Genomic DNA, 55437 nt, shown 5'->3' on the forward strand with positions numbered 1-55437 from the left:
TCATTGCCGAGATCTCGGCTTCGGCGGCCTTTGTGCCCTCCACCATGGCCTCGCAGGCGAATTTGAGCAGGTTGCCGCGCATCTTGATTTTCTTGACGTGGATTTTCAACTGGTCGCCCGGGACGACCGGTTTGCGGAATTTCGCATTATCGATGGTCAGGAAATAGACCAGCGACGGCTTTTCCGTGTTGAGGTTACGGATGCAGATCGCGCCGGCGGTCTGCGCCATGGCCTCGACGATGAGCACGCCCGGCATCACCGGCTGATCCGGGAAATGGCCCTGGAAATGCGGCTCATTGATGGTCACGTTCTTGATGCCGATGGCAGAATCATTGCCGTCGATTTCGATGATGCGATCGATCATCAGGAAGGGATAGCGATGCGGTAAAAGCTTCATCAACCCCAATATATCGACCGCTTCGAGCGTCGCCGGCACCATCTCAGCTACTTCCCCCTTCGCCCTGCTTGCGCGTCCTGGCGAGCTTCCTCAGCATGGCGATCTCGCGCATGGCTTCCGCCATCGGCTGCGCCGGATAGCCTCCCCAGATCTCGCCCGCCGGCACGTTGCTCATGAACCCGCTTCTTGCAGCAAGCTTGGCCCCTGATCCGATGGTCAAATGATCGGCAAGGCCAACGCCGCCGCCCATGGTGACACCGTCGCCGACGGTGACGGAGCCGGAAATACCAGAGAGCCCGGCAATAATGCAATTGCGGCCGATGCGAACGTTATGGGCGATCTGCACCAGATTGTCGATCTTGGTGCCCTGACCGATGACCGTATCCGACATGGCGCCGCGATCGACGGTCGTGTTCGAGCCGATTTCGACATCGTCCTGAATGATGACGCGGCCGACCTGCGGCACACGCTCGGGGCCTTTGGCGCCGCCGACAAAGCCGAAGCCGTCCTGGCCGATCCTGGCGCCGCCATGAATGATGACGCGGTTGCCGATCAGCGCATATTGAACACTGACACCCGGCCCGATGTAGCCGTCACGGCCGATCTGGCAGGAGGGGCCGATAACGGCGTGGGGGGCAATGACCGTTCCGCTGCCGATGGAAGCACGCGGGCCGACGACGGCTCCGGCTTCGATGATCGCGCCTGCCTCGATATGCGCCGTGGCATCGACATGAGCTTGCGGCGAGACCCCGGTTTCGCTGGTCATCGGTCCCGGCGTAGCCGCTGTCGGGAACAGCAGCCGGCCGATCATGGCGAAGGCCTGCTGCGGGCGCGGATGCACCAGAACCGCAATGCCGGCCGGCGCCTTGCCGGCGAACTCGGCGGGACAAAACACGGCCGCCGCTTTCAGCGACTGCATCAGCGCGAAATTGCGCTTGCCGTCGACGAAGACGAGCGCACCCTCGCCGCCTTCATTGGCTGGCGCCAACGCATCGATCGATATGTGGGCGAGGTCGGAATCGACGAGCGACGCGCCGGTCAGATTCGCGACTTCGCCGGCCGTATACCGGCGTGATGGCGCGAAGAACACCGGATCGGTCATTCCAGAAGCAATATCCAGCTAGGTCGGATCAATTCTCTTCCGGACCCCAACGGCCCGGAAGCATCGTTACCCGCGCATCAGAAGCGGCTCGACATGCCGAAGTTGAATTCCTGCACGTCGTCGGTCTTTTCCTTCTTGACGGGCATCGCGTAGTCAATGCGGATCGGGCCGAAAGGCGATGACCACAACAAGCCGACACCAACCGAAGCGCGCAACTCTAGATCAGTTGAAGCTTGAGTAACCCCGGCGACGTTAATCTTGCTGCCATACAGTGTGGCGGCATCAGCAAACACGGCGCCGCGCACACCAAAGCTTTCCGGAATGACCGGTATCGGGAACTGAGCTTCCGCCGACGCATTGAAATAGGTGGTGCCGCCGAGGTGGTCACCCGTTGCAATATCCGCAGGACCGATGCCACCATACTCGAAGCCGCGGATCATGCGGTCGCTGCTCTGGAACTGATCGAAGATACGCAGGCCGTCACCGCCGAAGCCTTGGATATGGCCGGCGCCGCCTGAGATCAGGCCGACCAAGTCCAGCTGTTCGGACAACGTCTGGTAGACAGTCCCACGACCGGTAACCTTTACGAATTTGGCATCGCCACCAAGGCCGGCAACTTCCATGGTCGTGGTGGCGTAGATGCCTTCATGCGGGCTCTTCATGTCATCGATGGTGTTGTAGACCAACCCAAGGCTGACCGACGACTTGATCCAAGGGCTTTCATCAATTCCCTGGACGATTGCCGCAGATACGTTGCAGTCCGCGTCGGGAATCCCGTCGCCAGGGGCGTTGCCCGGGACGGCAGGATTGTTATCGCAACCGTCGTCGAGCTTGTACTTCTCCTGGGCGATATTGTACGCCAACTGCGTCGAGATGTTGTCGGTGATCGGCAGGCCGAAGCGCACCGTCGCACCCAGCGTCTCGCTGTCATAGTGGTCGTAGTTGCGTGTCTGCTGGAAGATGTCGAAGCCGGCAGCGATACGGCGCCCGAGGAAATAGGGCTCGGTGAAGGACAGGCTGTAGTCGCGCGAATTCTTGCCACCACCCGCCGAAACCTTGATGTACTGGCCGCGACCGAGGAAGTTGCGCTCCGCGACCGAACCTTCGACGGACGGACCCGCAGTGTCGCCACCGGTCGAATATCCTGCGCCAACCGAGAACTCGCCGGTCGATTTCTCGACTACGTCAACCACGAGCACGACCTGGTCTGGCTCAGAACCCGGGACAGTCGAAACGTCTACTTTCTCAAAGTAATCTAGCTTTTCCAGCCGCTTCTTCGCGCGCTGGATGAGTACCTGGTTGAAGGCGTCGCCTTCGCTGACATCGAACTCACGACGAATGACATAGTCGCGCGTGCGGTCGTTGCCGCGGATTTCGATGCGCTCGATATAGGCCTTGGTGCCCTGGTCGATCGTATAGACGACCGAAATGGTGTGGTTCTCGAAGTTGCGATCACCGCGCGGTGTCACCTGGGCGAAGGCATAGCCCGAACCCGCGACCTTTTCGGTCAGCGCGATGATGGTGTCCTCGACATTCTTGGCGTTGTAGACGTCGCCCTTGTGGGTCTGAACCACCGATTCCAGCGCCTTCGAGTCGACTTCGGGAATGGTGCTCTCGACGCTGACGTCGCCGAACGTATAGCGGTCGCCTTCCTGGACGGTGATGGTAACGGTGTACTGGTTGGTCGTGTCGTCGAGCTCGCCGACGGCTGAGACCACCTGGAAGTCGGCATAGCCGTGATTGTAATAGAAGCGGCGCAGCGATTCCTGGTCGGCGCGGAGCTTGTCCTCGTCATAGACGTCGTCACGCAGCACGAAGGACAAGAAGCTCGAGCGCTTGGTTGCGATGACGTCGGACAGGCGGCGGCTCGAATAGGCGCTGTTGCCGACGAAATTGACAGCGGCGATCTTGGTGCGGCCGCCTTCGTTGATGTTGAAGACCACGTTCACGCGGTTGTCGCCGAGATCCATGATCTGCGTCGTGACAGCGGCGTCATCCCGGCCAATTCGCCTGTAGGCAGCCTTTACCGCCTCGACATCGGAGTCTAGCGTTGCCTGCGAGAACGTCCCGCGCGGCTTCAACTGCACGGCGACTGCCAGCGCGTTGTCCTTGAGCTTCTTGTTGCCCTGGAACAGAACCTGGTTGACGACCTGGTATTCGGCAACCTTGACTACCAGCGTCGAACCGACCTGATTGATCTGCACGTCCGAGAACAGCCCGGTGCCGAACAGCGCCTTGACCGCATCGTCGATATCGGCGCTGGAAAACGCCTTGCCCGGCTTGATCGTGATGTAGTTGCGGATGGTGTCGGCGTCGACACGCTGGTTGCCGCTGACCTCGACTCTCGAGACAACGGCTGCCTGCGCCGCAGATGTGGCAACGAACTGCACGGCGAGCGCACCTGGTACAACCAGAGCGGCGGACATAGCCACCGCGGACGCGGCGCTCAAAAATTTGGATGCTGCCTTCATCGGGCTTTTGTACCTTTTCTCGAAGTCCCCACGGCGAGAAAACCGGACGTGCGGTAATTTCTCCTACCGTATTAACCGGATTTTCCCTACACGCAAGGCTTCTGGTTAATTTGTAATTACTTAACCCTGATGCGTGGCTTTCGCGTCACGCATACCCCCGTGCATGGTAAACGGCGTCTCAACATTGCCGGTGCTGAAGCCAAATTTCTTCATGATTTCAGCACCCAAACAGATCGTTCCAGAAGACGAAGCCCATAAATCCCAGCACCAGAAAGAGGCCGGCCCGGTATCCCATTTCCATCATCCGCTCCGATACCGGACGCCGGAAAACGGCTTCGAGTGCGTAGAACAGGAGATGGCCGCCGTCGAGGGGGGGAATCGGCAAAAGGTTCAGAATTCCGATCCCGACCGACAGGCCGGCGACGAGTTGCACCAGCCATAGGAAGCCCAGCTTTGCCGCCTGCCCCGACATCTTGGCGATCTTGATCGGGCCGCCCAGCTGGCATTTGTCTTCGCGGCCGACAACGAATCGCTGCAGGAACTGGCCGGTGCGCTGAATGACGTGCCCCGTCTCCTCGACCGCGGCGCCGACTGCTCCGACAGGGCTGTAGGTGATCAGCCTGGGCTGGCCGACATCCTTGTTGTTGACGACGCCGATGACGGCCACCTTGACCTTGTTGCCCAGTGCGTCCAGCTGCTCCATCGGCTCCGGCGTCGCGACGACGGTGACCTCCTTGCCGTCGCGCAACATGGTGAAGCTGATAGCGTCGCCGCCGCGGCCTGAGACCAGGCGTTGGACGTCGGCGAAGGTCTCAACCTTGCTGCCGTCGACGGCGACGAATCGGTCGCCTGGCAAAATGCCGGCCCTTTCGGCTGGACTGCCGGCGGTGACCGCCGCCACCATCGGCTCAAACACAGGGCGGCCATAGAGGGAAAACAGCACGGCAAAGACGGCAATGGTCAAAAGGAAGTTGAACAGCGGTCCGGCCACCACCGTGGCGGCGCGTTTCCAGATCGGCTGCGTGTGGAAGGCGACCTTGCGTTCAGCGTCAGTCAGCGTTTCCAGATCTTCCGAACTCGGCTGGCTCGACGTGGCGCTCATGTCGCCGACGAATTTGACATAACCGCCGAGCGGTATGGCGCAGAGCTTCCAGCGCGTGCCGTGGCTGTCGTTGAAGCCGAGAAGTTCGGGGCCGAAGCCGATCGAAAAGGCCTTCACGCCAATGCCGCACCAGCGGCCGACCAGGTAATGGCCCATTTCGTGAATGAAGACGACCACGGTCAGCACGAACAGAAACGGCACCAGCGTGCCGAGGACAAAGCCTTCCGTGCTGAAAAACGCGTGAAGAATTTCGTTCAAGTCATGCCCTCAAATTCACCCGCGGCAAAAGGTGTCGCCGCGACTGTGACATCAATCCAGGCGAATCCGTGGCGTGCGCCATTTCTTCGCCGTGAAATATCACTCAAGCCGGAAACAGCCCCTGCGCGGGATGATCGGCGCCCGCCGAAATCCAGCCGATCACGTATAGGGCAAAAGCCGCCGCGACAAGCCCGTCCACCCTGTCCATGACACCGCCATGCCCGGGTATCAACGCGCTTGAATCCTTGCGGCCGTGGCGGCGCTTGACCCAGGATTCGAAGAGATCGCCAGCCTGGGCAACAATCGACAGCACCAGCGCAACCAAGGCGAGGACGCCAAGATTGCCGGCCCCGGCGGCGGCAGCCAGAAGCACGCCGGCGGCCACGCCGCCGACAGCGCCGCCAAGCGCGCCGCTCTGCGTCTTGCCGGGGGATATAGATGGCGCGAGCTTGGGCCCACCGACGGAGCGGCCGACGAAATAGGCGAAGATGTCGGTCGCCCAGACCACGGCGAACAGAAACAGGATTGCGACCAGGCCGGGATGGTCGCCGCCGCGCAGCAGCGCCAGCGATAAGCCGGACAAAGCCGCGTAGGCAAGACCGGCTGCATCCCATTGCGCCGCTCCACGCATACGGGCGCCGACAGCAGCGACCACAACCATGGCCAGGACAAGAGACAGAAGCCACGATGCCGGCACGCCTGCAACCAGGGCGACGACGAAAACCAGAAGCAGCGCTTCGGGAATGAAGCCGAGGGTCGCACCGGCCAAGGGGCGCGACATGCGCGCCCATTCATAGAAGATGACCGCCGATATCCCGGCGCAAAGCAGGCGGAACCACAGCCCTCCCAACCAGGTCAGGCCAAGCGCTATTGCGGCCAGCACCAGCGCCGAGACGATGCGAAGCTGAAGATTGTTCATCCCGCCGCCGATCACGAGGCAGCGACATCTTGAGCGGCAAGCCCGCCAAAACGGCGCTCGCGGCCAGCAAAATCGCGCAATGCGTCGGCCAGGTGTTCGCGGCTGAAGTCAGGCCAGTAGCAAGGCAGAAAAACCAGTTCGCTGTAGGCTGCCTGCCACAGAAGGAAGTTCGACAGCCGAAGCTCGCCACTGGTGCGGATGACCAGCTCCGGATCGGGAATGCCTGCGGTGTCGAGGGCGCCGGCAAAAGTGTCTGCCGTGATCGCCTCTGCGTCGATCTCGCCGCGCGCCACTGCGGCTGCGAGCTTGCGTGCCGTGCGCACGATCTCGTCGCGCCCGCCATAGTTGAAGGCGATGACCAAGGTCAGCGATTCATTGCGCGCAGTCAGCGATTCGGCCTCTTCGAGCAGGCCCCTGATGTCCGGCTGCAGCCCCGCCCTGTCACCGATGATCCTGACGCGCACGCCGTTCTGGTGCAGTTCGGCCAGATCGCGGCGGATGAACAGCTTCAAAAGCCCCATCAGGTCGCTCACTTCGGCCTTGGGCCGCGACCAGTTTTCCGACGAAAAGGCGTAGACGGTCAGGAAGGAAATGCCGAGACCGGGCGCGGCGCGCACCGTCTTGCGCAGCGCTTCGACGCCGGCGCGATGGCCGGCAAGCCGCGGCATGCCGCGCGCTTTGGCCCAGCGTCCGTTTCCATCCATGATGATCGCGACATGCGCGGGCGTTGCCATTGTCTCGCTTTCGGGCCGGTGTGGGCCGACCCTAGACCTGCATGATTTCAGCTTCCTTATCGGAAAGCAGGTGATCGATGGTGCTGATCGTTTCGTCGGTCAGCTTCTGGACCTGATCGGAGCGCTTGCGCTGATCGTCCTCGCTGATGTCGCCGTCCTTTTCCGCCTTCTTCAAGAAGTCCATGCCGTCGCGACGGACATGGCGCACCGCAACGCGGGCGTTCTCGGCGTAGCCATGCGAAATCTTGACCAGTTCCTTGCGGCGCTGCTCGTTGAGCTCGGGCAGCGGAATTCTGAGATTGGTGCCGTCGACGATCGGATTGAAGCCGAGATTGGATTCTCTGATGGCACGGTCGACCGCGCCGACCATCGACTTGTCCCATACCGAAACCGAGATCATGCGCGGCTCCGGCACCGACACGTTCGCCACCTGGTTGATGGGCATGGTGGTGCCGTAGGCCTGGACCTGGATGGCGTCGAGCAGATTGCTGGAGGCACGGCCGGTGCGCAGCGAAGCCAGATCGTGCTTGAAGGCGGCGATCGCGCCATCCATGCGCCGCTTGAGGTCGTCGAACTCACCACTCATCTTAGTCTCCTCGACCCGTTTGATCCGGGTTCAGTGCTTAGGGCCTATATTCGGACCCGCTTTCAAAAACTGATCCCCTTTTTAGGAGAGTATACTCCGGGTCACTCGTCGGCGACGATCGTGCAACGGCCGCCGCCCCGCAGAATATCGCCGAAACCACCTTTTTCGTGGATCGAATAGACGATTATCGGGATGTTGTTTTCGCGCGCAAGTGCAATTGCGGCGGTATCCATGATCGAAAGGCCCTTGTTGATGACTTCGGCATGGCTGATGCGCTCGAAGCGGGTCGCATTCGGATCCTTCTTGGGATCGGCCGAATAGACGCCGTCGACCTGGGTGCCCTTGAACAACGCGTCGGCGCCGATCTCGGCGGCGCGCAAGGCCGCGGCCGAATCGGTGGTGAAGAACGGATTGCCGGTGCCGCCGGCGAAAATGACGACCTTGCCCTGGTTCATATAGGCGGTGGCCTGGCGCTGGGAAAAACTCTCGCAAAGTTCGGGCATGGCGATGGCCGACAGCACGACGGCATCGACGCCGATCTTGTTCAGCGAGGTGCGCAGCGCCAGCGAGTTGATGACGGTGGCCAGCATGCCCATGTGGTCGCCGGTGACGCGGTCGCCGCCCTTGGATGCCACCGCCACGCCGCGAAAGATATTGCCGCCGCCAATGACGACGCCGACCTCGATGCCAAGTGCGCGGGCTTCGGCGATGTCGGCGGCGATTCGGTCGACCACCGAGACATCGATGCCGAAATGCTGCTCGCCCATCAACGCTTCGCCCGACGCTTTCAGCAGGACACGTCGATAGAGGGGCTTTGCCGTCATCTGGACCTCGTCATTGTTGCGTGTGGCAGCCTGGGCAGGCCGCCCTCGCGCGGGCGCCGCCGCTGGCGCGATGCCGAGTTCCGATACACGAAGGGCGCCGCGATGTCACGCGGCGCCCCTCGCCCAATTCCGCCTTCCCGTCGCGGCCCGTCAGTTGCTGGTGATGCTGACGGCGTCGCCCTCGACCAGCAGCGGCGGCGCATAACCCAACGGCTTGTCGCCGGTCACGGCGCCGCCGGTAACCCGGGCTTGTATGTCGGAACCGAAATAGGCGTACGGGAATGGCGGCGGTGTCTTGCTGACCGTATCCAGCCGCGCGCGAAGCTCGGCGGGTAAAGTGAAATCCAACGCCGCCAGATTGTCCTGCAACTGCGCCAGCTTGGTGGCGCCAAGAATCACGGTGGCGATGCCCGGTTGCGTTGCCACCCAGTTGAGCGCGACCTGCGCCATGCTGCGTCCGAGTTCGGCGGCAACTTTTTCGAGCTCCGCCACGATCGCCCAGTTGCGCTCGGTGAACTTCTGGAACCCCGGATGAGTGGTGTTGCGAAAGCCGTCGAGCCGGCCGGCATGGCCTTCCTGCGTCGGCCGGTACTTGCCGCTGAGCAGCCCGCTGGCCAGCGGGCTCCACACCATGATTCCTGCGCCATGGCGGGTGCCGAAGGGCACGAACTCATTTTCGATCGAACGCTCCGCCAGCGAATATTCAAGCTGCAGGGCCGACACCGGCTCGTAGCCGCGCCACTCGGCGATCGTCTGCGCGCGGGCAGCATACCAAGCCGGCACATCGGACAGGCCGACATGGCGAATTTTGCCCGCACGCACGAGATCATCCATCGTGCGCATGACCTCCTCGGCCGGCGTCAGCCCGTCCCAGACATGGAGGAGGTAGAGGTCGATATAGTCAGTGCCCAACCGCTTCAGCGAGGCGTCCACGGCGCGCAAGATGTTCTTGCGGCCATTGCCACCGGCGTTCGGATTGCCGGGCTCCGCGTTGAAGGTGAATTTCGTGGCGATCACCGCTCTGTCGCGCAAGCCTCGCTCGGCGATGAATTCGCCGAGCCAGGTTTCGGCTGTGCCGCCGGTGTAGAGGTCGGCGGTGTCGAAGAAATTGCCGCCGGCCTCGACATAGGCGTCGGCCATGGCGCGCGCGGTTTCCCTGTCCGCGCCCCAGCCCCATTCGGTGCCAAAGGTCATGGTGCCCAGTGCCAACCGGCTGACGCGCAGGCCGCTGTTGCCCAGTGTGTAATAGCTCATGGTCATGGTGTTTTTCCTATCCTGATTTCTTGACGCCGGCTCACTGGCCAGGCGTCATCTTGACCCAGGGATTGCCGCGCTCATGCGTGGCGCGGAAAACGAAGCCGTCGACTTTCCAGCCGGTCCCGGAGCGAACCAGATGGTGCTCGTAGGTGCCCCAGACTTCCCACAGCGGGTCGCCATTGCCTTCCATCCGGTTCCAGGCATAGCCGTTCGAAGAGACGGTCGCCGCGTCCGCCTCAAAGATCACCTGGTGATTGGTGCGCAGATGCAGGCTGGTCTTGCTGCCCCTGAGGTTGCCGGCCCAGGTACCGATCAGATCGTCGGAGGGGATGGTGGCGGCAGGCTGTCCTGACAGGCTGCTGAAGTCGACGGTGACACGGTCGGCGAAATAGGAGCGGGCAAGCTTCCAGTCCTGCGCATCGACGGCACGGTCGATGGCATCGGCGATGCGGATGACGGCGCGTTCGTCGGCGAGCCCGCGCCAACCGGACGGCTCGGCGCCGCCGGCATCAGCCGGCGCCAGAGCAAGGGCTGCGGCGAAGGTAGCGTGTTTCAAGGCATTCATCTCTCTTCTCCTTGTGCATTGGTGACGGCAATATGGGTCAGCCTGTCGGCATCGAGAACATTGAAGTGTTCGCAAGGACTATGCGATATCATGCATGAATGGATCGGGATCTGCTCAGTCATTTGCCTGTCATCGTCGCCGTTGCCCGACGCGGCGGCTTTGCGCTAGCTGCGGCCGAACTGGGCATGTCCCCATCCGCCGTCAGCCATGCGGTGCGCCTCGTGGAGGAGCGGATCGGCCAGCCGCTGTTTGCGCGCACCACGCGCAGCGTCTCGCTGACGGAAGCCGGCAAGGCGCTGGTGGAGACGGCAGCCCCTGCCCTCCAGGATATCGCCGACCGGATGGACCGCATCCGAGCCATCAAGGGCCGGCCCTCCGGCTTGCTCAGGTTGAACGTTCCCAACATCGCCGTTCCACTTGCCGTCACTCCCGTGGCCGCCGCGATGGCTGAACGCTATCCTGATGTGACCATCGAATTGCTCACCGACCAGGGGCTGGTGGACATTGTCGGCGAGGGTTTTGATGCCGGCATCCGGCTGGGCGAGATGATCGCACAGGACATGGTCACGGTCCGGCTGACGCCGCCATTCAACGCCGTGATCGTCGCCTCCCCCGCCTATGTCGGCCGGCATGGCCGTCCGCGCGGTGTGGCGGATCTTTCGGACCACAATTGCATCGGCTACCGGCTTGTGCGCTCCGGCGCACTCTATCGCTGGGACCTGACTGAGGACGGCAAGGATGTCGTGGCCGAGACGAAGGGTACGGTCATCGTCACCGATTCGCTGGCCGCGATCGACCTTGCGCTTGCCGGCGTCGGGCTGACCTATGTGTTCGAGCCGCTGGTCCGCGCGGAATTGGCCGCCGGCCGCCTCGTTCAGATCCTGCCGCAAACGGCGATCGAGGAGCCCGGCCTCTTCCTTTACTTCCCGCGCAGGGCGTCGACGGCGCCAAAGCTCAGGGCCTTCATCGACACCGCACAAGAAATCGGCCGAGCATCCTTGCGGACACCCGGCCGAGTTGCCTGAGCTGAGAAGCCCTTTTCGGGGCTATTTTTAAAACTACTTCTTCACCGCCGCCGCGACTTCCGCCGCGAAATCGGTCTCTTCCTTTTCGATGCCTTCGCCCAGCGCAAAGCGCAGATAGGCGGAGATCTTGGCCGGAGCGCCGATGTCCTTCTCGGCATCCTTCAGCGCCTGCTCGACAGTGATGTCGGGATTGAGCACGAAGGCCTGCTTGAGGAGCACGACTTCCTCGTAGAACTTGCGCAGGCGGCCTTCGACCATCTTTTCGATGATCGCTTCCGGCTTGCCGGACTGGCGCGCCTGGTCGGCGAAGATCGCCTTCTCGCGCTCGACCGCTGCCGGATCGATCTGCTCGGCGGTCAACGCCAGCGGGTTGGTGGCGGCGACATGCATGGCGACCTGGCGGCCAAAGGCGTTGGCGGCATGCTCATTGCCCGTCGTCTCGATCGCGACCAGAACGCCGAGCTTGCCAAGACCATCGGCAACCGCATTGTGGACGTAGGTTGCGACAGCACCGTGCGGGACGGTGAGCTTGGCCGAACGGCGGAAGCTCATGTTCTCGCCAATGGTGCCAACGGCGTCCTTGATGGTGTCAGTGACCGACTTGTCCGAACCCGGATACTTTGCGGCAGAGACAGCCTCCGTCGTGCCATAAGCAAGCGCGACCTTGGCGACATTGCGAACGATCTCCTGGAACTGCTCGTTGCGGGCCACGAAATCGGTCTCGGAGTTAACCTCGATGATGGCGGCCTCGCGGACGCCGGAGTCGACGCCGATCAGGCCTTCGGCGGCAGTACGGCCAGCCTTCTTGTCGGCCTTGGAAATGCCCTTCTTGCGCAGCCAGTCGACGGCCTCTTCGATGTTGCCGTTGGTCTCGGTCAACGCCGCCTTGCAGTCCATCATGCCCGCGCCGGTCAAGTCGCGGAGTTCTTTGACCTGTGCAGCCGAAATGCTCATTGTCGCCTCTTTGTTTTAAATGCACCGACGCACCACCGGTACTCGGTGATGCGTCCGTCTAGCGTGCCAAATATGAGAATGATGAAGGCCGCAACCGGCCTTCGATTGTCAAGCTTCCGGAGCGTCAGCAGCCGGGGCCGGAGCCGGATCAAGCGCCGGTTCGACCGGAGCTTCGACCGAGGCGCCGATGTCGACGCCGAGCGCGCCCTGCTGGCGGGCGATGCCGTCGATGGCAGCCTTGGCGATCAGGTCGCAATAGAGCTGGATGGCGCGCGCCGCGTCGTCATTACCGGGGATCGGGAAATCGATCTTGTCCGGATCGCAGTTCGAATCGATGATGGCGACGACCGGGATGCCGAGGCGCTTGGCCTCGAGGATGGCGATCGCTTCCTTGTTGGTGTCGATGACGAACATCAGGTCCGGCGTCGAACCCATGTCCTTGATGCCGCCGAGCGCCTTGTCGAGCTTCTCGCGCTCGCGGTCGAGGTTCAGGCGTTCCTTCTTGGTCAGGCCCTGGGCCTCACCGGCCAGCATCTCGTCGAGTTTGCGCAGGCGCTGGATCGAATTCGAGATCGTCTTCCAGTTGGTCAGCATGCCGCCGAGCCAACGCGAGTTGACATAGTATTGGGCCGAACGCTGTGCGGCGTCGGCGACGATGTCGGACGCCTGGCGCTTGGTGCCGACGAACAGCACGCGGCCGCCCTTGGCAACGGTGTCGGAAACCTGCTTCAGAGCCTGGTGCAGCAAAGGCACCGTCTGCGACAGGTCGATGATGTGGATGTTGTTGCGGGCGCCGTAGATGTAAGGCGCCATCTTCGGGTTCCAGCGGTGGGTCTGGTGGCCGAAGTGAATGCCAGCTTCCAAAAGCTGGCGCATGCTGAAATCAGGCAGTGCCATTCTTAGTTCCTTTTCCGGTTAGCCTCCACGGACACAGGCATTTTTGGACTTTGTCCTCGAACGCCACCGGAGGTTTCAGCCGGATTTCTCCCGGGCAGACACCAAAGTCCGTGTGTGGAATGAGCGCGCATATAGAGGGGAAGTGCTGCAAACGCAAGCGGTGAGGTGCTTCATCGCTCAGCGTGCGGCAATCAGCGCTCCGGTGCCGATCATGGCGCTGCCGGCGAACCGGTTAATCAGCCGCATGCGTTCGGGCGTCCTGAACCAGCCGGATGCCCTGCCCGCCAGCGCGGCGTAGATGCCCATGGTGAGAATATTGGCGCCGACGACGACTGCCACCACCAGCAGGCCGTCGGCAAACGTCATGGTGTCGAGGTTGAGGATCAGCGGCATGATCGAGGCGTGGAACAGGATCGCCTTCGGGTTGCCGAGCGCCACGGAGGCGCCAAGCAGGAACGAACGCGACAATCCGGTTTGGGGGATTCCTTGCGCGGCCGATTGCGCGGCCGCGGCCCGCCACATCTTGATGCCGAGGAAAATCAGGTAGGCCGCACCGGCGTATTTCAACAGGAGAAACACCCATTCGAAGGTCTGGGCCAGCGCCACCAGCCCGAGCAGTGCCAGGGTGACCAGCACGGCATCGCCGGCGGCAATGCCCATTCCGGCGACGAACGCACGCAGGAAGCCGCGTGCCACGCCGTTGGTGATCACCGTGAACATCGCCGGACCCGGCGTGGCGGCGGCAAGTGTGATGGCAAGGCAATAAGCCAAGAATGCCGTTAGCGTCACGATCGGCCCTTTCCGTTGGGTACCCGTACGCGCCTGAAGATCGCAACGATCTCCTCGCGGCTGCATTCGATGGCGCCGAGCCGCACCGCCCGGTCGCGCTCGAAGCCGGTTATGTCATAGTGCGGCGCCGATGTCCTGGGCGGCCCCTGGTAGGACGAACGCTTGACGCCAAGCTCGGCGGCGAAACGATGCAGTTCGTCCGTATCGTCGGCCATCAGGTGGCACCAGCGATGGCCGGCCCATTTCCAGATCGCCGCATCGACATAGACCGCCATCGGGAACTGCCATCAAGCCTGCCGTGGCCAGCGCCGCATTGTTGCTATTTCGAGACCGGGCAAGGCTTGGTCTGATCGAACAGCGACAGGTTGACCAGCTTTCCGGTCATCGAGAACTCGCCATAGTCCATTGTGAGGTCGCGGGTGATGCCGTTCTCGTGCAGCTTGAAGCTGATGCGGTATTCCGGCACCTCTTCGCCCGATTTGTCGGTCTCGTCGAAATAGGCGATGTCGACCGGCCAGTATTTGTCGCCTGCAAGCTTGGCCAGCGCCGGCGCTTCGGGGTCGGCCTTGTCGCCCTCGGCCTTCTTGCCGACGATGACGGTGGTGGTCATCACCTTGTTGGCATCCTCCGAACCGTCGAACAGGCTGGTTTCGTAGAAATTCTCGCCCTTCTCGGCCTTGCCGATCAGTTCGACCAGATGCTGGGTCGGGAACTGAGTGGCGGCGAGTTCCAGGCTGTTCTTCTCGGGCTTGTCGATGTCGACCTTGAGGCCCTTGGTCTCTTTCGTGGCGGTGCCCTTGACCTCCTTGTCGAGGTTCTGGTCGACGAAGGATTTGGTCACGAACGAGAAGGTCTTGCCTTCGGCGTCCTCGAACGTGGTCGTCTGCTGGTCGGTCAGCCTGGTGTTGTCGCCGGTGGCGATCTGGGTGACGAAACGGAATTTTACCGTATAGCCCTCGCAGGGCGAGCCGTTGAACTCATAGACCATGCGGCCGGAAATGCCGGTGATGCCCGAGCGGTCCGACGCCTTGTCGAGGGTAAGATCGTAGACGGCGCGATGCGCCTGCAGCGCCGGCACGGCAAAGGCTGGAGCCATCGAGAACAGCACCGGAACGAGAACGGCGTGGAAGGCAAGGCGCGTTGCGCGCATAAAGGGCTCCGATCGTCGCAGCTGATGGCAGGCCGCAGGTAAGGATGGTCCAGCTTAAAAAAAGTCGTGGCGGAAGCGAGGCAAAAATAGCAATTTCGGCCCGGCCAGCGCGGCGTCTCCAAGCAATAGGGAAATACGATGAGTGAAACAATCGAAAAGCGGCTAAGCGATCTCGGCGTGACGATACCTGCCGCCGCAGCGCCCGCCGCGAACTATGTGCCCTATTGCAGGTCCGGCAATCTTTTGTTCACCGCCGGGCAGTTGCCGCTCAAGGACGGCAAGCTGCAGGCAAGCGGCCTGCTCGGCCGCGACGTCGACACGGCAACCGGCAAGGAAGGCGCAAAGTACTGTGCAATCAACATCTTGGCGCAGGCAAAAGCAGCACTTGGCGATCTCGAAAAAATCCAGCGGCTGGTCAAGATCACCGTCTTTGTTGCATCAGTGCCGGATTTCGTCGAGCAGCATCTGGTCGCCAATGGCGCCTCCGATTTCCTGGTCGCGGCCCTTGGCGAGCGCGGCAAGCATGCCCGCTCCGCCGTCGGCACCGCCTGTCTGCCGCTTAATGCCGCAGTGGAAATCGAAGCCGTCTTCGAGGTCGCATGAGCAGGACCAAGACAATGACCGACCTTTCCTGGCTGACCGCCCGCCCGGTGGCGCATCGCGGCTTTCACGACATGAACAAGACGCGCTGGGAAAACACGCTGTCGGCCTTCGCTGCTGCCGCCGAGCGCGGCTATGCGATCGAATGCGACGTGCATTTGTCGTCCGACCGCGTCCCCGTCATCATTCATGACGGCGATCTCAGTCGGTTGACCGGCCAGGACGGCTTCGTCTGGCAGCGCACGGCAGCGGAACTGGCGGCGCTCAGGATCGGCGGCACCAAGGACCATGTGCCGACACTTCAGGAGGTGCTCGACCTGGTCGACGGCCGCGTGCCTTTGGTGGTCGAATTGAAGGGTGTGCCCGGCTACGACGAGGGCCTGGTGGCGAGCGTCGGCAAGATGCTGGAGCGCTACACGGGCAAGGCGGCGATCATGTCGTTCGACCACTGGCTGGTCCGCGATTTCCCCAGGGATGCGCCAGGAATTCCGGGCGGGCTCACGGCCTATGGCCAGGACAACCAGTTGATCGAGGCGCATTTCGCCATGCTGGCGCATGACCTCGCCTTCACCTCCTATGCCGCGGGCGATCTGCCGAACCCGTTCGTCAGCTTCGTGCGCGAAAGGCTTAAAATGCCTGTCATCACCTGGACGGTGCATGACCAGCCGGCGGTGGATCTCACCTTCAAATACGCCGACCAGATGACGTTCGAAGGGTTCGAACCCGATCTGGTCAATGTCGCCTGATGGAAGTGCCTGAAACGTGACTTGTAGCGGCCCCGACAGAGCTTAAATAAGCCCCATGGATCAGGGTGATGAAGGTGACGGGCAAACGGCGAATGCGGAGTTTTCCATCCGCGTTGCCGCCGGCATCAATGCCTTCACCTGCGACGAGTGGAACGGCTTTACCGGCACAACCCGCAGCGACACAGAAAATGGCTATAACCCTCTCGTTTCATATGCTTTTCTGAGCGCGCTTGAAGATTCCGGCTGCGCTGTGCGGCGTACCGGCTGGCAAGGTCATCATCTCAGACTGGAAAATGCCCAAGGCAGATTGCTGGGCGCCGTGCCCTGCTATCTCAAATCGCACAGCCAGGGCGAATATGTCTTCGACCACGGCTGGTCCGATGCGTTCGAACGCGCCGGCGGCAACTACTATCCGAAACTGCAATGCGCCGTGCCGTTCTCTCCGGTCACCGGCCCTCGCCTGCTGGTCAGCAAAGGCGAGGACAGCGCCATTGTGAAGGCCGGTCTCGCAGCGGGCCTGAAGGCGGTGACGGAAAAGCTCGGCGTGTCGTCCGCGCATGTCACCTTCGCCAGTGAAAGCGACGTTGCAACGCTGGAAGCAGCCGGCTTCCTGCACCGCACCGACCAGCAGTTCCACTTCTTCAACGAAGGCTTTTCGACCTATGACGATTTCCTCGCTACGCTGGCATCGCGCAAGCGCAAGGCGATGAAGAAGGAGCGGCGCGAGGCGCTCGCCAACGATATCTCGATCGACCGGCTGACCGGCAAGGACCTGACCGAAGGGGCCTGGGACGATTTCTTCGCCTTCTATATGGACACCGGCAGCCGCAAATGGGGCCGGCCTTATCTCAACCGCAAGTTCTTCTCGCTGATCGGCGAGCGCATGTCCCAGGATATCCTGTTGGTAATGGCCAAGCGCAATGGCCGCTATGTCGCCGGCGCCATCAACTTCATCGGCTCCGATGCGCTCTACGGCCGCAATTGGGGCTGCATCGAGGACCACCCGTTCCTGCATTTCGAAGTTTGCTACCATCAGGCCATCGACTTCGCCATCGAGCGTAAGCTGAAGGTGGTCGAGGCCGGCGCGCAGGGTGAGCACAAGCTGGCGCGCGGCTATCGTCCCGTGACCATGCATTCGGCGCACTACATCGCACATCCCGGCCTGCGCAATGCTGTGGCCGATTATCTCCGGCGTGAGCGGCGCGAGGTCAAGCGGATGGGCGAAATTCTGGAAGAGCATACGCCGTTCCGCAAGGATCTTGAGGAATAGCGATCCGCCCTGCCCTCGCCTGTCGATATCGCCGGACCATCTTGCCGGTCCGGGACAGCTTCGCTACACCGGGAGCATACTCCCGGAGCGCCGCCATGACCGAGGCTTACGACCCCAGCAATATCTTCGCGAAGATCCTGCGCGGCGAAATCCCGTCGCACCGCGTCTACGAGGATGATGCCGTGGTCGCCTTCATGGATGTGATGCCGCAAGGCCCCGGTCACACGCTGGTGGTGCCCAAAGCACCGTCGCGCAATCTGCTCGATGCCGATCCGGCGACGCTCGGCCGGCTGTTCACCACGGTCCAGAAGGTGGCGCTGGCGGTCAAAAAGGCTTTCGGCGCTGACGGGGTCACCATCCTGCAGTTCAACGAACCGGCGTCTGGCCAGACCGTCTACCACCTGCATGTCCATGTCATCCCGCGGTTCGAAGGCATCGCGCTCAAGCCGCATACGGGACAGATGGAGAAGCCCGAACTGCTGACTGAGAACGCGGCCAGGATCCGGGCAGCGCTGAACGGTTGAGGTGGCGTGCGCCTCAAGGCGATGAGCTCAGCCACAATCCATTACGTCGGTTAGGGAAATATCAAACCACCCGTGATAACGCGCGCCGTACCGGGATGCGTTTGGGTTTTCAAAATCGTGGAACATTCGGTTGCGACATCAGAGCCGTTGGTAGAAGCAGCTGCCGCGCCGTGGATGGCTATGCGAGCGTTCTGATTTCGATCGCCATCTGGAAGGCGTGCGGGTACTTCCTGGGCAAGTTTGCACCCGAGGGCGTCGCCGCCTGACCTAACAACATCTGCCCTGAAAGCAGGGGCGCTGTGTCGGCAAACCGGCCAGCCAATGAAAAAAGGGCCCGTCACCGGGCCCTTCATAGGCGAACCTTTCAGCTCTTGCGCGGCAGTTGCGGCACCAGGCTGCGCTTGCCGCCATCCTTGCCCTTGGGCTCAGGCTCGTCCTTGCCCTTGGGCTGAGGCTTCTGCGCCACCGCCTTCTTGGCGACGGGCTTCTTGGCCACCGCCTTGCGGGCTTTCGGCGTCTCTTCCGGCTCCTGCTTCGGCTGCACCGGGGCTTCGTCGGCCAGTGATTCGAGCTTCAGGCCGGTTTCGCCGGTTTCCTTCTTCTCGACGGTGACGCGCACCGTGCCGCCCTTCTTGAGCTTGCCGAACAGCACCTCGTCGGCCAACGGCTTCTTGATGTGCTCCTGGATGACCCGGCCGAGCGGCCGCGCACCCATGCGTTCATCGTAGCCCTTGTCGGCCAGCCAGGCGATCGCGTCCGGCGACAGGTCGAAGGTGACGCCCCGCTCGGAGAGCTGGGCCTCGAGCTGCATGACGAACTTCTGCACCACCTGATGGATGACCGGCACCGGCAGCGAGCCGAACGGGATGATCGCATCGAGACGGTTGCGGAACTCCGGCGTGAACAACCGGTTGATGGCCTCGACATCGTCGCCTTCGCGCTTGGTCGATCCGAAACCGATCGCCGCGCGCTGCGCATCGGATGCGCCCGCATTGGTGGTCATGATAAGGATGACATTGCGGAAGTCGATCTGCTTGCCGTTGTGGTCGGTCAGCTTGCCGTGGTCCATGACCTGCAACAGGATGTTGAACAGGTCCGGATGCGCCTTCTCGACTTCATCCAGCAAGAGCACGCAGTGCGGATGCTGGTCGACGCCGTCGGTCAACAAGCCGCCTTGGTCGAAACCGACATAGCCGGGAGGCGCGCCGATCAGCCGCGAAACGGTGTGGCGTTCCATATATTCCGACATGTCGAAGCGGATCAGCTCGACGCCGAGCGAGGCAGCCAACTGCTTGGCGACTTCGGTCTTGCCGACGCCGGTCGGGCCTGAGAACAGGTAGGAGCCGATCGGCTTTTCCGGTTCGCGCAGGCCGGCACGCGCCAGCTTGATTGCCGAGGTCAGCGCGGTGATGGCGGTGTCTTGGCCATAGACGACGCGCTTCAGCTCGATGTCGAGGCCTTGCAGCACCTTCTCGTCGTCGGCCGAAACCGTCTTCGGCGGGATGCGGGCCATCGTGGCGATAGTGGCTTCGATCTCCTTGATGCCGATCGTCTTCTTGCGCTTGGCTTCCGGCACCAGCATCTGCGAGGCGCCGGTCTCGTCGATCACATCGATCGCCTTGTCCGGCAGCTTGCGGTCGTTGATGTAGCGGGCCGACAGTTCCACCGAAGCCTTGATCGCCTCGTTGGTGAACTTCACCTTGTGGAATTCCTCATAATAGGGCTTGAGGCCCTTCATGATCTCGATGGCGTCCTCGATGGTCGGCTCGTTGACGTCGATCTTCTGGAAGCGCCGCACCAGAGCGCGGTCCTTCTCGAAGAACTGGCGGAATTCCTTGTAAGTGGTCGAGCCGATGCAGCGGATGGCACCCGAAGACAGCGCCGGCTTCAACAGGTTCGACGCATCCATCGCGCCGCCTGACGTGGCGCCGGCCCCGATCACCGTGTGGATCTCGTCGATGAACAGCACGGCGCCGGGATAATCCTCTAGCTCCTTGACAACCTGCTTCAGCCGCTCTTCGAAATCGCCACGGTAGCGGGTGCCGGCCAGAAGCGTGCCCATGTCGAGCGCGAAGATGGTGGCGTCCTGCAGCACTTCGGGCACGTCGCCTTCGACGATGCGCTTGGCCAGACCTTCGGCAATCGCCGTTTTCCCGACGCCGGGATCGCCGACATAGAGCGGGTTGTTCTTAGAGCGGCGGCACAGCACCTGGATGGTGCGGTTGATTTCGCTCTCGCGGCCGATCAGCGGATCGATCTTGCCGGCCTTGGCCTTGTTGTTGAGGTTGACGCAATAAGCCGTCAGCGCATCCTGCTGCTGCTTCTTCTTGCCGCCTTCCTCCTGCGGCTCGGCGCCGTTCTGGCCGCCCTGCTCGTCATCGGCGCCGCGCGGCGAGCGCGTCTCCGATGCGCCGGGGCGCTTGGCGATGCCGTGCGAGATGTAGTTGACCGCGTCGTAGCGGGTCATCTGCTGTTCCTGCAGGAAATAAGCGGCATGGCTCTCGCGCTCGGCAAAGATGGCGACGAGCACGTTGGCGCCGGACACTTCCTCGCGGCCGGATGACTGCACATGGATCACGGCGCGCTGGATGACGCGCTGGAAGCCGGCGGTCGGCTTGGAATCCTCATCGTAACCGGTGACCAGATTGTCGAGTTCGGTGTCGATATAGGTCAGAACGGTGTGCTTCAGCTCGTCGAGATCGACGTTGCAGGCGCGCATAACGGCGGCCGCCTCGGTGTCGTCGATGAGGGCGAGCAGCAGATGTTCTAGGGTTGCATATTCATGGTGCCGCTCATTGGCGAGCGTCAGCGCCTGGTGAAGCGCCTTTTCCAGGCCTTGGGAGAAAGCCGGCATGTTACCTCACTTCTTCTCCATCACGCATTGCAGCGGATGCTGATTATGTCGGGCGAAATCCATGACCTGAGACACTTTGGTCTCGGCCACCTCGAATGTATAGACCCCGCACTCGCCCACCCCATGATTGTGAACATGAAGCATGATGCGTGTGGCGGCTTCGCGGTCCTTTTGAAAAAAACGCTCCAGGACGTGAACCACGAACTCCATGGGCGTATAGTCGTCGTTGAGGATGAGGACCCTGTAAAGGCTGGGCTTCTTGGTCTTGGTCTTCGTGCGCGTAATGACGGCTGTGCCGCGACCGGCCTCATTGCCGTCGCCGTCACTTTGCATCCGCACCACGCTTGTCGTGGCAGTCAAACCTGAAGTCACGTAATCCTGCCTCTTTCGAATCCCCATGGCGAGTTCGATATGTAGGTGTTCGATGGACGATTTTAAGCCCTTCTTGTTAGCTGACAATATGGCTAGGTGGGCAAACCGAGGCGATTTTCAAAATCGTGAACCGCCAAAGCCCCGGAATTGAAACCGGCATGAAAAAACCCGGCCGCGCATCCGCGACCGGGTCTGTTCTGCAAGCCCGAAAGGCCGTGCCTGGTATTCTCGAGCGAAATTACTTCGCCTTGGCGACAATCGATTCGAAGGGCTTGTAAGCCTCCTTGGCGAGATCGGCATAGAGATCGCCGAACTTGGTCGCCTCGGCAACGAAGCTCTCATAGCTCTGCTTGGCGAAGTCGGACTGGATCTCGACCGCCTTTTCCAGCGACTTGGCGGAGAACAGCTTTTCGACCGCGGCGCTGCCGGCTTCGAAGCTCTTCTTGGTGTATTCGCCAGCTTCAGTGGCGATCGCCTGCGCGCCCTTGGAGAGCGAGGTGAAGCTCTTCAATCCGGTATCGGCAAACTCCTTGCCGTATTTCGAGAAGTCCTCGTAGGTCTGGGTCATTTGACGTTTCCCTTGGCGTTTTGAAGCGCCCTTGCCTGAGCGCGGTTGTGCAATGCACGAGAATACATTGTGCGCTGCACAAAAGTCAAGATTTCAGGGCATCAGGCCGCGCTGCGCCGGCAACAGCTCAAATTCGAATAAAGAAAGGCTCAAGCCCGAGGAAAATGGTGAACGCGCCGGTTACCATAAACGGATTGGTAACGCTGGCCGCGATAGTTTGACGACAAGTGAGGTCGGATCCCTTTGCCGCCTCCATGGCAATGAGTTTCAAAGGAACTATCAGTGCGTCAGGCGTTGTCGGTCTTCGGTTCAAAATCCGCATCTTCCCTCAAAACGATCATGATCCTCGCTTTGGCGATGTCATTTGTCGTTGCGGATGCCGCGTCCTCGATGGCCGCCAGGTCTTCGGCGATCGTCGTCGACGCCAAGACCGGCAAGGTGCTTTATTCGTCCGATGCCAACGGCCGGCGCTACCCGGCGTCGCTGACCAAGATGATGACGCTCTATCTGACCTTCGAGGCCATGGCGAAGGGCCGGATCAGCAGGAACACGCCCGTGCCGTTCTCGGCCAAAGCGGCGGCCGAACCGCCGACCAAGCTCGGCGTCAAGGCGGGCGGAGCGGTTTCGGTCGAGACCGCCATCCTGTCGATGGTGACCAAGTCGGCCAATGATTCGGCGACCGCGCTCGGCGAACTGCTCGGCGGCAGCGAAAGCAATTTCGCCCGCATGATGACCGCCAAGGCGCGCGCGCTCGGCATGGACGGCACCGTGTTTCGCAATGCCAACGGCCTGCCCGATCCCGGCCAGTTCACAACCGCCCACGACATGGCGATGCTCGGCATAGCGCTCAGGGAACATTATCCGCAGTATTACGGCTATTTCTCGCAGCGCTCCTTCCTTTACGGCCGCCAGCGCATCAATGGCCACAACCGTCTGCTCGGCCGTATCAAGGGCGTCGACGGCATCAAGACCGGCTATACCCGCGCCTCCGGCTTCAACCTCGTCTCGTCGGTTTCGGACGGCAACCGCCGCCTCGTCGCCGTCGTCATGGGCGGCACTTCGGGGCGCAGCCGCGACAACCAGATGGCCGGCCTGATCAACGCCTACATGCCGCGCGCATCGACCCGCGGCGGCGGCGCCCTGGTCGCCAAGGCCGGCGGTGACAATCCGGTCAAGGCGCTGGCCAAGGTCTTCCTGCCCAAGCATGACGCGCCGACGCCGGATGGCAAGCCGATCGTTGAAGACGATCCCGTAGCGTCCAATGACGATCCGACATCCGCTGACGAGCAGTCTGCTGAAGGCCAGTCTGCCGACGAACAGACGGTGGCCGCGGTCGAAGAGCCCGCCCCCGTCGTCAAGACCAGGAAGGTCAAGACCGTCATCGTGACGGCGCCGAAGGTCGAAACTGCGCAGATTGTGGCTGCCTATGCCGAACCCACGCCTGTATCCCCACAGGCGGTCGACCCGGTCAACACGGCCTCGGTGCCGGCTGGTTGGGCGGTGCAGGTGGCGTCGTCGCCCAAGCAGTCCGAAGCCCAGGCTTTCCTCGACAAGACCGCCAAGCTGGCGCCCAAGGTTCTTGGGGCTGCTTCCGGTTTCACCGTCGCCTTCGAAAAGGATGGCGAGACCTATTACCGCGCCCGGTTCGGCGGCTTCCGCTCGAAGGACGCGGCCTGGAATGCCTGCAATGCCCTGAAGAAAAAGAAAATCGCCTGCTACGCCGTCCAACAGTAGGGCGGCGTCGGAACCATCTCCCGGAAATTTACTGCGTCGAAGGAGACTAGTTGTGATTGGAGAGCAAGACGTCCTTGGCTTCGTTGATCCGCGCCGCCAGGAAAGACGTGCCGCCGATGTCGGGGTGCAGGCGCTGCATCAGGCGGCGGTGCGCCTTGCGGACATCCGCCGCGGCGGCCCCCGCTTCAAGACCAAGGATCTTGTAGGCCTCCTCCTTAGTCATGGCGCCCGCACCTGGCGCAACACCCAGCCCTTCGCCACCGTTCGCCTCAGCGTCGTTGCGCCAGACGGGAAAACGGCCGTCAAGATACGTCTCTAGGAGCTGGCGGCTCTCCGGGTCGCCGGGGAGTTCGCGGTAAAGCTGCTGCAGTTCGGCCAGGCCCATCGCGCCCAGCATCTTGCCTTCATGGCGGCCGGCCAGAACCAGGCCTTCAAGCCCGCCCGTATCGTGATCAAGCTCCATTTCCAGTGCGGCGGTCCGCACCGTCGAGCGCTTGCCGGGCGCCGGCCCGACCGACGGCCGCTTCATTCGCATCGAACCGTACCAGGCAAGGGCCGCGGCCAGAATGAGGCCGGCAATGCCTTCGCGCCCGACCACCAGCACGGCGAGCCCGACCAGCGCCAGAAGCACCGGCCCGAGCGTGCGCATGCCGCTTGCCAGTTTTTGCGCATCGGCGCGGACAAAGATCGTCGCCGCGCCGAGCAGCACCAGAAACAGTGCAACAAGTGCAATGATAGCGCCCATCAATTCCCGCCGCCCCTGAGATGCTCGATCAGCAGCCGGTCTCCCGGCCTGTCCCTTGCCTCGAGCGCCTTCAATCCACCCGTCGCATAGACGGCGACCGCCGAAAGCAGCCCGGCCAAGGTCGCGGCAGCCCGCCGATCAAATCGGAACCAAGCCCCTTTGGACAGCCGCGCAATCTCCTTGAACGCCTTTTCTGCGCCGGGATCATGGCCTTCCTGGAAGACGAAGACGGGAACGCCGTGCAGACCGAGGCTGCCGGCCTTCTGCGCCAGGTCGTCGATATCCTCTTCCATGGCGTCGCCGATATAGACCAGAGCATTGACCTTGGCCGCCGCCGTTTCCCTCAGCGCATGCGCCAGCACCTTGCCGATCTGGGTGTGGCCGGCACGGCAGTCGATCCGCGTCATCAGCTGCTTCAGGGCATTGGTGTCGGCGACAAAAGCCGACGAGCGGCACTCGCCCAACCCGCGAAAATAGGCCAATTGGACACTGAGGGTGCCGGCCTTGCCGACGGCGTCGAACATCTCGCCCTGCAGCTTGGCGGCGACATCCCAGGTCGGCTGGCGGCTCATCGTTGCGTCAAGGGCAAGGATCAGCCGCCCGCAGCCGGTCGCGGACGCGGCAAGCGTCCGGGCCTGACGGATGAAGGCGTCGATCTCGCCGGCATTGGATTGAGGCTTGACCGGCGCAGGATCGGCCCTTGCGGGCACGCGCTGCTTCTTGTCGCTCATAAGAAGCAAGATGTGGCGTTGTCGGCTCCCTTGCAAGTCCAGCCTTGGACAAGATGAAGGGCCAGCGCTCGACGCTCTGGGAGAAGCGGCCGCGCCCTTGGCTCTACAGCAAGCCCAGATCGGCGAGCTCGCGCTTCAGTTTCGGCGGCATCTCGACCATTCCGGCCTTGCCCTTGCCGATATCTGCGGGCGCATCCGAAGGTTTGAGATAACGCCAGCCCTGGAAGGCGCGGCGCGGCTGCCAGTCGGTGCGCACGACATCGAGGTCGAGCATCAGGCGGCAACGGCCGATGCCTTCGTCGTCGGTGAAGGGCCTGATATCAGTGATCAGCTGGCGGCATTGCACGCTGCCCTTGATCACCCAATAAAGCGAACCGCCATCGGTCACCTCGGCGCCGCGCGCCGGCACCATGCGGGTGGTGTGCCAGTGCCCGGCGGGTTCGCCGGCGCGGCGGCGCTCATCGACGCGAAAGGCGATCCATTCTTCGAGGTCCTCGACGCTGTCGCAACCGACGCACAGTTTTAGGAGATTGAGTGCCATCGCTTAAGGTTTAGTCCGGCGCGCGATTGCGTCAACGGCCCTGCCCGACTTCTCCACAGTGCCAGTGGCGTTGCGCGGTCAGCATTCCACGACATTGACGGCGAGCCCGCCAAGGCTGGTTTCCTTGTACTTCTCGTTCATGTCGAGGCCCGTCTGGCGCATTGTTTCGATCGCGGCGTCGAGCGGCACGAAATGGACGCCGTCGCCTTTGATCGCCAGAGAGGCGGCGGTGACCGCCTTGACGGCGCCGAGCGCGTTGCGCTCGATGCAAGGCACTTGGACCAGACCGCCGACTGGATCGCAAGTCATGCCGAGATGATGTTCGAGCGCGATTTCGGCGGCGTTCTCGACCTGCTCGGGCGTGCCGCCCATGACGGCGCAGAGACCCGCGGCAGCCATCGCCGAGGCCGAGCCGACCTCGCCCTGGCAGCCGACTTCGGCGCCGGAGATCGAGGCATTGGTCTTGATGATGCCGCCGACGGCGGCGGCCGTGAGCAGGAAGTCGCGGATGCTCGGCTGGTCAGCCTCGGGGTGGAAATGCAGCCAGTAACGCAGCACCGCCGGCAATGTGCCGGCCGCGCCATTGGTGGGCGCGGTGACGACGCGTCCACCGGCCGCGTTCTCTTCGTTCACCGCCATGGCGTAGATCGACAGCCAGTCATTGGCCAGCAAAGGGTTGGGCTTGTTCTGCTGCCATTGCTCCTGCAGCTTGTCGTGCAGCATGCGGGCACGACGGCGCACTTTCAGCCCGCCCGGCATGATGCCGTCCTGCGACAGGCCGCGGTCGATGCAGCCCTTCATGGCGCCCCAGATCGCATCAAGGCCGCTGTCGAGCTCCTCGCGCGACATATGCGTCTCTTCATTGACGCGCTTCATGTCGGCGATAGACAGGCCGCTTTTGCCTGCCATCTTCAGCATCTCGACGGCGTTCTTGAAGGGATAGGGCACCTTCTTGCCTTCTGTGGTCACCGAGCCCTTGACCTTCATCCGCTGCAGCTCTTCCTCGGACACCACGAAGCCGCCGCCGATGGAATAATAGATGCGCTTGAGCAGCAGCCGGTCGCCGGCATCGTAAGCGTAGAAAGCCATGCCGTTGGCGTGGCCGGTGAGCGGCGTCTTGCGGTCGAGCACCAGATCCGTCGCCGGGTCGAAGCGATAGGAGGGATGGCCGTGTGGCGATATCCGCTTCTCGGCGGCGATGCGCGTGGCGATGCCTTCGGCCTGATCGGGATCGACCGTCTGCGGTGTCAGGCCAGCAAGGCCGAGGACAACGGCGCGATCCGAGCCATGGCCGATACCGGTATAGGCGAGCGAACCGTGCAGGCTGGCGCCCAGACGATCAACTTTCGCGCCGGCCGGGCGCGGCCAGTCGTCTCCGGCGATCTCGTCGAGAAACCGCCGCGCCGCTGTCATCGGTCCCATCGTGTGCGAACTCGACGGTCCGACGCCGATCTTGAACAGGTCGAAAACCGAAAGAAACACGCTGCGCCGTCTCCGGGAATGGGATCAAGACCTACATATAGGACTTTCCATGATGTTTGTGCTGTTTTGCGGATTGCGGCGCTGCACCTGCCGACCTTGTTTGCTCCGGCAGCGACATCACCGGCTGAAAGCGTGTCGCGCTGAAACGGATTCATGCGACGCGCTTTAAGTTCTTGTTTCAATGCATGTCGTTGTCCCAGAACCGCAGCTCACCTCTGGGCGCATGCATTGGAGCATCGAACTGACCGCTTTGCCTGTGGTAAAAGGCGGCATGGGCGATTCCTTCCATCTGTCGACGGCTGATCTGGCGGCGCTGGCTTTCTTCCTGCTCGCATGGTTGCTGCATACGCTGGCGTCCGACGGCAGACTGGTCAGCCGGGTGTCGTTGACGATGGCCATGAACGTGCAGCGCGAGGCCTGGATGCGCACCATGGCCGAGCGCGAAATCCGCATCGTCGACACCGCCATCATGAGCGGCCTGCAGCAAGGCACCGCCTTTTTCGCCTCCAGTTCGCTGATTGCGCTCGGTGGCTGTTTCGCGCTGCTTGGCGCCTCGGATCAGGTCCTTGCCGTGCTGAACGACCTGCCGTTGAACGCGACCTCATCGCGCTCCGCCTTTCAGATCAAGGTCTTTGGCCTGGTGCTGATCCTGGCCTTCGCCTTCTTCAAGTTCGGCTGGGCCTACCGTCTCTTCAACTACTGCACGATCCTGATCGGCGCGGTGCCGATCCCCTATGGCGAGGCGTCACGCAACCCGGTCAGCGAAACGGCGGTGTGGCGCGCGGCGCGCATGAACATGCTGGCCGGCAAGCATTTCAATTCAGGCCTGCGCGCGGTGTTCTTCTCGATCGGCTATCTCGGCTGGTTCGTCGACCCGATCGTGTTCGTGCTGTCGACGCTGCTGCTACTGGCAGTGCTGGTGCGGCGTCAGTTCTTTTCCGCCGCAAGGCAAGCCGTGATCGGTCAGCCGCCCGGGCCGGGGAAAAGCTGGTCGATCCGGCCCGACAGCCAATAGGCGGCGAGCCCGATCCACTCGCGGATCGCCATGGTCGTGGTCTGCAGCGAATCGGGTGCGTTGTCGCGAAACAGGCCAAAGCCTTCCTTGCCCGAGGTGCGATAGTCGACCGGCCACGGGACCGTCTGAAAGCCGGCCTTGTCGAACAGCGCCTTGGCGCGCGGCATGTGGAAGGCGGAGGTCACCAGCAGCCAGGTCTCGCCCGGTTTCGGCGTTACCAGTTCCTTGGTGAAGACGGCATTCTCATAGGTGTTGCGGGATTTGTTCTCGAGCATCAGGCGATCGGCGTCGACGCCAAGCGCACCGAGCAGGCGCGGCGCGGTGGCCGCATCGCCCTCGCCATCGATGAACAGTTCACCGGTGCCGCCGGAGATAACCACTTTCGCCTCGGGAAAGCGCCGGGCAAGGATCGCCGTCTCGACCATGCGGTCGCCGCCGGAATTCAGCTCATAGCCACCGCGCGCCAGATTGATGGCGCCCTCGAAACCGCCGCCGAGCACGACGATGCCGTCGACCTTCTGCGGCAGCGGCGGCTTTGGGAAGCGCTCTTCGAGCGGATTGAGCATCATGGCGCCAAGCGACGTCCAGGCCGACAGCGCCAGAATCAGGAAGGCGAACACACTGCCCGTCGCCGCCAATCGCCGGCGGCCGATCAGCGCCGCGAGCAAGCCGGCAAGCAGCAGGAAGATCGCCAGGTTGAGTGGTTGGACGAAGAACCAGAATATCTTGGAGAGATAGAAGAACATTGCCTGCCTATCTCCAGCTCAAATTGTGACGGCCGATGAAGTGCTCGACCGCACTCGCTACCGCTTCCGCTTCGAGGCGGCTTAACTCCCTGCCGAAAACAAGGACGCCGTTCGCGTTGGTCAAGCTGATGACTTCCGACAGTCCCACTTCGTCCGTGGGATAGGTGTGGTCGAGGATTTCGACCCTAAGATGCCCTTTCAAAGGCAGTGACCACCGATTTCGCAAAGAACCCCTCACCGAGCGCACGGCTGCGGTGTCGGTCAGCCGCAGGGTTTCCCTGCCGAACACCCGCCAGATGAAATCCTTGCCCAGGAAATAGGTGAAGAGGGCAATGACCGCCACGAAGGACAGCAGGCCGAGCGTGCCGCTGGTGAGCGTTGCGGACGACATATCCGTCAATCCCATGTAGCCGGTGTAGGCGACGATCGCGGCCCCGATCAGGACAAAGACTGTCCTGAAATCCGAGGTGCGTGGCGGGTTCGTGATCAGCAGTTCGTTTCCCGTCTCGACGATGGAAATGCGAGACGGAGGCGGCATGCTACCACCACTTTTCCGGCTGGAAGATTCCCGCCGCCTGCTCGATGACGGCGGCTGTCTGGAACAGGGTTTCCTCGTCGAAGGGACGGCCAATCAGCTGCAGGCCGAGCGGCAGGCCCTTGGCATCGAGGCCGGCAGGCACGGCAATGCCCGGCAGTCCGGCCATGTTCACGGTCACCGTGAAAATGTCGTTGAGGTACATTTTCACCGGATCGGCGGCCATGTCCTCGTCAGCGATGCCGAAGGCGGCCGACGGCGTCGCCGGCGTCAGGATAACGTCGACGCCGTCGGCAAAAACCGTCTCGAAGTCGCGCTTGATCAAATTGCGCACCTTCTGCGCCTGCAGATAGTAGGCATCGTAATAGCCTGCCGACAGCACATAGGTGCCGATCATGATGCGACGCTTGACCTCCCGACCGAACCCGGCGGCTCGGGTCTTTTCGTACATGTCGACAATGTCCTGGCCCGGCACGCGCAGGCCGTAGCGGACGCCGTCATAGCGCGCCAGATTGGATGACGCTTCGGCGGGCGCAACGATATAATAAGCCGGCAAAGCGTATTTGGTGTGCGGCAGCGAGATGTCGACGATCTCGGCGCCGGCATCCCTGAGCCAGGCAATGCCCTTCTGCCACAGCGCCTCGATCTCTTCCGGCATGCCGTCGACGCGGTATTCCCGGGGAATGCCGACCTTCATGCCCCTGATCGGTTTGCCGATCGCCGCCTCGTAATCCGGCACCGGCCGGTCGACGGAAGTGGTGTCCTTGGCGTCGACCGAGGCCATGGACTTCAGCATGATCGCGGCATCGCGCACGTCCCGGGCGATCGGGCCCGCCTGATCGAGCGACGAAGCGAAGGCGACGATGCCCCAGCGCGAGCAGCGGCCATAGGTCGGCTTGATGCCGACGGTGCCGGTGAAGGCGGCTGGCTGGCGGATCGAGCCGCCGGTGTCGGTGGCGGTGGCGCCGGCGCACAGGAAAGCCGAGACGGCGGAAGCCGAGCCCCCCGACGAGCCCCCCGGCACCAGTTGGGCATTGTCCAGCGTGCGCGCGGTCTTGGTGCCGCCGGCCGACACGAAACCGCCATCGCCCTGATGCGTGGTCGGCATCACCACCGTGTCGAGGCGTGAACGCCGCCACGGATTGACGACAGGGCCGTAATAGGAGGTCTCGTTGGACGAGCCCATGGCGAACTCGTCCATGTTAAGTTTGCCCAGCATGACGGCGCCGTCTGCCCACAGATTGGCGGTGACGGTCGATTCGTAGCGCGGCTTGAAGCCGTCCAGCACATGGCTGCAGGCCTGGGTGTGGATACCTTCGGTGCCGAACAGGTCCTTGATGCCGAGCGGGATGCCTTCCAGCGCACCGCCCTGGCCCTTGGCGAGCCTGGCGTCGGAAGCTTTGGCCATATCGCGCGCCTTGTCGCCGGTGACGACGATGTAGGCATTGAGCACCGGATTGGCGCGCTCGATGGCACCGAGATAGGCCTCGGTGATTTCGACGGCCGAAATCTCCTTGGCGCGCAGCTTGGCGCGCGCCTGCGAAATTGTCAGATGGGTCAGTTCGCTCATCAAAGGCTCTTTTCGTAAAACACCGACCACTCGGAATCGGGATAATCCAGCACCGGCCCGCAGCGCGAGAAGCCGGCGCGTTCGTAGACGGTCCAGGCGGCGGGATGGCGGTCGCCGGTTTCAAGCACCAGGCGCTTCAGCCCTTCGCTGCGCGCCAGCGTTTCGACATGCTCGACGATCTTGGCGCCGATCTTCCTGCCGCGATGCGAGGGCCGCGTGTACATGCGCTTGACCTCACCGACGCGGGCGTCATGGCGCTTCAGCGCGCCGCAACCGATGGCTTGCCCGTCGTCGCGGGCGATGAACACGGTGGTGTCGTCGCCAGCCATCTGCTCGACCGTCAGATGGTAGCAATGCTCCGGCGGCGTCAGTTCGAGCAGCGTCGCGTTGAGCTCCTCGACCAAAGCGCGGACATCGTCCTGCAGCGGCGTTTCGATGGCGATCTCGATTGCCATCGGCCAGCTACTCCACGACCTTCGGCACGAGGAAGAAATTCTCGTCAGTGGCCGGCGCGTTGGCGACGATATCGGCAGCCTTGTTGCCGTCGGTGACGATGTCTTGGCGCTTCTTCATCTCCATCGGCGTCACCGATGTCATCGGTTCGACGCCGGAGACATCGACCTCGTTCAGCTGCTCGACAAAGCCCAGAATGGCGTTCAGCTCGCCGGTCATGCGCTCGGCATCCTCCTCGCTCACCGCAATGCGGGCGAGACGCGCGACGCGCTTCACAGTTTGCAGATCAACGGACATGTCTTTAGCCTTTGGGAAAACCAGATGGCGCTATAGCGGCGTGGCGCGTGCCGCGCAACATCGATCGTGCTTGGGGATAGAGCCCGTTCATGCCAGGGCGGCATTTCAGCCTAGGGCAGCGATACACCCTCGCACAGATAATAGCTGCCGCCATTGCCGGCCTGCTCGCCTTCGTCGGCGGTCGGGCGCACCGAGACGATGTCGATTTGGGTCGCGTTCATCTGCGTGATCGACAGTATATCGGGAAAGAGAAAGCCCGGCTCCTGGCAGATGGCAGTGACCGCCCAGCTCGGCGAGCGCGTCGCCTTGGTGACCTGGACGAACTCGCAATTATACTCGACGCTTTGCAGGCCGTCCGCCGACAAGATGACATTGCCGGTGTCAATCAGCGTCTGCAGCGTGTCCTTTTTGGCTTGCGCGCAAAGCTCCTGGGTCTGGAGGTAAACGCCCTTGATGAAGTCCTCGGCGGCGGATGCGGGCGACGCAGCGACCAGCATCGAAACGCAAAGAGTCTCTCTCAAACCCATGGTTTAATTCCCCTTTGCGACAAGGGATCGTTTCAACGATCGCTCTATAGTGTGATCGTTTGGCCGATCGCTGGCAAGGCTACGTCGACACCTGACCCTTCGAGGCCGGCCACGAACTTCTCCGCCGTCGCGTCGATGATCGGGAAGGTGCCGAAATGGCAGGGAACGACCGTGTCGAAGTGGAAGAAGCGCCGGCAGGCCAGGGCCGCCACCGCGCCGCCCATGGTGAAGCGGTCGCCGACCGGCACGAGGCCGATCTTCGGCTCATGCAGTTCCTCGATCAGCGCCATATCGGAGAAGATGTCGGTGTCGCCCATATGGTAGAGCGTCTTGTCCTCCGGGAAATGCAGGACCAGCCCGTTGGGATTGCCGAGGTAGACGTTCTGGCCGCCATCGAGCCCAAACGACGAGGAATGCAGTGCCTGCACGAAGGTGGTGGTGAAGGCACCGCAATCGACGGTGCCGCCATGATTGCCGGGATTGATCTTCTTGCCGTCGACGCCCTTGCCGACCAGGTACATGCAGATCTCGTAATTGGCGACCAGCTGGGCGCCGCTCTTCTTCAGCACCTCCACCGCGCCGCTGACATGGTCACTGTGGCCGTGGGTCAAAAGCACATGGGTGACGCCTTCCGCCGGCCCCTCCCAGCCGCTCGTCCATGATGGGTTGCCGACGAGATAGGGGTCGATCAGGATGGTCGCGCCTGATGTCTCGACGCGGAAGGCGGAATGTCCGTACCAGGTCAATTTCATCGATCGTGTTCCTCGATTTTGGTTGCGCCGGAAGATAGAACGCCGGCAGCAAAATTAAAGTGACATAGTGTGCTCGCGGTTCAAAAGAACGTGTCGCGGTCTTTGTTACGGCAAGTCTGGGTCACGGTAAGTCTGGGTCACGGTTAAGACTGGGTCACGGTAAAGCTGGTGGGGAAAGCCGTTGGGCATCATAGCAATCGAGGATCTGCCGTCACGCCTGGAAGGCGGCAGGACGCTGGCCGGGCTCGACCTCGGCGACAAGACGATCGGTGTCGCCGTTTCCGACCGCGGCCTGTCCTTTGCCCATCCGCGCCCTGTCATCCTGCGTAAAAAGTTTTCGCTGGATGCGGCAGCGCTGCTCGCCCAGCTGCAGAAGGATAATGTCGGCGCGTTTGTACTCGGCCTTCCTATCAACATGGACGGCTCGGAAGGTCCCCGCGCCCAGAAGTCGCGCGCCTTCGTGCGCAACATGGCAGGCATAACCGACCTGCCCTTCGTGCTGTGGGACGAGCGGCTGTCGACGGTGGCGGCGGAGCGGACGCTGATCGAGATGGATTTCTCGCGCCGAAAGCGCGCCGGCAAGATCGATTCGGCGGCTGCGGCCTTTATTCTGCAGGGAGTTCTGGACCGGCTCCAGTCGCTTGACCCACGCGATCGGACGGAACCGGATTCCCCGCCTGCCGCCTGACCCAGGCCGTGATGTTGCGGCGGCGGCGAAACGCCCACAATGCCATCAGCAGGAAGCCGTCAAAGACGCAGGCCCTTGCCACCATGCCCGGAATGATCGCCGGATCGATGCCCAGCATCTGCCCGTAGAGCTGGAACACGAAATCATGCAGCTGCCGGCTGAGCATGACGTAGCCGAAATTGATGTCGTTGAGCGACAGGAAGAACCAGCCCCAGAACAGAGCGAGTGGCGCGGCCCACAATGCGAACAGCGTGCGCATCAGTGACCGTCCCTGCGGCTGGAGCCGCCTCTGGGACCGCTGGGACCAATGTCCGGACGGCCGGAAATGCGCGACAGCAAGGAGCCGTGCGCGGCACCCTTGGCCATGGCATTGGCGGTGGCGCGACTCTCTGCCTCCCGCGAAACCATGACGGCGAAGACCGACCTCCGCTCGGCCAGCATGGCGACATAGGAGGCCAGAAGTGCCGCCAATTGCACGGCGACAACCAAAAACAGGCCGTTGATGCCTCGCGCCGCGCCGCCGACCAGGATGAGCGACAACACCGCGGATGCCGAAATGAAGGCGGTCCGCGCCACACTGTCGGCTCCGTCCGGGCTCGCTGCGGCGTTAACCAGGCTCTCGAAGACCCAGCAAAACAGCACCGCCACGACCAGCAAGGCGATGGCCAGCGGCGCCACGACGGCAGCATTGTCGAGATCGGCCAGACGAGTGTTTTCCACGACGACGCCGAGCACGCCCAGAGCGCCCGCAACGCCGCGGTTTCCATCGACACAGATGAACGCCAGCAGGGCGAAAACCAGCGCCCAGTGCAAGGCCAGAAAGGACGTCAAAATGTGCCGCATGGCATTCCTGCTTTGGTGACAAAGACAGTGGGGTCTGCGGCCTGCGGCTGCAACGGAAACCATTCGTTAAGGTTAACGGCTGTCCACAGGCAGGCAAATTCGTTCACGGCCTGGCGGAAGGCCCTCAATTCACCGGCGGATAGAGCGTGTCGATGATCATGCGCGCATCGTGGCGCGAATCGAGCATGCCATAGGTGTTGCGCCACTGGCCGGCGAGCCGCGTCTCGACGAAGGCGTCCGCAATCCGCCCTGCCCCCAGCCGGCGCAATTCCGCAGCTGCCGCCGACAGCGCCAGCTGTTCGGTCAGCAGGCGGGCCGACCCCTCATCGGTGCCGGCGACCTGCATGGCCGCCTTGAGCACGCCAATGGTTCCGCGTCCGCCGGCGCCGAGATCGCGGTCGATGCCGGCCAGCACCTCCTCGAACAGGCCGGGCGCGCGGCCGAGCACGCGCAGCACGTCGAGCGCCATGACATTGCCTGAGCCCTCCCAGATCGCATTGACCGGGGCTTCGCGGTAGTAGCGGGCGAGCGGCGCTTCCTCGACATAGCCATTGCCGCCGAGGCACTCCATCGCCTCATAGAGCAGTGGCGGCGCGATCTTGCAGACCCAGTATTTGACCACCGGGGTCATGGCGCGGGCAAAGGCAGCCTCGCCGCGGTCGCCGGCAGCCTCGTCGAAGGAGCGCGCCAGTCGGAACGAGAGTGCCGTGGCGGCGGCGACATCGAGCGCCATGTCCGCCAGCACGCGCTGCATCAGCGGCTGTTCGATCAGCGTCGAGCCGGCCACCTGGCGATGACGGGCGTGATGCACGGCCTCAGCCAGCCCCGCCCGCATGATTGCCGACGAGGCGACGGCGCAGTCGAGCCGGGTCAGCGTGACCATGTCCATGATCGTCTTTATGCCGGCGCCGGGCTCGCCGACCATCTCGCCGATGGCGTTGACGAACTCTACCTCCGATGAGGCGTTGGAGCGGTTGCCGAGCTTGTCCTTCAGCCGCTGAAAGCGGAAGCCGTTGCCGGAACCGTCGCCGAGGATGCGCGGGACGAGAAAGCAGGAAAGCCCTTCAGGCGCCTGTCCAAGCACGAGAAAAGCGTCCGACATCGGCGCCGACATGAACCATTTGTGGCCGGTGAGGCGATAAAAGCCGCTGCCGGCGCGTTCGGCCCGTGTGGTGTTGGCGCGCACGTCGGTGCCGCCCTGCTTTTCGGTCATGCCCATGCCGAGCGTCAGCCCGGTCTTGTCGACCGGCGGCTTCTGACTCTGGTCGTATTTGCGCGTCGTCACGCGCGGCGCCCATTCGCGAAACAGCTTTGGGCTGGCCATCAGGGCGGCCAGCGAAGCGCTGGTCATGGTGATGGGGCAGAGATGCCCGGTCTCGAGTTCGGCGGTCAGGTAGAAACGCGCGGCGCGCACCTGATGGCGACGGCCGATCTCGCTATCGCCGTTTTCCCAGATCGAGGAATGCAGGCCGCCGGCAACCGAGCGGCGCATCAGCGCATGATAGGCCGGATGGAATTCGACGAGGTCGATGCGCCGGCCCTGACGGTCATGCGTGCGGAGCTTCGGCGTCTCGACATTAGCGAGGCGCGCCAGCTCCTGCGCCTCCTGCGTCAGGACGAACCGGCCAAGCCCGTCGAGGTCCTTGCGCACCGGATCGGAAAAACGCTCGGCAAGCTGGATCAGCAACGGATCGCCCCGCCAGGCGTTGCCGCCCGTCAGCGGCGGCGGCTGGTTGGTCACGTCGTCGGTCACGCCCAATCCTTCTGAAAGTAGAAGGGCCTTCTAACGCTAGAAAGGCACTTATCATCACGAGGCTTCGAATCCGAAGCAATCGGCTAGATATAGCCCAAGGCAGGCGGCGCGCGCGACGAAAATACCGGGGAGAAAGGCCGCAATGCCAAGCTGACGCTTGCGGCAAGGAATTCTCCCCCCTATAGCAGCGCCTTGAGATGACCGACGCTTCGTCCCTGCCGCTTTATCCTCACCGCCATCTTCTGGGCATCCGCGATCTTTCCCCCGGTGACATCGAGCTTCTGCTCGACCGGGCAGATCGCGCCGTCGCCATTTCGCGGCAGTCCGAAAAGAAGACCTCGACGCTGCGCGGCCGCACCCAGATCAACCTCTTCTACGAAGCCTCGACGCGCACGCAGTCGTCGTTCGAACTGGCCGGGAAACGGCTCGGCGCCGACGTCATGAACATGTCGGTGGCGAGCTCTTCGGTGAAGAAGGGCGAGACGCTGATCGACACGGCCATGACTCTGAACGCCATGCGCCCCGACATCCTGATCATCCGCCACCAGTCTGCGGGCGCCGCTGCTCTTTTGGCGCAGAAGGTCGGCTGCTCGGTGGTCAATGCCGGCGACGGCGCGCATGAACACCCGACGCAGGCGCTGCTCGACGCGCTGACCATCCGCCGCGCCAAGGGGCCGCTGTCGAAACTGATCGTAGCGATCTGCGGCGACATCCTGCATTCGCGCGTCGCGCGTTCCAACATCATGCTCTTGAACGCGCTTGGCGCGCAGGTGCGGGTCGTGGCGCCGTCGACGCTGCTGCCCACCGGCATCGAGAAAATGGGCGTCATCGTCTCGCGCTCGATGGCCGAGGGCCTCAAGGGCGCCGACGTGGTGATGATGCTGCGCCTGCAGCGTGAGCGGATGGAAGGCGCCTTCGTGCCTTCGGTACGCGAATATTTCCGCTATTTCGGCCTCGATGCCGAAAAGCTGAAGGCCGCCAAGGACGGCGCGCTGGTGATGCATCCCGGTCCGATGAACCGCGGCGTCGAGATTGCGTCCGAAATCGCCGACGGTCCGCAAAGCGTCATCCAGGAACAGGTCGAGATGGGGGTGGCCGTGCGCATGGCGGTCATGGAAGCGCTGCTCGATCCCCGCCGCAATGCAGAGGGCCGCGGCGCATGAGCACGACGGTCTTTGAGCGCGCCCGCATCGTCGACCCGTCACGCGGCATCGACGAGGTCGGCACCGTCATCGTCGAAGGGAAAAAGATCGTTGCCGCCGGCAAGGCTGCCCTGAACCAGGGCCTGCCGGCGGGAGCCACCGTGGTCGACTGCGCCGGCAAGGCGATCATTCCCGGCCTGATCGACGCGCGCGTCTTCATCGGCGAACCGGGCGGCGAACATCGCGAGACCATCGCTTCGGCCAGCGTTGCGGCGGCGGCCGGCGGCGTCACCTCCGTCGTTATGATGCCCGACACCGACCCGGTGATCGACAATGTCGCGCTGGTCGAATTCGTGCTGCGCACCGCCCGGGACACGGCCAGCGTCAACATCTTTCCGGCGGCGGCGATCACCAAAGGCCTCGCCGGTCGCGAGATGACCGAATTCGGCCTGTTGCGCGAGGCCGGTGCGGTCGCCTTCACCGATGGGCGGCACACAATATCCAGCGCACTGGTGATGCGCCGGGCGCTGACCTATGCCCGCGATTTCGGCGGCGTCATCGCACATGAGACACAGGATGGCGACCTCGCTTCGGCGGGCGTGATGAATGAAGGCCTGTATGCCAGCTGGCTCGGCCTTGCCGGCATTCCGCGCGAGGCCGAGTCCATCCCGCTGGAGCGCGACCTGGCGCTGGCACGGCTGACGCGCGGCGCCTACCACGCGGCCAAGATCTCGACGGCGATGGCAGCGCAAGCGATGACGCGCGCGAAAGCCGACAAGGCCAGTGTCACGGCGGGCGTGGCGATCCACAATCTGTCGCTGAACGAGAACGATGTCGGGGAATACCGCACCTTCTTCCGGCTGACGCCGCCTTTGCGCGCGGAGGAAGACCGGCTGGCCATGATCGAGGCGGTCAAGGACGGCACGATCGACATCATCGTCTCCTCGCACGACCCGCAGGATGTCGACACCAAGCGCCTTCCCTTCGCCGATGCAGCTGCCGGCGCGATCGGGTTGGAGACGCTGCTTGGAGCAGCGCTTCGGCTCTACCACAATGGGGACGTGCCGCTACTTCGGCTGGTCGAAACACTGTCCACCGCACCAGCAAGGCTGTTCGGCCTGCCGGGCGGCACGCTGAAGCCGGGAGCGCCGGCCGATCTTGCGCTGATCGACCTTGAAGAACCCTGGATCGTGAGTGAAAGCGGCATCCGCTCGCGCTCGAAAAACACCTGCTTCGAAGGTGCGCGGCTGCAAGGCATGGTCTTGCAAACGCTGGTGGCGGGCCGCACAGTGTTTTCGAGCTAGAGCGATCGCGCCACGTCGCAGACCGATATGTTGCTGGGGAAATGCGGGGGCAAACAATGAGTTATAACGTTATCCTGGCATTGCTGTTCGGCTATCTCCTCGGCTCGATTCCCTTCGGCCTCTTGATCACCCGCGCGGCCGGCCTCGGCGATGTGCGCAAAATCGGCTCCGGCAATATCGGCGCCACCAACGTTCTGCGCACCGGCAACAAGGGCCTCGCCGCCGCGACGCTGGTGCTCGACGCGTTGAAGGGTACGGCGGCGGTGATGATCGCGCGCCATTTTGGACACGACTACGGACTGTGGGCCGGCCTTGGACTCTGGGCGGGCCTTGGCGCCTTCCTTGGCCATCTGTTTCCGGTCTGGCTCGGTTTCAAGGGCGGCAAGGGCGTGGCGACCTATCTCGGCGTGCTGATCGCGCTCGGCTGGCATGTGGCGCTGATTTTTATCGTCGTCTGGCTGGCGATGGCTTTTCTGTTTCGCTATTCCTCGCTGGCAGCGCTGACGGCGGCGGTCATCGTGCCGATCGCGCTTTATTTCTGGAGCACACCTGAGACCGCCGGGCTGTTCCTGGTGATGAGCCTGATCGTCATCTTCAAACATCGCGCCAACATTTCGCGCCTTCTTGCCGGCACCGAAGGCAAGATCGGAGCCAAGGGTTGAGCAAGCCCGCCGCCGGGCCGCGCCTCAGCGACCGGCAGCGGCTGAGCTGGCTGCGGCTGATCCGCACACAAAATGTCGGCCCGGCCTCGTTTCGCGAATTGATCAACCGCTTTGGTTCGGCGGAGGCGGCGTTGGAGATGCTGCCCGAGCTGATGATTTCGGGCGGAGCCAAAAGGATCATGCGCATTCCTTCCGTGGAGGAAGCCGAAGCGGAACTCGACGCAGCCAGTGAAAACGGCGCCCGCTTCGTCGGCATCGGCGAGGCCGACTACCCGCCGATGCTGAAAAACATGGACAATCCGCCGCCACTGATTGCCGTGAAGGGCGAGGCAGCCGTCTTTCGCCTGCCGGCGGTGGCCATCGTCGGCGCCCGCAACGCGTCGCTCGCCGGCATCAAGATGGCGCGCATGCTGGCGGCGGATCTTGGCCGCGACGGCTACGTCATCGTTTCCGGCCTGGCGCGCGGCATCGACACGGCAGCACACCAGGGCAGTCTCTCGACTGGTACAGTGGGTGTGCTGGCCGGTGGGCTCGATGTCCCCTACCCGCCCGAAAATATCGGCTTGTGCGAAGACATTGCCGAGCGTGGCGGCGCCGTTATTTCGGAAATGCCGTTCGGCTGGCAGCCGCGGGCGCAGGATTTTCCGCGCCGCAACCGGCTTGTCGCGGGCGCCGCCCTCGGACTGGTGGTCATCGAAGCTGCGCAACGCTCCGGCTCGCTGATCAGCGCGCGCCTGGCCGGCGAGATGGGCCGGCTGGTCTTTGCCGTACCGGGTTCGCCGCTCGATCCGCGCTGCGCCGGCTCCAACGGGCTGCTCAAGGATGGCGCCACCCTGGTCACCGAGGCGGCCGACGTTTCCGGTGCGATCGCACCCTTGGCGGGCACGCGAACGCGAAGCATTGCGCCGCCAGAAAAGGCACCCGATTTTTCGGCAACACCCCCGCCCGGTGAGGACGAACGCAGCGGCGTGCTCGAGGCGCTGGGCCCAACGCCGGTGGGCGTGGACGAGATCATCCGCCACACCGGCCTCAACGCCGCGCAAGTCTCCATGGTGCTGCTGGAACTCGACCTTGCCGGCCGCATCGAGCGCCATGCCGGCGGCAATGTCTCACTGGTTTCGTGACGTTCCAGCCGATCCCGCCGCACGTCGGCCGCAACTCACGCGTCGAGGGTCACGCCGGCGGCGCCAACGCCGGTACAGATGCCACCGCAGGGTATTTTCCAGGCGGCTCTCGGAAAAGCACTCCGCCATTCCAGGGCTCTCCGTTGCACTGACGATCACGCTCGCAATGGCATACTCTCGACAGCTGACGAAAACCGGGCTCGACGGTCTGCGCATCAGTCAGCGGAACAGATACTTCGATACCTCCGGATTGCCACGGCGCCACATCACATTGTCCAGAAAATAATGGTGCACATTGATGAAGATGAGCACGATGAAGAAGAACAGCGATGACCCCAGCACTTGCCTGTCATACGGGATCAAGGCCGTCAGCGCGGATGGGATCAGCCAGAAGCCGAGATAGCCAAGGGCGGTGCCGCCGACGATAAAGCCGAAGAGCCGAAACCTGTAGAGGGGGCCGAGAAAGGACAGGATTTTCGGCTGCGGATCGCCTTCGGCATCGGAACTGTCTCGCTCGACGTTCGTCTGGTAGCGCCAGACCACGGCGAGATACTGCAGCGAGTGGAGCGCGGGCACGATCAGCAGCCAGAGCGGGTTTACGCGCGCAATCAGGATCCAGAGATAGAGCGACGCGACATAGGCCACCAAACCGTTATAGGGCAGGCCGCCGCCGTTCTTTCGCCAGCGATTGGCCAACATCAAAAGCGTGGCCGCCGTCGACGCAACGGCCGCCAGCATGCCGATGTCGGTAATCCAGGAAGGGGCCGCGAATGTGTAATAGTCCAGGCCATAATATTTGCCCTGGGTGACCGCCGTATTCGTCTGCAGCCATGCCAGGATCCACACCGCATAGGAGTTCACCAGCAGCACCTTCTTGTCGCGGTCGTCGAAGAATTTGCGCTTCAGCACCGCATCCACCATCAGCATGCCGTAGCCCTGCTTGACGTAGTGCCAACCGACAAAAAAGAACATCGCGTTGGTGGCATAGCCGAGCAGGCGCGTGTTCGCCGCCGCCGCGCCATAAGCAAAGAACCCGGCCATGACGAGGGGCACGACAATGCCCGCGAAGATGTAGCGAAGCTGCAGACTCCTGTCGTAGCCGTCGCCCGTCACCTTGCGCCCGAAATTGCGGTAGAAAAGCTGGTAGGAGTGGGCGAAGTGGGGATAGTTCACGAGATAGGCAACGATCACCATAGTTGCGGCCACCGGACCCTCATATTCGAGGGGAACGAGAAACAGCACCGGCAGGATGAGAAACGCGCTGCCGCCCAGCATGAGGAAATCGGCGACCGGGCCGAAGAGGTATTTTTGAGGCGCCGCCGCCTTAGGAGCGACAACATCGGCCGAAAGCTGAAGTGTCATGTCAGAACCCTCCCCTGGGAAGGGCTGAGTTTAGCCAGCGACTGATGTGGCGACAAGGTTGCGCCGTCGATTGGCAACCAACTTAGCCAAGCCCCATCTCCAACCTCAGATGGGCTGCGTTTGTCACGATCCCTCCCAACAACATGAACACGGGAACTGCAATTCCCACCGCTCCTAGCTCCTGTGCAACAAGCGCAGAACCGAAAAAGGCAGCCAAGCCAACAAAGAGGGAAATCGGTATAAAAAGAGCCGCCCTCGTTAGGCCTTTGCGGTAAATGACATACGCCGAAGGGCCTAGCCATAAAAGCATCAGCGCTAAGATCCCGATCACGTCGTTGCCCCTAATTGCATCGCGCCAGATGCTTTTGATGAGATCAGCCCGCCGCTACCTCGTCAAGCGCAGGGCCGCGCGCTGGATAGAGTTGACCACCTTCGCATCGGTGCCGAAAACGGTCCGCACATCCCATTCCGTCATACCCCTCCTCTGATCGTAAAAAAAACCGGCACGATTTGCTACTAACATGTTAGTGTGCTAGCACAGCATACATACCTGCTTCGGAGACCTTCCGGTGACATCACGCTTTGGACTTTCGGCCGCTCTCGCCACGCCTTTCGATGCCCGCGGGCAGATCGCCACCGCCCCCATGATCGCTCAGGCCAAAAGTTGCCTGGCGCAGGGTTGCGGCAGCGTGACGCTTTTCGGCACCACAGGGGAAGGCGCATCGGTGGGCACGACGGAGCGGCGGTCGGTGACCGAAGCCATGCTGGCTGCTGGAATCCTGCCGCATCAACTCGTTGCCGGCGTGCTGGTCGGCGCCGCCGAAGACGCCGCCGAACAGGCACAGCATGCCTTGCAGCGCGGCGCCCGAAACATTCTGCTGGCCCCGCCAAGCTACTTCAAGAATGTCGGCGAGGACGGTCTTTTCGGCTGGTTCTCCGCCGTCTTTGCCGCGCTCGGCCCCCTCGCCCGTGACGTGCTGCTCTACAACATCCCTTCGGTTACCATGGTGCAGCTTTCGCTTGGCCTGATCGGCCGGTTGCGCACTGCTTTTCCCGACGTGGTCGCCGGGGTGAAGGATTCCGGTGGAAATTGGAGCTACAGCGAGGCGCTGCTTGCCGCCCATGGCGATCTGGTGATCCTGATCGGCGATGAAAGGCATCTGGCGCGTGCGGTGCGACTGGGTGCTCAAGGCGCAATCTCGGGCATGGCCAATTTCGTCCCGGGCGAAATCCGCGCCATGGCCGAGGACGGGCGCGACGATCCTCGCGTCGAGAGTTTTGTGCTCGAATTGCTCAAATATCCGGTCACCCCGGCGGTAAAGGTGATGGTGGCGCGCAAGACCGGCGACGAGCGCTGGCTGGCGGTCCGTCCGCCGCTGGAGCCGATCGCGTTGCAAGGGCAGCAGCAGCTTGCCTCAGCCTATGACAGCTTGTTTGCCAGGGAACCGGCCTGACCGGCAAAGGGAAGCGCGCCGAAATGGAAGACGGCAACGAACCGACCACCCTCAGGGAGAAGGCCTATGCCAGCTTCACGCGGCATTTGCTGGCGCGCGACTTCAAGCCAGGCCAGTTCGTGTCGCAACGTGAGCTGGTTGCCTTCACCGGACTGCCGCTCGGCGCCATTCGCGAGATCGTGCCGCGTCTCGAGGCGGAAGGACTGCTGACGACCATTCCGCAGCGCGGCATGCAGATCGCCCATATAGATATCAGCCTGATCCGCGAGGCCTTTCAGTTCCGCCTGTTCATGGAGCGTGAAGCGGTGGCGCTGTTTACGGTCAGCGCCTCCGATGCCGAGCTTGCCCGCTTGCGGCGCGAGCATGAGGACATGCATGCCCAGGCGCTGGCGCAGACCCCGACGCCGGAGATGGAGGCCAAGGCGCAGACCATCGACTGGGCCATGCACGACACGTTCATCGATGCGCTGGGCAACGAGATCATCGCCAAGGCCTATCTGGTCAATTCGGTGAAGATCCGCCTGATCCACCAGGAGCGGTTCCGTATCGACGGGCGCGTCGTGCCGGTGATGCGCGAGCACCTGGCGGTGATCGAAGCCATGGAGAGCCGCGATCCAGGGAAGGCGGTCGAGGCGATCAGTCTGCATATCGACAAGGCGCGCCGGCTGGCGCTGCAGATCTGAGGAAACCTGAGCCGCACCGCGGTCCGCGATGCAATCGACAACGACAACAACCGGGAGGAAGACATGTCGTCCAATCTGTTCAACCCAACCAGGAGGCAACTGCTTCAGGGAACCGCGGCGCTTGCCGCCGCCGGCTTTGCGGGCGTTCGCCCAAGCTTTGCCGCCGGCGTCGACTGGAAGCGCTTTGCGGGAACGACGCTTGACGTCAATCTGGTGAAAAGCCCGCGCAGCGACACGCTGATAAAATACATCGCCGAGTTCGAGGAACTGACCGGGATCAAGGTCAATGCCGAAGCGACGCCGGAACAGCAGCAGCGCCAGAAGACGGTGATCGAACTGAGCTCCGGCAAACCGAGCTTCGACGTCGTGCATCTGAGCTACCACGTGCAGAAGCGCCAGTTCGAAAAGGGCGACTGGCTGGCCGACATATCAGGCTATCTCGCTGACCCGACCCTGACCGATCCTGCGCTGGTGGAAACCGATTTCGCCGATGCCGGCATGCTGTTTGCCAAGGACGGCCAGGGCGTGTTGCGCTCGCTGCCGTTCTCAGTCGACTACTGGATCGTCTACTGGAACAAGGAATTGTTCGAGGCCAAGGGCCTCAAATACCCTGAAACCTTCGAGCAACTGGTGGCGGCCGCCGAAGCGCTGACCGACCCATCGACCAACACCTACGGCTTTGTCGCCCGCGGCCTCAAGAACGCCAACACGCCGGTGTGGACGTCGCTTATGCTCGGCTACGACATGACGCCGCTCGACGACAAGGGCAAGCTGCGCACGACCTCGCCCGAGGCGGTCGAGGCGGCCAGCCTCTACCAGCGGCTGATGACCAAGTCGGCGCCTCCAGGCGTCACCGGATTCAACTGGGCCGAAGCCCAGTCCGCCTTCCTGCAAGGCAAGATCGGGATGTGGTTCGATGGCGTCGGCTTTGCCCCGCCAATGGAAAATCCGGAAAAGTCACGAGTTGTCGGCAAGGTTGGCTACGGCGTCATGCCCAAGGGGCCTAAGGCGCATGCCGCCGGCACCTTTGGCGACGGCCTCGGCGTGACGGCCGCCAGCGAGAAGAAGGAGGCCGCCTACCTCTTCTGCCAGTGGGCGATTTCGCCCGCGATGGGCGCGCGCCTGCTGCAGGCGGGTGCCGGCGTGCCGTTCCGCAAGTCGGTGCTGGAAAATCCCAAGGTGCGCGAAGGCGTCACCATGCCGGCGAGTTGGCTCGATGCCGTGGTCGGCTCGGGCAATGTCAGCCGGCTGTCGCTGCCGGTCATCATTCCGGTCACCGAGTTCCGCGACATCTATGGCGTGGCGCTGACCAATCTGATCGCCGGCGCCGATCCGGCGGAGGAACTGAAGAAGGCCACCGAGCAGTTCCAGCCGGTGCTCGACCGGAGCGAGCAAGGCTGATGTCCGCCACCACCCCAGAACGCACCGGGGTGACGACGCAAGCCATCGAAGGGAGCCAGACCATCCGGCTGGCTCCCAACTACTGGCCTTTCGTCGTCCCGGCGCTCGTCGTCGTCGGCGCCGTGATCGTCTTTCCCTGGGCCTTCACACTGTGGATGAGCGTCAACCGCTGGACCCTCGGCCAGGCGCGAAGCTTTGCCGGGATGGAAAATTACCTGCGGCTGGCCGTCGACCAACGCTTCTGGGAATCGCTTTTCCATACGCTGACCTACACGGCGCTTTCGGTTGCGGCGCCGATGTTCCTCGGCACTGTCGCGGCGCTGATCTTCGACGCCAAATTTCCGCTGCGCGGCCTGTTGCGCGGCGTCTTCGTCATGCCGATGATGGCAACGCCAGTCGCCGTGGCGCTGGTCTGGACGATGATGTTCCATCCCCAGCTCGGCGTGCTCAACTATCTGTTGTCGCTGGTCGGCATCCCGGCGCAGGAATGGATCTTTAATGCCAGGACGGTCATCCCGTCCCTGGTTGCGGTCGAGACATGGCAGTGGACGCCGCTGGTGATGCTGATCGTGCTGGGCGGCTTGGCCTCCGTGCCGCGCGAGCCCTTCGAGAGCGCCGAGATCGATGGCGCCAACGCCTGGCAGCAATTCCGCTATCTCACCTTGCCGATGATCGCGCCGTTCCTGATGATCGCGATGATCATCCGCACCATCGATGCGCTGAAAAGTTTTGACATCATCTATGCCATGACCCAAGGCGGACCGGGCACGGCCTCGGAAACCATCAACATCTATCTCTACAACACCGCCTTCTCCTACTACGACATCGGCTATGGCTCGGCCATGGCCGTGGTGTTCTTCATCGTCATCGTCGCGCTGTCCTTCATCCTGCTGATGCTGCGCCAGCGCTCCCAATGGATCGGGGTGGAGGGCAAATAGATGAGTTCACGGCTGCTCAACCGGATCGGGCTGTTTTTCGCGGCTCTGGTCTTCGTCTCGCCGGCGATCCTGTTCTTCCTCTGGATGATCTCGCTGTCGCTGAAGTTCGAGATCGACAACGGTGCATACCCGCCGATCCTGATCCCGGAACATCTCGCCTGGTCGAACTATGTGAAGGTATTCGAGGAGAACAATTTCCTGCTCTATTTCTGGAATTCGGTTCTGGTGACGGGCACGGCAACGTTGCTCGCGCTGCTCATCGGCGTGCCGGCCGGCTATGGCATCGCGCGGCTCAAGGCCGAACGCTCGGCGGTGGTCATCATGATCGCCCGCATGACGCCGGGGCTTTCCTATCTCATTCCGCTGTTCCTGCTGTTCCAGTGGGTCGGCATTCTCGGCACGCTGTGGCCGCAGATCATCATCCATCTGGTGGTGACGGTGCCGATCGTGGTCTGGGTGATGATCGGCTATTTCGAGACCACGCCGATGGAGCTGGAAGAAGCGGCCAACATCGATGGCGCCAGTTCCTGGCAGGTGTTCCGGCTGGTCGCCTTGCCCATCGCCAAGCCGGGCATTGTCGTCGCCTTCATCCTGTCGATCATCTTCTCATGGAACAATTTCGTCTTCGGCATTGTGCTCGCCAGCCGCGAGACCCGCACGCTGCCGGTCGCCGTCTACAACATGCTTTCCTACGAGCAGGTGAGCTGGGGCCCGCTCGCCGCCGCAGCACTTGTGGTCACGCTGCCGGTGCTGGTGCTGACCCTGTTCGCGCAAAGGCAGATCGTCGCCGGGCTGACCGCAGGCGCCGTCAAGGGCGGCTGAGGCACGGCCCCGACATCACTCATTTCCGGGAGAGATCCAATGGCATCGGTAACAATCAACAACGTTCAGAAGGCTTTCGGAGCCGCCAAGATCATCCACGATGTCAGCGTCGACATCGCCGATGGCGAATTCGTCATCCTGGTCGGGCCGTCGGGCTGCGGAAAGTCGACGCTGCTGCGCATGATTGCCGGACTGGAAACGATCTCGGGCGGCAGGATCGCCATTGGCGATCGCGTCGTCAACAATCTCAGGGCGCGCGACCGAAACATCGCCATGGTGTTCCAGAACTACGCGCTCTATCCGCATATGACGGTGGCCGACAATATGGGCTTTGCCCTGAAGATCAAGAAAGCCGATCCGGCCGACACCGCCGGCCGCGTCGGCAGGGCCGCCAGCATTCTCGGCCTGGACAAGCTGCTCGACCGCTATCCGCGTCAGCTTTCCGGCGGCCAGCGCCAGCGCGTCGCCATGGGCCGCGCCATCGTGCGCGACCCGCAGGTGTTCCTGTTCGACGAGCCGCTGTCCAATCTCGACGCCAAATTGCGCGTGCAGATGCGCGGCGAGATCAAGGCGCTGCACCAGCGGCTCGGGACCACAACCATCTACGTCACGCACGACCAGATCGAGGCCATGACCATGGCCGACAAGATCGTCGTGCTGCATGACGGCCTTGTCGAACAGATCGGCGCGCCGCTCGATCTCTACGATCGCCCGGCCAACCTCTTCGTTGCCGGCTTCATCGGCTCGCCGGCGATGAATTTCATTCGCGGCCATGTCGAGGAAGGTGTTTTCCGCAGCGCCGGTGGACTGATCTTGCCGCTGCCGGAAGGCATCGACCTGACCAACATTCCCGGCGGCGACCTCATCTACGGCATCCGCCCCGAACACATCCGAGCGACGACCGCCAAAGGAATCCCCGGCACGATCGTGCTTCTGGAAGCAACGGGTTCGGAAATCTTTGCCAGGGTCGACTGCGCCGGAGAAGAAATCTCCTGCCTTTTCCGCGAGCGGCTGGCACTGAAACAGGGCGAGCAGATGCGCATCGAGATCGACCGCGCCTGTGCTCATCTGTTCGACGTCAAGACCGGGCGGCGATTGTAGGCGGCGATGGGGGCTGCTGACAGGGAGCAACTTCCGCACGAAATATTTCTGGTGAGCGCGTCGGGGTTCGAACCCGAGACCTACTGATTAAAAGTCAGTTGCTCTACCGGCTGAGCTACGCGCTCCCGCGGGCTCTAAAGGCCGCCCTCGAAATTGCGCGGAACATAGGGAGAGTGCCGCGACCGGTCAACCGGAAAAAGATGGCCGTTCCACCGGGGTTTCAGCCATCGCCCGACGCGCCGCAAATTGCGTCGTCACCAGTCCGGTGAGCCGCTCCCGCAACGTGGTCGCCGCTTCGATCTGTTGGCGCGCGAGACGCCTTTTCTCTCGCGCCGAATTCGAGAAACATTACAAATCAGCAACTTACTGTTTTGGTGGGAACCATCGCACGAACGGGCCGTTTTCGTCTCACAAGGGACGTCAACCACCCTTCAAGGAGAAGATCATGAACAAGATCGCAACGGGTCTACTGGCGACCACCCTGTCAATTTCGTTTGCCGCGGCCGCCGCTATGCCGGCCAATGCCGCCCAGATGTTCGTGCCCCGGTCATCAGCAACTTCGTCCGACATCGTGAATGTGGGCGATTCTCGTCATGACAACTGGCGGTGGATGCGCCATGGCAACCGCAATTCCGGCAATCGCGATTTCCGCGTGGGCCGCCAGTTCTCGCGCAACAATGATGGCGGCAGCTATTGGAATGGCCATCGCGGCTATCGCGAATATCACCGCGGCTATCGCCGTCACGGCGACTACTGGTTCCCGCTGGCTGCCTTCGCCACCGGCGCTTTGATCACCGGTGCGATCGTCAACAGCGAGAACAACCGCGTCTACGGCGGCGATGCGCATGTGCAGTGGTGCTACGACCGCTATCGCTCCTACCGCGCCTCGGACAACACATTCCAGCCCAACTACGGCCCTCGGCGGCAGTGTAATTCGCCCTATTGATGTGTTTAGGGCGAAGTTAGGGTAGGACGGAGCCTGCGCCGGCAACGGGCGCGGGCTTCGTCTTTTCGCGGACTTGGTCTTAAGTGCGAAATCAGGACGCGCTCAATGTCCGGCGCACCGCGTCGCGCCAACCCGCCAGTTTTGCCGAGCGGGTGTCGGCATCCATGTCCGGCTTGAAGCGGCGCTCGAGCGCCCAACTCCTGGCAAAATCCTTCGCCTTCGGCAACACACCCGCCTTCGAGCCGGCAAGCCACGCTGCGCCCAGCGCCGTCGTCTCCAGAATGGTCGGGCGATCGACCGGGGCATCGAGGATATCGGCCAGCCGCTGCATGGTCCAGTCGGAGGCCACCATGCCGCCGTCGACGCGAAGCACGGTTTTGGCCGATGCCCCCTTCCAGTCCTTGCGCATGGCGTCGAGGAGATCGCGCGTCTGGTAGGCGACGGATTCAAGCGCCGCGCGGGCAAACTCCGCCGGGCCTGAGTTGCGCGTCAGCCCGAAGATCGCGCCACGCGCTTCGGCGTCCCAATGCGGCGCGCCGAGACCGACGAAAGCCGGCACCAGATAGACGTTCTGTGTGGGGTCGGCGGTTGCAGCCAAAACGCCGCTATGCTCGGCCTTGCCGATCACCTTGATGCCGTCGCGCAGCCATTGCACGGCGGCACCGGCGATGAAGATCGAGCCTTCCAAGGCATAGGTGGTCTTGCCGTTCAGCCGATAGGCGATGGTGGTCAACAGCCGGTTCTTCGAGCGCACCAGATCGGCGCCGGTGTTGAGCAGCGCAAAGCAGCCGGTGCCATAGGTCGATTTCATCATGCCTGGCTCGAAACAGGCCTGGCCGATGGTCGCTGCGTGCTGATCGCCGGCCACGCCAAGGATTTTGATTTCGGCGCCAAACAGGCTTTTTTCCGTCACGCCGTAGTCGTCGGCGCAATCCTTGACCTCAGGCAGCATCGCCACCGGGATGCGCAGGATGGAGAGCAGCTCGTCGTCCCAGACATTTTTCTCGATGTTATAGACCAGCGTGCGCGAGGCGTTGGTGGCATCCGTCGCATGCACCTTGCCGCCGGTCAGCCGCCAGATCAAAAAACTGTCGATAGTGCCGGCGAGCAGTTCGCCCTTTTCGGCGCGCTTTCTCGCACCGTTTACCTTGTCCAGCATCCAGGCGATCTTGGTGCCGGAGAAATAGGGATCGAGCAGCAGGCCGGTCTTTTTGGTGAACTTTTTCTCCAGGCCGTGTTTTTTCAGCTTCTGGCACAGCGGCGCGGTGCGGCGGTCCTGCCAGACGATGGCATTGTGGATCGGCTTGCCGGTCGCCTTGTCCCAGATGACGACGGTTTCGCGCTGGTTGGTGATGCCGATCGCCGCCACATCCGAGGCCTCGCGGCCGGCGGCCTTCAGCGCGCCTTTGACCGTCGCGACGACGCTTGCCCAGATCTCTTCCGGATCATGCTCCACCCAGCCGGAGGCAGGATAATGCTGCGTGAATTCCTGCTGCTTGCTGCCGGCGACCTTCATCGCGCCGTCGAACAGGATCGCCCTGGTCGATGTCGTACCCTGGTCGATTGCAAGGATGTATCCGGTCATTAGTCCTCCCGGTAGCTCGCCTATACAAACAGGGGAGACGGCAAGATGCCGCCTCCCCGTTCACTATGATCCTGGCGCGTACGCCAAGATTACTTCTGCCAGCTCTTCACCAGTTCGTCGTAGTTGATGGTGATCGGCTTTTCCTTCTCGTTCTCGATCTTCAGCTGAGGCGCGAGATTGCCGTTCTTGACCGCGTCGGCGTTCCAGTAGGCGAGGTCATGCTCTTCGGCCATCTTCGGGCCGATATCGCCCTGGACGCCCGACTTCTCGATGCGGGTCATGACTTTTTCCTGCTCGGCGCAGAGCGAGTCCATGGCTTCCTGCGCCGTCTTGGCGCCGGACGAGGCATCGCCGATCGCCTGCCACCAGAGCTGTGCCAGCTTCGGATAATCGGGCACGTTGGTGCCGGTCGGCGACCACTGAACGCGGGCCGGCGAGCGGTAGAACTCGATCAGACCACCGAGCTTCGGCGCACGTTCGGTGAAGCTCTTGTCGTGGATCGTGCTTTCGCGGATGAAGGTCAAGCCGACATGGCTCTTCTTCACGTCGACCGTCTTCGAGGTCACGAACTGCGCGTAGAGCCAGGCGGCCTTGGCGCGGTCGGTCGGCGTCGACTTCATCAGCGTCCAGGAACCCACGTCCTGATAGCCGAGCTTCATGCCGTCCTTCCAGTAGACGCCATGCGGCGACGGGGCCATGCGCCACTTCGGCGTTCCGTCGTCGTTCAGCACCGCCTTGGCGCCGGCGTCGACCATCGAAGCGGTGAAGGCGGTGTACCAGAATATCTGCTGCGCGACCGCACCCTGTGCCGGCACCGGGCCGGATTCGGAGAAGGTCATGCCTTGGGCTTCGGCCGGAGCGTAGGCCTTCAGCCAGTCGAGGTATTTCTGGATCGAGTAGACGGCAGCCGGGCCGTTGGTGTCGCCGCCGCGCGCCGTGCAGGAGCCGACCGGCTGTGATTTCTCGTTGACCTTGATGCCCCATTCGTCGACCGGCAGGCCGTTCGGCAGACCCTTGTCGCCGTTGCCGGCCATCGACAGCCAGGCATCAGTGAACCGCCAGCCGAGCGACGGGTCCTTCTTGCCGTAGTCCATGTGGCCATAGACCTTCTTGCCGTCGATCTCGCGGCCGGTGAAGAACTCGGCGATGTCCTCATAGGCCGACCAGTTGACGGGAACGCCGAGGTCGTAGCCGTATTTCGCCTTGAAGTCGGCCTTGTTCTTCTCGTCGTTGAACCAGTCGTAACGGAACCAGTAGAGGTTGGCGAACTGCTGGTCGGGCAGCTGATAGAGCTTCTTGTCCGGCGCGGTGGTGAAGGAGGTGCCGATAAAATCCTTCAGGTCGAGGTTCGGATTGGTAACGTCCTTGCCCTCGCCCGCCATCCAGTCGGTCAGGTTGCGGACCTGCTGGTAGCGCCAGTGGGTGCCGATCAGGTCGGAATCGTTGACCCAGCCGTCATAGAGGTTCTGGCCGGTCTGCATCTGGGTCTGGATCTTCTCGACGACGTCGCCTTCCTGGATGACGTCATGCGTGATCTTGATGCCGGTGATGGCGGTAAAGGCGGGCGCCAGCACCTGCGATTCATACTGGTGGGTGGCGATGGTTTCGGACACGACCTTGATGTCCATGCCGGCGAAAGGCTTCGCGGCATCGATGAACCACTGCATTTCTGCTTCCTGGCCGGCGCGGTCGAGCGTCGACAGCGGGCCGATTTCCTTGTCCAGAAACGCCTTGGCCTCATCCATTCCGGCGTAGGCGTTGCCTACCCCGAGCAACAGGACAAGGGCAGTTGTTGATGTTAAAAATTGCCGTCGCATAGGTTTCCTCCACATTTAGGTTTCAAGTGCGATCTGGAACGGCCGCCGGCACGCGGTCGATCCAACAGTTTCCCCCTCTATACGTAGCGGAACACGCCGACGGCGTAGACCACGGAGAGAGCGAGAGCCCACCACAGGTTGGATCCGACAAGACCCAGCCAAGCGAGATGGATAAAGGCGCTGCCAAGCAGCGACAGAAAAAGACGGTCGCCGCGCGTCGTCTCGAAGCGCAGGATGCCGACGCGCGGATTGCCGCCCGGCGAGGCATATTCCCAAAACGCCATGCCGCACAGCAGCAGGAGAATGGTGCCGAAGAACGCCGCCGTCGGCCACGTCCACGCCATCCAGGTGAGGTCGAGATTCATGGTGACACCCTCCCCAGGGCAAAGCCCTTGGCGGTGGTGGTGAGGATGAACCCGTGCTTTTGTTTCATCACACCCTCCCCAGGGCGAAGCCCTTGGCGATGTAGTTGCGGACAAACCAGATGACGAGCGCGCCGGGGATCAGCGTCAGCACGCCGGCGGCGGCAAGCAGGCCCCAGTCCATGCCGGCGGCCGAGACGGTGCGGGTCATGGTGGCGGCGATGGGCTTGGCATCGGTGGTCGTCAGCGTGCGAGCGATCAAAAGCTCGACCCATGAGAACATGAAGCAGAAGAAGCACGCGACACCGATGCCGCTGGCGATCAGCGGCATGAAAATCCTGACGAAGAAGCGCGGGAAGGAGTAGCCGTCGATATAGGCTGTTTCGTCGATCTCTTTGGGCACGCCCGACATGAAGCCTTCGAGGATCCACACCGCCAGCGGCACGTTGAACAGGCAGTGCGCCAGCGCCACCGCGATGTGGGTGTCGATCAGGCCGAAGGCCGAATAGAGCTGGAAGAACGGCAGCGCGAACACCGCCGGCGGCGCCATGCGGTTGGTCAGCAGCCAAAAGAACAGATGCTTGTCGCCGAGGAAGCGGTAGCGCGAAAAGGCGTAGGCCGCCGGCAGCGCCGCAGCCACGGAAATCACCATGTTCATGACAACATAGGTGATCGAGTTGATGTAGCCCGAATACCAGGACGCATCGGTGAAGATAGTGACGTAGTTGGCGATCGTAGGCTGATGCGGATAGAGCGTTAGCGAGGAGACGATCTCGGCATTGGTCTTGAAGCTCATGTTGATGAGCCAGTAGATCGGCAGCAGAAGCACGATGATGTAGATCGTCGGCACGATCCACCACCAGCGCGATTCCTCGCCGCGCTTGCGCATCAGCCGGGCGACCTGATCCTGCGAAAGCGTGCTCGCCAATTTTCCCGAAGCTGTGGTTTCGCTCACTCTGTCGGCTCTTTCGTTGGCGCCGGCCATCTCAGCGCTCCGCGTCGTAGTTGGTCATCACGGTGTAGAACACCCATGACAACAACAGGATGATCAGGAAGTAGACCAGCGACATGGCGGCCGCCGGACCGAGGTCGAACTGGCCGAGCGCGGTCTTGACGAGGTCGATCGACAGGAAGGTCGTCGAGTTGCCGGGGCCGCCGCCGGTGACGACGAAGGGCTCGGTGTAGATCATGAAGCTATCCATGAAGCGCAACAGCACGGCGATCAAAAGCACACGCTGCATTTTCGGCAGCTGGATGTAGCGGAACACCGCCCAGCGCGAGGCGCCGTCGATCTTAGCCGCCTGGTAGAAGGCATCCGGGATCGAAACCAGGCCGGCATAGCAGAGCAGCACGACAAGGCTGGTCCAGTGCCAGACGTCCATGATGATGATGGTGACCCAGGCGTCGAACGGATCCTGCACGTAATTGTAGTCGATGCCGAGCGCGTTGACGTAGTAGCCGAGCAGGCCGATGTCGTTGCGGCCGAAGACCTGCCAGATGGTGCCGACGACGTTCCACGGAATGAGCAGCGGCAACGACATAAGCACCAGGCAGACCGGCACGCCCCAGCCCTTCTTCGGCATGTTGAGCGCGATGAATATGCCGAGCGGCACTTCGATGGCCAGAATGATGAAGGAGAAGATCAGGTTGCGCACCATCGCTTCCCAGAAGCGGCTGGACGACAGCAGTTCCTCGAACCACTGGGTGCCTGCCCAGAAGAAGACGTTGTTGCCGAAGGTGTCCTGCACCGAATAGTTGACGACCGTCATCAGCGGAATGACGGCCGAGAACGCCACCAGCACCAGCACCGGCAGCACCAGGAACCAGGCCTTGTTGTTCCAGGTCTTTTCCATCTATGCCCCCATCTCGACACGCCCCATCTCAACCAGCCAGGAATCGGCATAGATGTTGATGCCGGCCGGATCGAAGCGAACCTTTGGGTCGGCCGGCACGCTCTCGTCCTCGCCGATGACGGCAGCGATCTCGCGGCCTTCGAGGCTGGCGCGCACCACCTTGTGGCGGCCGAGATCCTCGACCTTGCTGATTTTAACCGCCATGCCGTCACGGCCGAGCCTGACATATTCGGGGCGGATGCCGAGTTCGATGGCGCCGGAGCTCCCAGCGGCGGTCTTTGGCGCGCCGGGCAGCTCGATGCGCTGGCTGCCAATGGTCGCGGTCTTGCCGTCGATCGCCACCGGCATGACGTTCATGCCGGGCGAGCCGATGAAGTAACCGACGAATGTGTGGCGCGGGCGCTCGAACAATTCAGCCGGCGTGCCGATCTGGACGATGCCGCCATCATACATGACGACGACCTGGTCGGCGAAAGTCAGCGCCTCGGTCTGGTCATGGGTCACA

At 62.7% G+C, this 55437-nt stretch carries 58 protein-coding genes and 1 tRNA gene (2 of these 59 running past the window's edge); 19 read left to right on the forward strand and 40 right to left on the reverse strand.

Annotated elements, in window-relative coordinates; genetic code table 11:
* From fabZ to NLY42_RS22345, 10 genes are all read right to left on the reverse strand, one after another.
* Positions 1 to 439, reverse strand: the 5' portion of a protein-coding gene (fabZ, locus tag NLY42_RS22300) for a 3-hydroxyacyl-ACP dehydratase FabZ (protein WP_023684696.1). 14 nt of this gene lie to the left of the window's left edge; only the first 439 of its 453 coding nucleotides appear in the window; its start codon is at positions 437 to 439; its stop codon lies off the left edge, out of view.
* A 1-nt stretch (position 440) separates the two neighbouring features.
* A complete protein-coding gene (gene lpxD, locus NLY42_RS22305; RefSeq protein WP_023700728.1) occupies positions 441 to 1499 on the reverse strand; it encodes a UDP-3-O-(3-hydroxymyristoyl)glucosamine N-acyltransferase in 1059 nt (352 codons plus the stop codon).
* Between the two features lie 77 nt (positions 1500 to 1576).
* The gene (bamA, locus tag NLY42_RS22310; protein WP_023684694.1) at positions 1577 to 3970 is read right to left on the reverse strand and encodes an outer membrane protein assembly factor BamA; all 2394 of its coding nucleotides are present in this window, start codon (positions 3968 to 3970) and stop codon (positions 1577 to 1579) included.
* 217 nt (positions 3971 to 4187) lie between these two features.
* Positions 4188 to 5330: an RIP metalloprotease RseP gene (gene rseP / locus NLY42_RS22315; protein WP_023754870.1), complete on the reverse strand. Its 1143-nt coding sequence runs from the start codon at positions 5328 to 5330 to the stop codon at positions 4188 to 4190.
* A gap of 103 nt (positions 5331 to 5433) precedes the next feature.
* Positions 5434 to 6249, reverse strand: a complete 816-nt coding sequence (locus NLY42_RS22320; protein ID WP_023696555.1) for a phosphatidate cytidylyltransferase — start codon at positions 6247 to 6249, stop codon at positions 5434 to 5436.
* A gap of 11 nt (positions 6250 to 6260) precedes the next feature.
* Positions 6261 to 6983 (reverse strand): isoprenyl transferase, encoded by a 723-nt coding sequence (locus NLY42_RS22325; RefSeq protein ID WP_023748403.1) that lies wholly within the window; start codon positions 6981 to 6983, stop codon positions 6261 to 6263.
* Between the two features lie 31 nt (positions 6984 to 7014).
* Complete coding sequence (gene frr, locus NLY42_RS22330) at positions 7015 to 7569, reverse strand: ribosome recycling factor (protein ID WP_023671027.1); 555 nt, start codon at positions 7567 to 7569, stop codon at positions 7015 to 7017.
* Between the two features lie 101 nt (positions 7570 to 7670).
* Positions 7671 to 8393, reverse strand: a complete 723-nt coding sequence (pyrH, locus tag NLY42_RS22335; protein ID WP_023671026.1) for a UMP kinase — start codon at positions 8391 to 8393, stop codon at positions 7671 to 7673.
* Between the two features lie 150 nt (positions 8394 to 8543).
* Complete coding sequence (locus NLY42_RS22340) at positions 8544 to 9653, reverse strand: aldo/keto reductase (RefSeq protein WP_023745113.1); 1110 nt, start codon at positions 9651 to 9653, stop codon at positions 8544 to 8546.
* Positions 9654 to 9687: 34 nt separating this feature from the next.
* On the reverse strand, positions 9688 to 10215 hold the full coding sequence (locus NLY42_RS22345; protein WP_023754871.1) for a nuclear transport factor 2 family protein: 528 nt from the start codon (positions 10213 to 10215) through the stop codon (positions 9688 to 9690).
* Between the two features lie 98 nt (positions 10216 to 10313).
* Here NLY42_RS22345 and NLY42_RS22350 point away from each other — a divergent pair, with 98 nt between their 5' ends.
* The gene (locus tag NLY42_RS22350; protein WP_023754872.1) at positions 10314 to 11240 is read left to right on the forward strand and encodes a LysR family transcriptional regulator; all 927 of its coding nucleotides are present in this window, start codon (positions 10314 to 10316) and stop codon (positions 11238 to 11240) included.
* 33 nt (positions 11241 to 11273) lie between these two features.
* Here the strand turns inward: NLY42_RS22350 and tsf are convergent, their stop codons facing one another.
* From tsf to NLY42_RS22375, 5 genes are all read right to left on the reverse strand, one after another.
* Positions 11274 to 12194 (reverse strand): translation elongation factor Ts, encoded by a 921-nt coding sequence (gene tsf, locus NLY42_RS22355; protein WP_023671023.1) that lies wholly within the window; start codon positions 12192 to 12194, stop codon positions 11274 to 11276.
* A gap of 108 nt (positions 12195 to 12302) precedes the next feature.
* Entirely contained in the window at positions 12303 to 13091 is a 789-nt protein-coding gene (gene rpsB / locus NLY42_RS22360) for a 30S ribosomal protein S2 (RefSeq protein ID WP_023671022.1), read from the reverse strand.
* A 177-nt stretch (positions 13092 to 13268) separates the two neighbouring features.
* The gene (locus NLY42_RS22365; RefSeq protein ID WP_023688582.1) at positions 13269 to 13880 is read right to left on the reverse strand and encodes a LysE family translocator; all 612 of its coding nucleotides are present in this window, start codon (positions 13878 to 13880) and stop codon (positions 13269 to 13271) included.
* Positions 13877 to 14155 carry a DUF4031 domain-containing protein gene (locus NLY42_RS22370; protein ID WP_023671020.1) on the reverse strand — a complete coding sequence of 93 codons (279 nt, stop codon included), beginning with the start codon at positions 14153 to 14155 and terminating at the stop codon, positions 13877 to 13879. The genes NLY42_RS22365 and NLY42_RS22370 overlap by 4 nt, the downstream gene beginning before the upstream one ends.
* Before the next feature lie 44 nt (positions 14156 to 14199).
* The gene (locus NLY42_RS22375; protein ID WP_023671019.1) at positions 14200 to 15030 is read right to left on the reverse strand and encodes a cell envelope integrity EipB family protein; all 831 of its coding nucleotides are present in this window, start codon (positions 15028 to 15030) and stop codon (positions 14200 to 14202) included.
* 138 nt (positions 15031 to 15168) lie between these two features.
* On the opposite strand from NLY42_RS22375, the gene NLY42_RS22380 reads away from it, so the two are divergent.
* From NLY42_RS22380 to NLY42_RS22395, 4 genes are all read left to right on the forward strand, one after another.
* Positions 15169 to 15633, forward strand: coding sequence for a RidA family protein (locus NLY42_RS22380; protein ID WP_023693441.1), 465 nt, complete (start codon positions 15169 to 15171; stop codon positions 15631 to 15633).
* Between the two features lie 14 nt (positions 15634 to 15647).
* Positions 15648 to 16376, forward strand: a complete 729-nt coding sequence (locus NLY42_RS22385) for a glycerophosphodiester phosphodiesterase (RefSeq protein ID WP_023754873.1) — start codon at positions 15648 to 15650, stop codon at positions 16374 to 16376.
* Positions 16377 to 16431: 55 nt separating this feature from the next.
* On the forward strand, positions 16432 to 17646 hold the full coding sequence (locus NLY42_RS22390; RefSeq protein ID WP_023754874.1) for a GNAT family N-acetyltransferase: 1215 nt from the start codon (positions 16432 to 16434) through the stop codon (positions 17644 to 17646).
* Positions 17647 to 17741: 95 nt separating this feature from the next.
* Positions 17742 to 18170 (forward strand): HIT family protein, encoded by a 429-nt coding sequence (locus tag NLY42_RS22395; RefSeq protein ID WP_023754875.1) that lies wholly within the window; start codon positions 17742 to 17744, stop codon positions 18168 to 18170.
* A gap of 364 nt (positions 18171 to 18534) precedes the next feature.
* Here NLY42_RS22395 and clpA read toward each other — a convergent pair whose 3' ends face one another.
* From clpA to NLY42_RS22410, 3 genes are all read right to left on the reverse strand, one after another.
* Positions 18535 to 21024 (reverse strand): ATP-dependent Clp protease ATP-binding subunit ClpA, encoded by a 2490-nt coding sequence (clpA, locus tag NLY42_RS22400; RefSeq protein ID WP_023754876.1) that lies wholly within the window; start codon positions 21022 to 21024, stop codon positions 18535 to 18537.
* Positions 21025 to 21030: 6 nt separating this feature from the next.
* Positions 21031 to 21357: an ATP-dependent Clp protease adapter ClpS gene (gene clpS, locus NLY42_RS22405; RefSeq protein WP_023754877.1), complete on the reverse strand. Its 327-nt coding sequence runs from the start codon at positions 21355 to 21357 to the stop codon at positions 21031 to 21033.
* A 277-nt stretch (positions 21358 to 21634) separates the two neighbouring features.
* Positions 21635 to 21964: a phasin family protein gene (locus tag NLY42_RS22410; protein WP_023671011.1), complete on the reverse strand. Its 330-nt coding sequence runs from the start codon at positions 21962 to 21964 to the stop codon at positions 21635 to 21637.
* 339 nt (positions 21965 to 22303) lie between these two features.
* On the opposite strand from NLY42_RS22410, the gene NLY42_RS22415 reads away from it, so the two are divergent.
* On the forward strand, positions 22304 to 23698 hold the full coding sequence (locus NLY42_RS22415) for an SPOR domain-containing protein (RefSeq protein WP_460221999.1): 1395 nt from the start codon (positions 22304 to 22306) through the stop codon (positions 23696 to 23698).
* Positions 23699 to 23744: 46 nt separating this feature from the next.
* Here NLY42_RS22415 and NLY42_RS22420 read toward each other — a convergent pair whose 3' ends face one another.
* The 4 genes from NLY42_RS22420 to NLY42_RS22435 all read right to left on the reverse strand — a co-directional run bounded on the left by NLY42_RS22420 (position 23745) and on the right by NLY42_RS22435 (position 27197).
* The gene (locus NLY42_RS22420) at positions 23745 to 24443 is read right to left on the reverse strand and encodes a DnaJ domain-containing protein (protein ID WP_023730128.1); all 699 of its coding nucleotides are present in this window, start codon (positions 24441 to 24443) and stop codon (positions 23745 to 23747) included.
* Entirely contained in the window at positions 24443 to 25174 is a 732-nt protein-coding gene (locus tag NLY42_RS22425) for a hypothetical protein (RefSeq protein WP_023754879.1), read from the reverse strand. Before NLY42_RS22425 ends, NLY42_RS22420 begins: the two co-directional genes overlap by 1 nt.
* Positions 25175 to 25277: 103 nt before the next feature.
* Positions 25278 to 25715 (reverse strand): DUF1489 family protein, encoded by a 438-nt coding sequence (locus NLY42_RS22430; protein ID WP_023754880.1) that lies wholly within the window; start codon positions 25713 to 25715, stop codon positions 25278 to 25280.
* Positions 25716 to 25793: 78 nt separating this feature from the next.
* Positions 25794 to 27197, reverse strand: coding sequence for an L-serine ammonia-lyase (locus NLY42_RS22435; RefSeq protein WP_023671005.1), 1404 nt, complete (start codon positions 27195 to 27197; stop codon positions 25794 to 25796).
* A 271-nt stretch (positions 27198 to 27468) separates the two neighbouring features.
* Between NLY42_RS22435 and NLY42_RS22440 the strand changes: the two genes are divergently transcribed.
* Positions 27469 to 28212, forward strand: a complete 744-nt coding sequence (locus NLY42_RS22440; protein WP_023671004.1) for a DUF599 domain-containing protein — start codon at positions 27469 to 27471, stop codon at positions 28210 to 28212.
* Here NLY42_RS22440 and NLY42_RS22445 read toward each other — a convergent pair.
* The 7 genes from NLY42_RS22445 to NLY42_RS22475 form a co-directional block, all read right to left on the reverse strand.
* Positions 28161 to 28958 carry a YdcF family protein gene (locus NLY42_RS22445; RefSeq protein WP_023754881.1) on the reverse strand — a complete coding sequence of 266 codons (798 nt, stop codon included), beginning with the start codon at positions 28956 to 28958 and terminating at the stop codon, positions 28161 to 28163. The genes NLY42_RS22440 and NLY42_RS22445 overlap by 52 nt on opposite strands.
* A gap of 7 nt (positions 28959 to 28965) precedes the next feature.
* On the reverse strand, positions 28966 to 29496 hold the full coding sequence (locus NLY42_RS22450) for a hypothetical protein (RefSeq protein WP_023754882.1): 531 nt from the start codon (positions 29494 to 29496) through the stop codon (positions 28966 to 28968).
* Between the two features lies 1 nt (position 29497).
* Positions 29498 to 31063 (reverse strand): amidase, encoded by a 1566-nt coding sequence (locus tag NLY42_RS22455; protein ID WP_023754883.1) that lies wholly within the window; start codon positions 31061 to 31063, stop codon positions 29498 to 29500.
* Positions 31063 to 31518, reverse strand: a complete 456-nt coding sequence (locus tag NLY42_RS22460; protein WP_023706217.1) for a GNAT family N-acetyltransferase — start codon at positions 31516 to 31518, stop codon at positions 31063 to 31065. Before NLY42_RS22460 ends, NLY42_RS22455 begins: the two co-directional genes overlap by 1 nt.
* Positions 31519 to 31525: 7 nt before the next feature.
* The gene (gatC, locus tag NLY42_RS22465) at positions 31526 to 31813 is read right to left on the reverse strand and encodes an Asp-tRNA(Asn)/Glu-tRNA(Gln) amidotransferase subunit GatC (protein WP_023670999.1); all 288 of its coding nucleotides are present in this window, start codon (positions 31811 to 31813) and stop codon (positions 31526 to 31528) included.
* 110 nt (positions 31814 to 31923) lie between these two features.
* Complete coding sequence (locus NLY42_RS22470; RefSeq protein ID WP_023670998.1) at positions 31924 to 32340, reverse strand: hypothetical protein; 417 nt, start codon at positions 32338 to 32340, stop codon at positions 31924 to 31926.
* A 44-nt stretch (positions 32341 to 32384) separates the two neighbouring features.
* Positions 32385 to 33092: a metal-dependent hydrolase gene (locus NLY42_RS22475; protein ID WP_023684673.1), complete on the reverse strand. Its 708-nt coding sequence runs from the start codon at positions 33090 to 33092 to the stop codon at positions 32385 to 32387.
* A gap of 181 nt (positions 33093 to 33273) precedes the next feature.
* Between NLY42_RS22475 and ruvX the strand changes: the two genes are divergently transcribed.
* On the forward strand, positions 33274 to 33780 hold the full coding sequence (gene ruvX / locus NLY42_RS22480; protein ID WP_023726663.1) for a Holliday junction resolvase RuvX: 507 nt from the start codon (positions 33274 to 33276) through the stop codon (positions 33778 to 33780).
* Here the strand turns inward: ruvX and NLY42_RS22485 are convergent.
* From NLY42_RS22485 to NLY42_RS22495, 3 genes are all read right to left on the reverse strand, one after another.
* Positions 33698 to 34039 carry a DUF6105 family protein gene (locus NLY42_RS22485; RefSeq protein WP_023693426.1) on the reverse strand — a complete coding sequence of 114 codons (342 nt, stop codon included), beginning with the start codon at positions 34037 to 34039 and terminating at the stop codon, positions 33698 to 33700. The two genes, ruvX and NLY42_RS22485, sit on opposite strands and share 83 nt — an antisense overlap.
* The gene (locus NLY42_RS22490; RefSeq protein ID WP_023754884.1) at positions 34039 to 34623 is read right to left on the reverse strand and encodes a hypothetical protein; all 585 of its coding nucleotides are present in this window, start codon (positions 34621 to 34623) and stop codon (positions 34039 to 34041) included. Before NLY42_RS22490 ends, NLY42_RS22485 begins: the two co-directional genes overlap by 1 nt.
* Before the next feature lie 124 nt (positions 34624 to 34747).
* Positions 34748 to 36376 carry a DNA alkylation response protein gene (locus NLY42_RS22495; protein WP_023700749.1) on the reverse strand — a complete coding sequence of 543 codons (1629 nt, stop codon included), beginning with the start codon at positions 36374 to 36376 and terminating at the stop codon, positions 34748 to 34750.
* Positions 36377 to 36573: 197 nt separating this feature from the next.
* On the opposite strand from NLY42_RS22495, the gene NLY42_RS22500 reads away from it, so the two are divergent.
* From NLY42_RS22500 to dprA, 4 genes are read left to right on the forward strand one after another with little or no spacing between them, the layout of a single operon-like run.
* Positions 36574 to 37539, forward strand: a complete 966-nt coding sequence (locus NLY42_RS22500; protein ID WP_023706214.1) for an aspartate carbamoyltransferase catalytic subunit — start codon at positions 36574 to 36576, stop codon at positions 37537 to 37539.
* Entirely contained in the window at positions 37536 to 38822 is a 1287-nt protein-coding gene (locus NLY42_RS22505; protein WP_023754885.1) for a dihydroorotase, read from the forward strand. The genes NLY42_RS22500 and NLY42_RS22505 overlap by 4 nt, the downstream gene beginning before the upstream one ends.
* A 56-nt stretch (positions 38823 to 38878) precedes the next feature.
* Complete coding sequence (gene plsY, locus NLY42_RS22510) at positions 38879 to 39484, forward strand: glycerol-3-phosphate 1-O-acyltransferase PlsY (RefSeq protein WP_023696534.1); 606 nt, start codon at positions 38879 to 38881, stop codon at positions 39482 to 39484.
* Entirely contained in the window at positions 39481 to 40608 is a 1128-nt protein-coding gene (gene dprA / locus NLY42_RS22515; protein WP_023742459.1) for a DNA-processing protein DprA, read from the forward strand. Before plsY ends, dprA begins: the two co-directional genes overlap by 4 nt.
* A 219-nt stretch (positions 40609 to 40827) precedes the next feature.
* Here the strand turns inward: dprA and NLY42_RS22520 are convergent, their stop codons facing one another.
* A complete protein-coding gene (locus tag NLY42_RS22520; RefSeq protein WP_023754886.1) occupies positions 40828 to 41970 on the reverse strand; it encodes a hypothetical protein in 1143 nt (380 codons plus the stop codon).
* Positions 41971 to 42539: 569 nt separating this feature from the next.
* Here NLY42_RS22520 and NLY42_RS22525 point away from each other — a divergent pair.
* The 6 genes from NLY42_RS22525 (at position 42540) to NLY42_RS22550 (ending at position 48369) form a co-directional block, all read left to right on the forward strand.
* Positions 42540 to 43424 carry a dihydrodipicolinate synthase family protein gene (locus NLY42_RS22525; RefSeq protein ID WP_023754888.1) on the forward strand — a complete coding sequence of 295 codons (885 nt, stop codon included), beginning with the start codon at positions 42540 to 42542 and terminating at the stop codon, positions 43422 to 43424.
* 23 nt (positions 43425 to 43447) lie between these two features.
* A complete protein-coding gene (locus NLY42_RS22530; protein ID WP_023706209.1) occupies positions 43448 to 44107 on the forward strand; it encodes a GntR family transcriptional regulator in 660 nt (219 codons plus the stop codon).
* A 63-nt stretch (positions 44108 to 44170) separates the two neighbouring features.
* Positions 44171 to 45508 (forward strand): ABC transporter substrate-binding protein, encoded by a 1338-nt coding sequence (locus NLY42_RS22535; protein WP_023696523.1) that lies wholly within the window; start codon positions 44171 to 44173, stop codon positions 45506 to 45508.
* Positions 45508 to 46446: a carbohydrate ABC transporter permease gene (locus tag NLY42_RS22540; protein ID WP_023754889.1), complete on the forward strand. Its 939-nt coding sequence runs from the start codon at positions 45508 to 45510 to the stop codon at positions 46444 to 46446. The genes NLY42_RS22535 and NLY42_RS22540 overlap by 1 nt, the downstream gene beginning before the upstream one ends.
* A complete protein-coding gene (locus NLY42_RS22545) occupies positions 46447 to 47268 on the forward strand; it encodes a carbohydrate ABC transporter permease (protein ID WP_023700756.1) in 822 nt (273 codons plus the stop codon).
* 39 nt (positions 47269 to 47307) lie between these two features.
* Entirely contained in the window at positions 47308 to 48369 is a 1062-nt protein-coding gene (locus NLY42_RS22550) for an ABC transporter ATP-binding protein (protein WP_023696522.1), read from the forward strand.
* Positions 48370 to 48418: 49 nt separating this feature from the next.
* Here NLY42_RS22550 and NLY42_RS22555 read toward each other — a convergent pair.
* A tRNA-Lys gene (locus tag NLY42_RS22555) sits at positions 48419 to 48494 on the reverse strand.
* Positions 48495 to 48814: 320 nt separating this feature from the next.
* On the opposite strand from NLY42_RS22555, the gene NLY42_RS22560 reads away from it, so the two are divergent.
* Complete coding sequence (locus NLY42_RS22560) at positions 48815 to 49315, forward strand: BA14K family protein (RefSeq protein WP_023754890.1); 501 nt, start codon at positions 48815 to 48817, stop codon at positions 49313 to 49315.
* 91 nt (positions 49316 to 49406) lie between these two features.
* Here the strand turns inward: NLY42_RS22560 and glpK are convergent, their stop codons facing one another.
* The 6 genes from glpK to NLY42_RS22590 form a co-directional block, all read right to left on the reverse strand.
* Entirely contained in the window at positions 49407 to 50900 is a 1494-nt protein-coding gene (gene glpK, locus NLY42_RS22565; RefSeq protein WP_023754891.1) for a glycerol kinase GlpK, read from the reverse strand.
* An 89-nt stretch (positions 50901 to 50989) separates the two neighbouring features.
* Positions 50990 to 52717 carry an ABC transporter substrate-binding protein gene (locus NLY42_RS22570; RefSeq protein WP_023670978.1) on the reverse strand — a complete coding sequence of 576 codons (1728 nt, stop codon included), beginning with the start codon at positions 52715 to 52717 and terminating at the stop codon, positions 50990 to 50992.
* A gap of 77 nt (positions 52718 to 52794) precedes the next feature.
* Complete coding sequence (locus NLY42_RS22575) at positions 52795 to 53082, reverse strand: DUF2160 domain-containing protein (protein WP_023754892.1); 288 nt, start codon at positions 53080 to 53082, stop codon at positions 52795 to 52797.
* A 67-nt stretch (positions 53083 to 53149) separates the two neighbouring features.
* Positions 53150 to 54064, reverse strand: coding sequence for a carbohydrate ABC transporter permease (locus tag NLY42_RS22580; protein WP_023754893.1), 915 nt, complete (start codon positions 54062 to 54064; stop codon positions 53150 to 53152).
* Between the two features lies 1 nt (position 54065).
* Positions 54066 to 54932 (reverse strand): carbohydrate ABC transporter permease, encoded by an 867-nt coding sequence (locus tag NLY42_RS22585; RefSeq protein ID WP_023670975.1) that lies wholly within the window; start codon positions 54930 to 54932, stop codon positions 54066 to 54068.
* On the reverse strand, positions 54933 to 55437 hold the 3' portion of the coding sequence (locus NLY42_RS22590) for an ABC transporter ATP-binding protein (protein WP_023730147.1). It continues 587 nt past the right edge of the window; 505 of the gene's 1092 nt are visible here — the last part of the coding sequence; its start codon lies off the right edge, out of view; the stop codon is at positions 54933 to 54935.

Origin of the sequence: Mesorhizobium sp. C372A (genome assembly GCF_030323245.1) — a bacterium.
In the GTDB taxonomy this organism is placed as follows: Bacteria; Pseudomonadota; Alphaproteobacteria; order Rhizobiales; family Rhizobiaceae; genus Mesorhizobium.

What these genes read in the sequence shown, in the direction of transcription:
- gatC (WP_023670999.1), bottom strand. Translation starts at nt 31,813, where the DNA reads ATGTCCGTTGATCTGCAAACTGTGAAGCGCGTCGCGCGTCTCGCCCGC.
- NLY42_RS22340 (WP_023745113.1), bottom strand. Translation starts at nt 9,653, where the DNA reads ATGACCATGAGCTATTACACACTGGGCAACAGCGGCCTGCGCGTCAGC.
- NLY42_RS22520 (WP_023754886.1), bottom strand. Translation starts at nt 41,970, where the DNA reads ATGACACTTCAGCTTTCGGCCGATGTTGTCGCTCCTAAGGCGGCGGCG.
- NLY42_RS22505 (WP_023754885.1), top strand. Translation starts at nt 37,536, where the DNA reads ATGAGCACGACGGTCTTTGAGCGCGCCCGCATCGTCGACCCGTCACGC.
- NLY42_RS22350 (WP_023754872.1), top strand. Translation starts at nt 10,314, where the DNA reads ATGGATCGGGATCTGCTCAGTCATTTGCCTGTCATCGTCGCCGTTGCC.
- NLY42_RS22560 (WP_023754890.1), top strand. Translation starts at nt 48,815, where the DNA reads ATGAACAAGATCGCAACGGGTCTACTGGCGACCACCCTGTCAATTTCG.
- NLY42_RS22325 (WP_023748403.1), bottom strand. Translation starts at nt 6,983, where the DNA reads ATGGCAACGCCCGCGCATGTCGCGATCATCATGGATGGAAACGGACGC.
- glpK (WP_023754891.1), bottom strand. Translation starts at nt 50,900, where the DNA reads ATGACCGGATACATCCTTGCAATCGACCAGGGTACGACATCGACCAGG.
- bamA (WP_023684694.1), bottom strand. Translation starts at nt 3,970, where the DNA reads ATGAAGGCAGCATCCAAATTTTTGAGCGCCGCGTCCGCGGTGGCTATG.
- clpA (WP_023754876.1), bottom strand. Translation starts at nt 21,024, where the DNA reads ATGCCGGCTTTCTCCCAAGGCCTGGAAAAGGCGCTTCACCAGGCGCTG.
- NLY42_RS22545 (WP_023700756.1), top strand. Translation starts at nt 46,447, where the DNA reads ATGAGTTCACGGCTGCTCAACCGGATCGGGCTGTTTTTCGCGGCTCTG.
- NLY42_RS22430 (WP_023754880.1), bottom strand. Translation starts at nt 25,715, where the DNA reads ATGGCACTCAATCTCCTAAAACTGTGCGTCGGTTGCGACAGCGTCGAG.
- frr (WP_023671027.1), bottom strand. Translation starts at nt 7,569, where the DNA reads ATGAGTGGTGAGTTCGACGACCTCAAGCGGCGCATGGATGGCGCGATC.
- NLY42_RS22415 (WP_460221999.1), top strand. Translation starts at nt 22,304, where the DNA reads ATGATCCTCGCTTTGGCGATGTCATTTGTCGTTGCGGATGCCGCGTCC.
- NLY42_RS22420 (WP_023730128.1), bottom strand. Translation starts at nt 24,443, where the DNA reads ATGGGCGCTATCATTGCACTTGTTGCACTGTTTCTGGTGCTGCTCGGC.
- NLY42_RS22570 (WP_023670978.1), bottom strand. Translation starts at nt 52,717, where the DNA reads ATGCGACGGCAATTTTTAACATCAACAACTGCCCTTGTCCTGTTGCTC.
- NLY42_RS22345 (WP_023754871.1), bottom strand. Translation starts at nt 10,215, where the DNA reads ATGAATGCCTTGAAACACGCTACCTTCGCCGCAGCCCTTGCTCTGGCG.
- NLY42_RS22320 (WP_023696555.1), bottom strand. Translation starts at nt 6,249, where the DNA reads ATGAACAATCTTCAGCTTCGCATCGTCTCGGCGCTGGTGCTGGCCGCA.
- rpsB (WP_023671022.1), bottom strand. Translation starts at nt 13,091, where the DNA reads ATGGCACTGCCTGATTTCAGCATGCGCCAGCTTTTGGAAGCTGGCATT.
- NLY42_RS22490 (WP_023754884.1), bottom strand. Translation starts at nt 34,623, where the DNA reads ATGCGGCACATTTTGACGTCCTTTCTGGCCTTGCACTGGGCGCTGGTT.
- NLY42_RS22550 (WP_023696522.1), top strand. Translation starts at nt 47,308, where the DNA reads ATGGCATCGGTAACAATCAACAACGTTCAGAAGGCTTTCGGAGCCGCC.
- plsY (WP_023696534.1), top strand. Translation starts at nt 38,879, where the DNA reads ATGAGTTATAACGTTATCCTGGCATTGCTGTTCGGCTATCTCCTCGGC.
- NLY42_RS22535 (WP_023696523.1), top strand. Translation starts at nt 44,171, where the DNA reads ATGTCGTCCAATCTGTTCAACCCAACCAGGAGGCAACTGCTTCAGGGA.
- NLY42_RS22540 (WP_023754889.1), top strand. Translation starts at nt 45,508, where the DNA reads ATGTCCGCCACCACCCCAGAACGCACCGGGGTGACGACGCAAGCCATC.
- NLY42_RS22580 (WP_023754893.1), bottom strand. Translation starts at nt 54,064, where the DNA reads ATGGCCGGCGCCAACGAAAGAGCCGACAGAGTGAGCGAAACCACAGCT.
- NLY42_RS22485 (WP_023693426.1), bottom strand. Translation starts at nt 34,039, where the DNA reads ATGCGCACGCTGTTCGCATTGTGGGCCGCGCCACTCGCTCTGTTCTGG.
- lpxD (WP_023700728.1), bottom strand. Translation starts at nt 1,499, where the DNA reads ATGACCGATCCGGTGTTCTTCGCGCCATCACGCCGGTATACGGCCGGC.
- NLY42_RS22585 (WP_023670975.1), bottom strand. Translation starts at nt 54,932, where the DNA reads ATGGAAAAGACCTGGAACAACAAGGCCTGGTTCCTGGTGCTGCCGGTG.
- NLY42_RS22380 (WP_023693441.1), top strand. Translation starts at nt 15,169, where the DNA reads ATGAGTGAAACAATCGAAAAGCGGCTAAGCGATCTCGGCGTGACGATA.
- NLY42_RS22440 (WP_023671004.1), top strand. Translation starts at nt 27,469, where the DNA reads ATGGGCGATTCCTTCCATCTGTCGACGGCTGATCTGGCGGCGCTGGCT.
- NLY42_RS22460 (WP_023706217.1), bottom strand. Translation starts at nt 31,518, where the DNA reads ATGGCAATCGAGATCGCCATCGAAACGCCGCTGCAGGACGATGTCCGC.
- NLY42_RS22500 (WP_023706214.1), top strand. Translation starts at nt 36,574, where the DNA reads ATGACCGACGCTTCGTCCCTGCCGCTTTATCCTCACCGCCATCTTCTG.
- NLY42_RS22385 (WP_023754873.1), top strand. Translation starts at nt 15,648, where the DNA reads ATGACCGACCTTTCCTGGCTGACCGCCCGCCCGGTGGCGCATCGCGGC.
- NLY42_RS22470 (WP_023670998.1), bottom strand. Translation starts at nt 32,340, where the DNA reads ATGGGTTTGAGAGAGACTCTTTGCGTTTCGATGCTGGTCGCTGCGTCG.
- tsf (WP_023671023.1), bottom strand. Translation starts at nt 12,194, where the DNA reads ATGAGCATTTCGGCTGCACAGGTCAAAGAACTCCGCGACTTGACCGGC.
- NLY42_RS22575 (WP_023754892.1), bottom strand. Translation starts at nt 53,082, where the DNA reads ATGAATCTCGACCTCACCTGGATGGCGTGGACGTGGCCGACGGCGGCG.
- pyrH (WP_023671026.1), bottom strand. Translation starts at nt 8,393, where the DNA reads ATGACGGCAAAGCCCCTCTATCGACGTGTCCTGCTGAAAGCGTCGGGC.
- NLY42_RS22530 (WP_023706209.1), top strand. Translation starts at nt 43,448, where the DNA reads ATGGAAGACGGCAACGAACCGACCACCCTCAGGGAGAAGGCCTATGCC.
- clpS (WP_023754877.1), bottom strand. Translation starts at nt 21,357, where the DNA reads ATGCAAAGTGACGGCGACGGCAATGAGGCCGGTCGCGGCACAGCCGTC.
- NLY42_RS22475 (WP_023684673.1), bottom strand. Translation starts at nt 33,092, where the DNA reads ATGAAATTGACCTGGTACGGACATTCCGCCTTCCGCGTCGAGACATCA.
- NLY42_RS22370 (WP_023671020.1), bottom strand. Translation starts at nt 14,155, where the DNA reads ATGGCGGTCTATGTCGATGCGGCGATCTGGAAATGGGCCGGCCATCGC.
- NLY42_RS22450 (WP_023754882.1), bottom strand. Translation starts at nt 29,496, where the DNA reads ATGCCGCCTCCGTCTCGCATTTCCATCGTCGAGACGGGAAACGAACTG.
- NLY42_RS22455 (WP_023754883.1), bottom strand. Translation starts at nt 31,063, where the DNA reads ATGAGCGAACTGACCCATCTGACAATTTCGCAGGCGCGCGCCAAGCTG.
- NLY42_RS22390 (WP_023754874.1), top strand. Translation starts at nt 16,432, where the DNA reads ATGGATCAGGGTGATGAAGGTGACGGGCAAACGGCGAATGCGGAGTTT.
- NLY42_RS22375 (WP_023671019.1), bottom strand. Translation starts at nt 15,030, where the DNA reads ATGCGCGCAACGCGCCTTGCCTTCCACGCCGTTCTCGTTCCGGTGCTG.
- NLY42_RS22395 (WP_023754875.1), top strand. Translation starts at nt 17,742, where the DNA reads ATGACCGAGGCTTACGACCCCAGCAATATCTTCGCGAAGATCCTGCGC.
- NLY42_RS22410 (WP_023671011.1), bottom strand. Translation starts at nt 21,964, where the DNA reads ATGACCCAGACCTACGAGGACTTCTCGAAATACGGCAAGGAGTTTGCC.
- NLY42_RS22425 (WP_023754879.1), bottom strand. Translation starts at nt 25,174, where the DNA reads ATGAGCGACAAGAAGCAGCGCGTGCCCGCAAGGGCCGATCCTGCGCCG.
- NLY42_RS22445 (WP_023754881.1), bottom strand. Translation starts at nt 28,958, where the DNA reads ATGTTCTTCTATCTCTCCAAGATATTCTGGTTCTTCGTCCAACCACTC.